Consider the following 56,451-nt stretch of genomic DNA (forward strand, 5'->3'; position numbering starts at 1 on the left):
ATGGCTTCAGACATGTGGGTCTCCTAACGTTTTAGCCAGCCGGCCAGTTTCTGCCAGGGCGTCGGCGGCAGTTCGCGCACCGCGCCCCGGGCGAAATAGCGCTCGATATAGTATTGGATCACCGACAGCGCGGTGGTGATGAACAGGTACCAGACGGTGGCGACCATCAGCAGCGGTATCACCTGCTGGGTGCGGTTATAGATAACCTGAATGGTGTAAAACAGCTCCGGCAGCGCCAGCACGTAAACGATTGAGGTGCCTTTCGCCAGGCTGATGATCTCGTTGAAACCGGTCGGAATAATGGAGCGCAGTGCCTGCGGCAGAATGATACGGAAGGTGCGACGATAGCCCGGCAGGCCCAGCGCCGCCGCCGCCTCGTGCTGGCCGTAATCCACGCCCAGGATGCCGCCGCGGATGATCTCGGCGGTGTAGGCGGACTGCACCAGCGTCAGGCCCAGCACCGCCACGGCGAACTGGCCGAGAATGTCGATGGTGGGAAAGCTGGCGAACACCACGGAGGTGAAGGGAATGCCCAGCGAGATGGCGTCATACAGATAGGAGAAGTTGTACAGAATGATCAGCACCAGGATCAGCGGCAGAGAGCGAAACAGCCAGATATAGCCCCAGGCCAGCGACGCCAGCAGGTAGGAGCGCGACAGGCGCGCCAGCGCCAACAGGGTGCCGAACAGGATGCTGAACAGCGTACCGAGCAGCGTCAGCAGCAGGGTTTGCCCCAGCCCCGCCAGTACCGCCGGCGCGAAGAACCACTCGGCGAACACGCCCCATTCCCAGCGCGCGTTACCCGCCACCGATTGTACGATGGCGGCCAGAATAAACAGCGAAAACAGCGCGCCGATCAGCCGCAGCGGATAGCGGGCGGGCACCACTTTCAAGACTTCTTGTTTGGACATGTCATGTCTCCTGATACAGATAAAGGGGCCTTAGGCGATTTTCCTTTCCGACGCGCAACAACACGCATCCTCTGCAATCAGGCTTTTGCGGAACGGCAGGCGGCCATCGTAGGGCGGGCGGCTGTAAACCTCGCTGTCGACGGTGGGATCGAACTGCGGCTGATACCCGTTGTTCAGATACAGGCCCACCGCTTCGGGCTGGCGAAAGCCGGTGGTCAGATAGAGCCGGCGATATCCTTGCGCCAACGCCAGCGTTTCCAACTGCTGCAACACCCGCTGTGCCAGGCCCTGGCGGCGCAGATCGCCTCGCGTCCAGATGCGCTTCAGCTCGGCGGTCTGTGCGTCATAGCGTTTGAAGGCGCCCATGGCGATCGGCGCACCGGCGCGCAGCAGCACGATGAAGGCCCCTTGCGGCGGCGCGTACAGGTCCAGCGCTTCCGGTTCCTGGTCACCAAAATAGTCGCCGTAACGCTGGCGATATTCGCCGAACAGCCCCTCGATCACCGGGGCGATCAGCGGGTCGGTCGGCAGCGTCTGAATGAAAGTGTCTTGCGTCATCGCGCGCTCCTAATCGCCCAGGCCGGGCGGGTTGATTTCCGACTGCGCAAGGCGTTCGACGCTCTCGCCCCAGCGGTTGAGCACCCGATCGTACTGCCCGCCGCGGATCGCGCCGTTCAGCGCTTCGTTCACCGCCTGCACCAGGCCGTTGCCTTTACGGGTGGTGACGGCGATGTGTGCCGCCTTGGGCCAACCGCCTTCCACCGTGCCCGCCAGCCGGGTGCGGCCGTTCAGCGCCGCTTTATAGGCGCCCAGCACGTTCGGCCCGAAGTAGGCGTCGGCGCGGCCGGACTGGATCGCCAGCGTGGCGGCCGCATCGTCGGTCACGTAGATCGGCTGGAAGGGTTTGAGCCCCTGCTGCCGGTTCTGTTTGTCCCACGCCAGCAAAATTGCTTCCTGATTGGTGCCGGAGCCAACGATGATCTTTAATCCGGCGATATCGGCAGGCTGTTTGATCGTCGCGATCTTGCCGCCGGTTTTGACGTAAAAGCCGAGCGAATCGATGCGGTAGGTGGCAAAGTCGAAGCGGGTTTTGCGCTCTTTGGTGACGGTGACGTTGGTGATGGCTGCGTCATATTTGCCGGAAACCACCCCCAGCGGCCAGTCTTCCCACGAGGTTTGCACCACGTTTAATTCAAGCCCCAGGCTGTCGGCCACCAGCTGCGCGATATCCACTTCGCTGCCGATCAGCCGCCGGTTATCGGCGGCAAACAGCGCCAGCGGCGGCGTGTTGAGCGCGGCGATTGCAACGGTGAATTGGCCCGGCTTCACGAAGTGGAAATCGGCCGGCAGTTTGGCGATCGCCTGCGGGTTTTTCGGCGCGTGGATCGGGATTTCATTGGCCTGTAAATCGATGCCGGTGCCCGCCTGCGCGGCGCCGGTCAGGCTCAGCAAGGCCGCCACGAGGGCGGCGGTAACGGTTTTCTGCATAGCGGATATCCCTGAAAACGATCTTATTATTGGGTGAATCTGTTCAACGGGCGCTTCAGGCCCAGGTGCTCGCGCAGCGTATCGCCGTGGTACGCCTGACGGAACAGGCCACGCTGTTGCAGGATGGGTACCACCCGATCGACGAAGTGGCCGAAGGCGCTGGGCGTACCGCCGCTGATGATGAAACCGTCGGCGGCTTCACCGTCGAACCAGCGTTGCAGGCCGTCCGCCACCGCTTCCGGCGTGCCGCTGAACACCGGGCGCGGCGAGGCGGCTTCCAGCGCCACCTGGCGCAGCGTGAGGTTACGTTCGCGGGCGCTGCGCTTGATGGCGTCGGTAGTGCTGCGGAAGCTGTTTTGCCCCAGATCGCCGATGTCCGGGAAGGGGGCGTCCAGCGGATGGCGGGAAAAGTCGTAATGCTCGAAGTAGCGACCAAGATAGTTGAGGGCGTTCTCAATGCTGACCAGGCGGGCGGTCTCCTGGTACTGGCGCTCGACGTCCGCGTCGTCGTCGCCGACGATCACGCTGACGCCCTGGAAGATGCGCAGGTCGTCCGGTTCGCGCCCCTGCTCCACCAGCTGCCGCTTCACGTCCTGATAAAAATTCTGCGCTTGTTCCAGCGTGTCGTGATGGGTGAAGATCGCATCGGCGTGTTGAGCCGCCAGCCGTTTGCCGTCTTCGGAGGCGCCGGCCTGGAACAGGATCGGGCGCCCCTGCGGCGTGCGGCCGATGTTCAGCGGCCCCTGCACCGAGAAGAACTCTCCCTGGTGATTGAGGGTGTGTAGCTTGCCGGTGCGGAAGAATTCGCCGCTAGCCTTGTTGCGCACAAAGGCATCGTCTTCCCAGGAATCCCACAGCCCTTTGGCGACGTCGAGAAATTCGCCGGCGATGCGGTAACGCAGGCTGTGTTCCGGGTGTTCGGCGCGCGAGAAGTTTTTGGCCGAGCCTTCCAGCGGCGACGTCACCACGTTCCAGCCGGCGCGGCCGTTGCTCAGGTGGTCGAGGCTGGCGAACTGGCGGGCGACGGTGAACGGATCGCTGTAAGAGGTGGAAAGGGTGCCTACCAGGCCGATTTTATCGGTGGCGGCGGCCAGCGCGGCCAGCAGGGTGAGCGGTTCGAAACGATTAAGAAAATGCGGAATGGATTTTTCGTTGATATATAACCCATCGGCGACAAACACGAAATCGAATTTCCCCTGTTCGGCTTTTTTCGCCGAGGTGATATTAAATTCGAGGTTGATGCTGGCGTCGGCGGTGGCATCCGGGTGGCGCCAGGCGGACATATTTCCCGATGCGCCGTGCAGAATGGCGCCCAGCCGTAATTGCCGTTGATTATTCGCGTTGTCGCTCATCGTGATTATCCTGTCATGCGCCGCAAAGGCGCGCGGTGTCTGATGTGTCCACTATTGATGAGCGGCAACGGGATGTAAAACAACAAAACAGCATATTCAAATGTTGAAAACTGCAAATATCACGGCGAGCGAAAATAATAATCCCCGGCGCGGTATCTGCGGCGTCGGGGAAATACTATTTCACGTTATTCAGGCGTTGCTGAGGGCTTTTTCTGGCGCGGTAGTGAGCTGTTGCAGCGTGCGTTCCGCCAGCAGCGTAAAATATTGTGCCGCGGGGAACAGGGCGCGTTCATCGGGATTGAAACGCGGATGATGCAGGCCGAACTCGCTGGCGGAGCCGATGCTGACGAAGACGCCCGGCACGTGATGCAGATACAGCGCGAAATCTTCACCCCCCATTTGCAGCTCCGCCTCTTCGACCCGGTAGCCGGCCTCGGCGGCGACGGTTTTGCTGAACGCCGCCCAATGGGCGTCGTTGATCACCGCCGGCGGCCCCGGCTGCCAGTGGAGTTCGGCCTGCGCGCCGAGCGCGGCGGCAACGCCGTCGATCACCTGGCGAATTTTATCAGGCACCTGGCGGCGCACCGCGTCGCTGTGGGTGCGCACCGTGCCTTCCAGCTCCACGGTTTGCGGCAGCACGTTCCAGGTATTGCCGCCTTCGATGCGCGTCACGCTCACCACCAGCGATTCCAGCGAGCTGAAGCTGCGGCTGGGCAGCGTCTGCAGCGCGCCGACGATCTGGCTGGCGGTGACGATGGTATCGACGCCCTGTTCCGGTTTGGCGGCGTGGGCGCCTTTGCCGGTGATGAGGATCTGGAAACGATCGACGTTGGCGTAGAACGGCCCGGCGCGGGTGGCGAAGGTGCCGGTGGGCAGCTCCGGCGCGTTATGCAGGCCAAATACCGCTGCAACGTTATCCAGCGCGCCGGCGTCGATCAGGTGCCGGGCGCCGTTGAAGGTCTCTTCCGCCGGCTGGAAGAAGATGCGCACCGTGCCGGGCAGCTCGGCCTCACGCGCTTTGAGCAGGTGCGCGGCGCCGAGCATCACCGAGGTGTGAAAGTCGTGGCCGCAGGCGTGCATTACGCCGCTGTTTTGCGAGCTGAAGGGCACGTCGGCGATTTCGTCGATCGGCAGGGCATCAATGTCGCCGCGCAGCGCGATAATCGGCCCCTTGCCGCTGCCGATCTCCGCCACGACGCCGGTTTTCAGCGCCAGCGGCAGCAGACGGATGCCTGCCTCTTCCAGCCAGCGGGTCAGCCGGGCAGTGGTGGCGAATTCGTGATTGGAAAGTTCCGGGTTTTGGTGCAGCTCACGCCGATAGGCGATGATTTTGTCTGCCAATTGGCTGGTCATAGGCTTGGCTCACAGTGGGAAATAAACCCTAACCCTAGTGCAGGGACCGCCGAAGCAAAAAGACCATCTGGTTATATTTCATAGCGATTGCGTCTGCATGGGGGCGTCAACGCTGGGGGAAGCGGGCGAGTTTGGGCGTTCGCTCGTTGTTCGCCGGCGCAGGGAGAGGTTTGGCCTGGAACGGTAACGTATCGCAACCGGTGCAATCCATTTACACCGGACAACACGGATTTTTTCACTCTTTATCGGATTTCTGTGATCGCGGTGGTGGACAAAATCCTGCCTGCTTGCTGTACTGTAATCGACACAGGTTTTGTGTCTTTCATTCACGTTAAAGGTAAGTTTGATGTCTAAGATTAAAGGTAGCGTTAAGTGGTTTAATGAATCCAAAGGCTTCGGTTTCATTACTCCGGAAGATGGTAGCAAGGACGTTTTCGTCCACTTCTCTGCCATCGTTAGCAACGGTTTCAAAACGCTTGCTGAAGGCCAGCGTGTAGAATTTGAAATCACGAACGGTGCCAAGGGCCCATCTGCCGCTAACGTTACTGCTATCTAAGCTGCGTAGCTGAATTTCTTAAAACCCGCTCATTGAGCGGGTTTTTTATTGGGCGCGTTATGCGTCGTTGCGGCGGGCCAACAGGCCGAACAGCAGGATGGCGATGGCGTAACAGCCGACGATGGTCAGCGCCATCGACAGGCCCGAGGTGCCGCCCAGCCCGGTGAGCGGCACGGCGCAGGCGCCGAGGGCGAACATGCACACGCCGATCAAGGCCGAGGCGCTGCCCGCTTTGTCTCCCTGGCTTTGCATCGCCAGCGAAGAGGCGGTCGGGCCGACGATGCCGATCACCGCTACCGAGAAGAACAGCGGCACCAGCAACACGACCAGCGGCGCATGCAGCGCGGCGGCCAACAGCAGCAACAGCGACGCGACGGCCGCCAGCGTTAACCCGCCCCTCAACACCCGGCGTTCCCCCCAACGCGCACTGAGACGGCTGGCCAGCTGTGCCGCAATGATCAAGCCGACGCCGTTAATGGCGAAGCATAGGCTGAACATCTGCGGGCTGAGGCCGTAGATCTGCTGCAAGACGAAAGGCGAGGCGCCGATATAGGCGAACATGCCGGCCATCACGAAGCCCTGTGTCAGGCACAGGCCCATGAAATAGCGCTGGGTCAGCAACCCGCCGAGCGACATCAGCATCGCCAGGATACCGCCCTGGCTGCGGCGCTCGACCGGCAGGGATTCGCGCAGCTTCAGCGCCGACAGGCTGAACAGCAGCACGGCGATGGCCGCCAGCACGCCGAAGATACCGCGCCAATTCATTACCTGCAGCATCACGCCGCCCAGCACCGGTGCGACGATCGGCGCCAGGCCGTTGACCAGCATCAGCAAGGCGAAGAAACGGGTCAGCTCATGGCCGGCGTACAGATCGCGAGCAATGGCGCGGGAAATCACCGCGCCGCCGGCGCCGGCGATGCCCTGGAGTAGGCGGGCGATCAGCAGTTGGTCGATGCTGGGCGCGAGGGCACACCACAGCGAAGCGCCCAGCAGCAGGATCAGCGACAGCAGCAGCGGGCGCATGCGGCCCAGTTTGTCGCTGTAAGGGCCGAAAATCAGCTGGCCGACGCCCAGGCCGAGCAGCCCGGTGGTCAGGCTGAGCTGCGCGGCGGCGGTAGAGGTATTCAGCTCACCCGCCATTTCCGGCAGGGCGGGCAGGTAGAGATCGGTGCACAGCGGCCCCAGCGCGGCCAGCAGGCCAAGCACGACGGCGTACACCAGACGCTGTCTGGCTAAGTGTTTGGTCATGGGAGATTAGAGTTTCCTGAACAGGTGAGAAATGGCCTGCTGATACAGATCGCGCAGCAGGGACGCATCGGCTTTTTGCGTGGTAAGGATACGGTAACCGGTGCCTTCGCTCATGACGGCGATAAATTCCACCCGCGCGGCGATCTCTTCCGCGCTGAAATGGGGATACAGCCGCTGCAGATTGTGGCACACGTGGCGAAACAGCCGCGCTTCCGCATCGCTGAGCAGTTTGGCCACCACCGGGTTGCGCGTGGCCTCGGCGGTCACTTCCAGCATCAGCATGTGATCGGTTTCGCTCTCGCCCGGCTGCTGAAACAGCGTGCGCGCCGCCAACGTGCCGGCGATCAGGTTGATGTGATCGCCAAGGTTTTCCAGTCGCTGCATCTTGTTAGTGATGATGCGGTTGACGATCTCTTCGATAATCGCGTCTTTATTGGCGAAATAACGATAGATTTGACCGACGCTGAGCTGCGAGCCTTGGGCGATCTCCGCCATGCTGGCGGCGTGGAAGCCGTGGCGGCGGAAACTGATTTTCGCCGCTTCGACGATCTGATCGCGGCGCGCCTGCACCTTGGCCTGTTTACTGTCGTTGGGGGAGAGCATCTGCCCGATCCTTTGCTACGCGTGAGCCGGGTTCACATTTTTGGGTGTGAACGTTCATTCTCAATTGTAGTGTAAACGGCCGGAAAGACGCAAGATGAACGCGTGCTGCGGGTAAGGGCGCTTAAGCGAACAGGTAGGATTTGATAAAGGCGGCGACGATCAGGACGCACAGCGCAATGGCAATCGCTTCGGCGGCGGTTTTCGGCAGGCTAAACATAGCGGTTTCTCATCCAGTCAGGAGTACTGGATGAGATTATGCGCATGCAAGATTAAGGAAACATTAAGGGCTTAGCGCCCGTTGAGCCACATCACCAGCATAAAGGCCAGCAGCGTCATCGCCAGCGAGCCGGCCAGGTTGAGCAGCATGTTGGCCAGCGCCCAGCCGAAGCGGCCATCTTGCATCAGGTATACCACCTCCAGCGAAAAGGTGGAGAAGGTAGTCAGGCCGCCGCAGAATCCGGTGGTAATCAGTAATTTCCAGGTGGGATCCAGATGCGTCATGCGGGTGAAAATCGCCATCGCCAGACCGATGATAAAACCACCGATCAGATTGACCATCAGCGTACCGAGCGGAATGTGGGCATTCAGCGGATTCATTTTCATGCTTACCGCCCAGCGCAAAACGCTGCCGACGCCGCCGCCGATAAATACGGCCAGTAAAGAACTCAACATGGGGCAACTACCTTTCAATCAGAGAAATTCACGGGACTCGGAAAGGGACAGGCGTAACGCTACGCGCCTCTCTCCGAGAGGTTACGTAGACATCATCAGCCTGTGAAGGCGGTTAGGGAGGAATGTCATCTCCAGCGTGCCGCACGGCCTTTTTTGCCGTACCCGGTGGATGTTACACCTAACGCCATCTATTTTGTAGTATCGACACTCTGCGAGGTCACCCTATGCAAATCAGAACGGCGCGCCTGAGCGATCGCCATGCTATCGCCGAATTAATGACGGCGTTGGATTATCCCGGCACCGAGGCGTTTCTGACGCAGCGCATGCAGCAACTGTTGGCGCATCCGGATGAGGCGCTGCTGGTGGCGACGGACGGGGAGCAGGTGTTGGGCGTGTTGTCGCTGCATTTCCTGCCGCAGCTGGCGTTGGCCGGCGACATTGGCCGCATCAGCTATTTTTGCGTCGATGACCGAGCGCGCGGCGCGGGCGTAGGCCGGCGGCTGCTGGCGGAGGGCGAGGCGCTGGCGCACCGTCGCGGCTGCGATCGGTTAGAGGTCCATTGCCACAGTCGCCGCGAGCGAGCGCATACGTTTTACCGGCGCGAAGGCTTTGTCGAAGCGCCGAAGTATTTTGCCAAGTTATTAAGTCAGTAAGTTACTCCCCTGGCGGCACTGCCGTTTCCAGCCGGTTGCGGCCATTATGCTTCGCCCGATAGAGCGCACCGTCGGCCGCTTTCAGCCAGTCAAGATAGCCGCCCAGCGCGGGGTGGTAGTTAGCGATGCCTGCGCTGATCTGCAGCCGCAGCTGCGGCGCCTCCTTGAAACTGACCGCGTCCAGCCGCTGCTGGATGCGGTGCAGGACGATTTCCGCCTGTTCGGCGTTAGTGTTCGGCAGCACCGCGCCAAACTCGTCGCCGCCGTAGCGCCCGACGATATCCACGTTGCGCAAGCCGATCAGCAGCTCTTCCGCCAATACCGCCAGGGCTTCATCCCCCAGCGCATGGCCGAAGGTGTCGTTGATGGTTTTGAAGCGGTCGATGTCCATCAGGATCAGCGTGGCGTTGTCCTGGTAGCGGCGGCAGCTATCGAACTGGCGATGCAGAAGATGTTCCCAGTGGCGACGGTTATATAAGCCGGTCAGCCCATCGCGGGTGCTGATGCGTTGCAGCTCCTGTTTTTTTTCCGCCAGCCGTTTGGCGGTGCGGTAGGTCACCAGCCCCAGCAACGTCGGATAAAGGTAGATCATCGGCAGGCACAGATAGACTTGCAGCGGCGTGCTGTATGGATGAAACGGGAAGCCGAGCAGCGCGCCGGTGAGCATCGCCGTGGCCAATTGAATCGCCAATCCTTTGACAAACAGCGCTTTGCCGGCCGAAGCGATGTTGTTCATGCTCATCATCGACAGGATGACGATCGCCGGCAGGGCATTGAATGCCATCATCGCTGCCCAGAAGCCGCCGAAGGCGGAGTCGATCAAGAGGTTGCGGATCTCGGCTTTGAACGGATCTTTGGCGCGGTAGGCCAGGCGATAGGCCAGATGCGGCCAGAGAAAGCCGTGAAAGGCCAGCAATAGCCAGACCGCCGCGGGCGGAGCCAAGGGATAGAGCGCGGCGCAAACGCAGATAAACCCGAGCCCCAGACCGGCGACGCGGGGCAGATAGGTGCGTTTGGCGAAGCTGAGGCCGGATTTTCGGGCATCGAAAATGGATGGGGCAATATACATCCGGCATCTCCCTGATGAGTATCACGGCAGCGTATCATGCGGGTGATAAACTAAGAATAGTCTGGGATTCACGCCGCGAGGTTGCGTGACATTCCTGCAACGGATCTCACTCTGTTACATGTTGCGGTTGTGTGAGCCGAAGGAAAGTCGCTAAATATTCGCAGGCAAGGTCAGTTTTTCTCGCTGTTCACACAGCGCTCTATGATAAGAAGGTGAGTATGGAAGGTATCAGCATTACCAAACTTCTGGTGATTGCGGTGTTGGTGATTTTACTGTTCGGCACCAGCAAACTGCGCACGCTCGGCGCCGATCTTGGCGCGGCGCTGAAAGGCTTTAAAAAAGCGGTGGGCGACGACAGCACGCCGCCGGCCGCCGGCAACAGCACCGCCGAGAGCCAGTCCGCTCAGCAGAGCGTCGAAAAGAAAGACGTTTAATTCCGTCTGACTGCTCGCAATAAAAAACGGATGCCTTGCGGACATCCGTTTTTTGGCGTTTCCGCCGTCTTTAGCGTAACAAACTATTACACGTTATTTCACTTCCATCCCTTTGGCCTGCAGATCGGCGTGGTAAGACGAACGCACGAACGGGCCGCAGGCGGCGTGGGTGAAGCCCATCGCCATCGCTTCTTCTTTCATCTCGTCAAACTCGGCCGGGCTGACGTAGCGCTGCACCGGCAGGTGGTGACGGCTCGGCTGCAGGTACTGGCCCAGCGTCAGCATGGTCACGCCGTGGCGACGCAGATCGCGCATCACTTCAACGATTTCCGCGTTGGTTTCGCCCAGGCCGACCATCAGGCCGGATTTGGTCGGGATATCCGGGTGAGCTTCTTTAAAGCGCTCCAGCAGCTTCAGCGACCACTCATAGTTGGCGCCCGGGCGCACCTGGCGGTAGACGCGCGGCACGTTTTCCAGGTTGTGGTTAAACACGTCCGGCGGCGTGGCGGTGAGGATCTCCAGAGCGCGATCCATACGGCCGCGGAAGTCCGGCACCAGCGTTTCAATTTTGATGTTCGGACTCTTGGCGCGGATGGCCGAGATGCAGTCGGCAAAGTGCTGAGCACCGCCGTCGCGCAGGTCGTCGCGGTCAACCGAGGTGATCACCACGTAACGCAGCGCCATGTCGGCGATGGTTTGCGCCAGCTTTTCCGGCTCGTTAGCGTCCGGCGCGATCGGGCGGCCGTGGGCCACGTCGCAGAACGGGCAGCGGCGGGTGCAGATAGCGCCGAGGATCATAAAGGTGGCGGTACCGTGGTTGAAACACTCGGACAGGTTAGGGCACGAGGCTTCCTCACAGACGGAGTGCAGGCCGTTTTTACGCATCGCGGCTTTGATGCCCTGAATGCGCGTTGAGTCGGCAGGCAGTTTGATCTTCATCCACTCGGGTTTACGCAACAGCTCCTGCCGTTCGGTGACCACCGTTTTGACCGGGATCAGCGCCATTTTGTCAGCATCGCGGTATTTGACGCCGCGTTCCATCTGAATTGGTTTACTCATAATCGTGCAGGTTCCAGTTACGAAGCTCGACCGTCTGGTAGCCGAGTAAATGAACAAATTCCTGTACCAGGATTGGGTGTATGTCTTCAAGGCCAACGCCGGGCGCCAGCGCGCTGACCTGCGTCATCTGCATGCCGGCGTAACCGCAAGGGTTGATGCGTTGGAAGGGGCTGAGATCCATCGCCACATTCAGGGCCAGGCCGTGGAATGAGCTGCCTTTGCGGATCCGCAAACCCAACGAACAGATTTTCTGCTCCCCCACGTACACGCCAGGCGCATCCGGACGGGCGCGCGATGCGAGGCGAAAGTGGGCGAGGGTGTTGATAACCGTATCTTCTATCGCCGTGACCAATTGACGTACGCCGACCTTGTTGCGTTTCAGATCGACCATCACGTACATCACTTGCTGACCCGGCCCGTGGTAGGTCACCTGGCCGCCGCGATCGCTCTGGACAACCGGGATGTCGCCGGGCATCAGCACGTGTTCTGCCTTGCCGGCCTGGCCTTGGGTGAACACCGGGTGATGCTGTACCAGCCACAGTTCGTCCGGCGTAGTCTCGGTACGACTGTCGGTGAAGTTATGCATGGCTTGGGATACAGGCGCGTAGGGCTGCAACCCCAGCTGACGCAAAATGATCTTGTCTGGTTGCAAAAGAGTCATCGTCAGGTTACAGAAGTGGTAAAGCCATTATACCGGGCGCTCCGGCTTGCGGCCAGCCTTTCGCTGACCAAAAATGCGCAACCCGGGAAGACGCTGCGCCATCCCGGGTTGATAAGCAGGGGTTTATGCTGGAATTACAGCACCATGCGAACAATTTCAATGTTGCCTAACTCTTCGTACAGGGTTTCGACCTGCTCGATGTGAGTGGCATTGATGGTGATGGAGACGGAGTGGTAGTTGCCTTTGCTGCTTGGCTTGACCTGCGGGTTGTAATCGCCCGGCGCATGGCGCTGCACCACTTCAACTACCTGGTCAACCAGCTCAGGCTGCGCCAGGCCCATCACCTTGTAGGTAAACGAGCAAGGGAATTCGAGCAGTTCGTTCAGTTTAGTTTTTTGCATGTGCGTGCGCTCCAGAGTGCTAGCTAATCTATAAATTATAACTCCCGCCGGGGCGGGAGTTAATGTTATTCAGTATATGGGGGCAATTTCGCCCGTTTCAACCATTAACCGAACCAGTGGTGGAACATCAGTTTGATGTAGTCCACGATGCGGCTGAAGAAGCCGCCTTCTTTCACTTCGTTCATCACCACCAGCGGGCGCTGATCGATGGTTTTGCCGTCCAGCTGGAAGTTGATGCTGCCCACCACCTGGTTTTTCGCCAGCGGCGCGTGAATTTCCGGCGTGTTCAGCACGTAGCTGGCCTTCAGATCTTTCATGCGGCCGCGCGGAATGGTCAGGTAGACGTCTTTGTCCACGCCGAGCTCAACGCGGTCGGCATCGCCGAACCAGACAGGCTCGGAGGCGAACTCTTTACCGACTTTCAGCGGCGCCACGGTTTCGAAGAAGCGGAAGCCCCAGGTCAGCAGTTTCTTGCTTTCGGCTTCACGGCCTTTGTAGGTGCGGCCGCCCATCACGGCGGAGATCAGGCGCATTTGGCCTTCGGTCGCCGAAGCCACCAGGTTGTAACCCGCCGCGTCGGTATGGCCGGTTTTGATGCCGTCGACGTTCAGGCTGTTATCCCACAGCAGACCGTTGCGGTTCATCTGGCGGATATTGTTGAAGGTGAACTCTTTTTCTTTGTAGATCGCGTACTCTTCCGGCACGTCGCGGATCAGCGCCTGGCCGATCAGAGCCATGTCGCGCGCCGAACTGTACTGGCCCTGGGCATCCAGGCCGTGTACCGTCTGGAAGTGAGTGTTCTGCAGGCCCAGCTTGCTGACGTAGGTGTTCATCAGGTTAACGAACGCGTCCTGGCTGCCGGCGACGTAGTCGGCCATCGCCACGCAGGCGTCGTTACCGGACTGCAGGTTGATGCCGCGGGTCAGTTTGGAGACCGGCACGCGATCGCCCGGCTTCAGGAACATCAGCGAGGAGCCTTTGAACACCGGGTTGCCGGTCGCCCAGGCGTCCTGGCCGACGGTCACCAGATCGTCCTGGCCGATTTTACCCGCTTTCAGCGCCTGGCCGATGACGTAGCTGGTCATCATTTTGGTCAGGCTGGCCGGATCGCGACGCGCATCGGCGTTCATCTCGGCCAGCACCTTGCCGGAGTTGTAATCAATCAGGATGTACGCTTCCGCATCGATCTGCGGGACACCTGGGATCATGGTTTTGATGTTAACGTCATCGGCGTGCGCAACGGAGGCTGCGCTCATTGCGATAACGGTGCCGAGGGCGATGCTTTTGATTAAGCGAAAAGAAGTTACTTGTTTCATGATCGGGACTACAACATCCGTGAAAGTAAAGTTAAAAAACGAGCCACACTATAGCAGATGCGATCCCGGCAGGCATTACCCATTCATCTGACTAATTGCGGTTAGTGCCCTTTTAGCTGCAAGAAAATGTTTCAGCTAAATAACCGCTTATCGGCCGTGAATGCCCACCGGGCTTAATGCTCAGGGTGCAGCAGTAACGAAAGACTGTTGTTGCGCTTCGCTCGCCAGGCGTTGCTGCAGCTGGGCCGCCTGCTGACGGCTGCTGAACGGGCCGAGCTGGACGCGATAAACGTTGCCGTTGGCCGCCACTTTGCCCGGGACGCCAAACTGTTGGCTCAGGCTTTGCTGCCAGCTCTGGGCACGCTCGGCGCTGCTCAGCGCACCGACCTGTACCACGTAACCGCCGGAGGAGGAAGCGGCAGCCATGCCGGCAGCTGCGGCGCCGGCCGCGACCGGTGCAGCCACGGCGGCGGCTTCAGGCTCCGAACCTTCCAGCACGCCGGCCGGCAATGCGCTTGGCGCGCCGAGGAAACCGCTGCGGCCGCTACCGGCGTTGCCGCCGGTTGCTGGGGCGTTGTCGTCGTCGGTGCGCAGGGTGCTGTTATCGATCGGGCGTACCGCCGCGCCGCTGGCGACCGGCACGTCCTGTTGGATGGGGGTGCCCATGCCGCTGGCGCCGAGATCCGGGCGCGACGGCAGGGCATAGCTCTGCTTCGCCACGATGGTACCGATGGTGCCTGGGCCGCTCAGCGTGCCGTCCGGCGCCACGTTGATGAAATCGACTTTGACCTTGGTGTTGTTCGACAGGTTGAGGCGATCGGCGGCGGCTTTCGACAGATCGATAATACGGCCCTTGGTGTAAGGCCCGCGATCGTTGACCCGCACCACCAGCTGACGGCCGTTGGCCAGGTTAGTGACGCGCACATAGCTTGGGATCGGTAAGGTCGGGTGCGCCGCAGTCAGACCGTTGGGGTCGAACTGCTCGCCCAGCGCCGTGGTGTTGCCGTTGGCTTCTTCGCCATACCAGGCCGCCAGGCCGGTCTGCGAGAAGTTCTGCGGATCTTTTACGATGCGGTAAGTATCGCCATTAACCTTATAATCCTGCATGTTATTAGGGTTATAGGGTTCATATTGAGGCTCGACGCCACCGATCTCCACCACCGGGCCGTTGTACGGCTGCTGTGGTGCCTGCTGTTCCGTGGTCGGGGCGGTACAGGCGGAGAGCAACACCGCCGCGACGCCGATCCAAAGCCATTCCTTACGCATTACTCACCTCTTATAAACTTTTAGACAGCATTTTCCGATGCGTGTGGATCGACATGATGATGCCGAAACCGGCCATCAATACTATCAGCGCCGAACCCCCGTAACTGACCAGAGGCAAAGGTACGCCAACTACCGGCAAAATGCCACTGACCATACCGATGTTAACAAAGACATAAACGAACAAAATCAGCATCAAGCCGCCGACCATCACGCGGCCAAAGGTGGTTTGCGCCTTGGCGGCGATCATCAGCCCGCGAATGATCACCAGCAGGTAGAGCGCCAGCAGCACCAATACCCCGATCAGCCCCAGCTCTTCGGCCAACACGGCGAAGATAAAGTCGGTATGGCGCTCCGGCAGAAACTCCAGCTGCGACTGGGTGCCGTGCAGCCAGCCCTTGCCGGACAGGCCGCCGGAGCCGATGGCTATCTTGGATTGAATGATGTGATAGCCGGCGCCGAGTGGGTCGCTCTCCGGATCGAGCAGCATCATGACGCGGTCGCGCTGATAGCCGTGCATCAGGAAGAACCACAGCACCGGGATAAAGGCCGCCAGTGCGACGGCGGCGACGGCGATCAGCTTCCAGCTCATGCCCGACAGGAACAGCACGAACAGGCCGGAGGCGGCGATCAGGATCGAGGTGCCCAGATCTGGCTGCGCGGCCACCAGCAGCGTTGGCAGGAAGATCAGCACCAGCGCGATGGCGGTGTTTTTCAGCGAAGGCGGGCAGACATCGCGGTTCATAAAGCGCGCCACCATCAGCGGCACGGCGATCTTGGCGATTTCCGACGGCTGGAAGCGCACCACGCCGAGATCCAGCCAGCGCTGCGCGCCTTTACTTATCTGGCCGAAGGCATCCACGAGGATCAGCAAAATCACGCAGAAAATATACAGATAGGGCGCCCAGCTTTCGTACACGCGCGGCGGGATTTGCGCCATGACGGCCATCACGATCAGCCCCATGACGATCTGCCCGATCTTGCGCTCCATCATGCCGATGTCCTGGCCGCTGGCGCTCCACATCACGAAGGCGCTGTAGACCAACAGGGCCAGGATCAGCAGCAGGAACGTCGGGTCGATGTGGATTTTGGTCCAGATCGAGCCTTTTTGTTGGCTTTCAGTCATGTTCTACCTTAGTCACCTTCTACGCCAGGCGGCAGCGGGGCCTCGCTTGGCAATTGCGTATTGTTGTCGCCCAGCAGAATGTGGTCGAGGATCTGGCGGGTGATGGTTCCCACCGCCGGACCGGAGCCGCCGTTTTCCAGAATGATGGCGACCGACACCGTCGGATTGTTGAACGGTGCGAAGGCGGTCATCAGTTTGTGATCGCGCAGGTGCTCCGCCAGTTTGTGGGCGTTGTAGGTTTCATAGCCGAATACCTGTGCGGTACCCGATTTCGCCGCGGCTTTATAAGGTGCGTCCGCAAAGTATTTGCGCGCCGTCCCGTTCGGACGGTTGGCCACACCATACATGCCGTCTTTGGCAATTTCCCAGAAGCCGGAGTGAATATCGCCGATCTGCGTGCTCTCTTCCTGTTTGAACGGCACCAGCGCGCCGTTGACGCGGGTACTCTGCAGCAGGTGCGGCGTTTTGACGGTGCCGTCGTTGATCAGGGTGTTCAGCGCTTTGGCCATCTGGATCGGCGTGGCGGTCCAGTAACCCTGGCCGATACCCACCGGAATGGTGTCGCCCTGATACCACGGCTTTTTATAGCGTTTCAGCTTCCACTCGCGCGTCGGCATTAGGCCGGATCGTTCTTCGGACAGATCGATGCCGGTGTACTGGCCGTAACCGAATTTGGTCAGCCAGGTCGACAGCCGATCGATCCCCATGTCATAGGCGACCTGATAGAAATAGGTATCTGCGGACTCTTCCAGCGCCTTGGTGACGTTCAGGCGGCCGTGGCCCCATTTTTTCCAGTCGCGGAAGCGTTTTTCCGAGCCGGGCAGTTGCCACCAACCGGGATCGAACACCACGGTGTTTTTGGTGATCACTCCGGCGCTCAGCGCCGACACCGCGATGTAAGGCTTCACCGTTGATGCAGGCGGATAGACCCCCTGCGTGGCGCGGTTGATCAGCGGGCGATTCGGATCGTTCAACAGCCCCTGGTAGTCCTTGCTGGAAATGCCGTCGACGAACAGGTTTGGATCGTAACTCGGGTTGGACACCATCGCCAGGATGGCGCCGGTGCGTGGATCGCTCACCACCACCGCGGCGCGGCTGCCGACCAGCAACTGCTCGATATAGCGCTGCAAATCAAGATCGAGCGTCAGGTAAACGTCCTGACCGGCGGAAGGCGGCTGTTCGTGCAATTGGCGGATCACCCGGCCACGGTTGTTGACCTCGACCTCTTCATAGCCGGTTTTGCCGTGCAGCGTGTCTTCGTAATAGCGTTCGATACCCAGCTTGCCGATATCGTGGGTGGCGGCGTAGTTGGCCAGCTTGCCGTCTTTATCCAGGCGTTCGACGTCGCGGTCGTTGATCTTCGACACATAGCCGGTGACGTGGGTGAGGGCGGATCCGTAGGGGTAGTAGCGGCGTTGATAGCCCTTCACTTCCACGCCGGGGAAGCGGAACTGATTGACCGCAAAGCGGGCGACCTGCACCTCGGTTAGCGCGGTTTTCACCGGAATGGAGACGAAACGGCGCGAACGCTTGCGCTCTTTTTCGAAATTGGTGATGTCGTCGTCGGTCAGATCGACCACCGTGCGCAGCGCCTGCAGCGTGGCTTTGAGATCGTCAACCTTCTCCGGCATCAGTTCCAGCTGATAAATGGTGCGGTTGAGTGCCAGCGGGGTGCCGTTGCGATCGTAGATAATGCCGCGGCTGGGCGCGATGGGCACCAGCTTGATGCGGTTTTCGTTGGAGCGGGTGCGGTAATCCTCGACGCGGACCACTTGCAGATTATACAGGTTGGCGATCAGGATGCCGGACAGCACCAGGATGACCAGGAACGCCACCAGGGCGCGGCGTACAAACAGGGCGGATTCAGCCGTATAGTCGCGAAAAGGGTTACGTTCTATTTTCATCCCGCTGCTTTATTTCACTCTGTCACGGTCACCACCGGCTATTCCCGGTGGTAAGGATGATTTGTTGTAATACTCCAGGCGCGGTAGAGGCTTTCGGCCACCAGGACGCGCACCAAAGGATGCGGCAGCGTCAACGGAGAAAGCGACCAGCTCTGCTCGGCAGCGGCTTTGCAGGCGGGCGCCAGCCCTTCCGGGCCGCCGATCAGCAGGCTGACGTTGCGGCCATCCTGCTTCCAGCGCTCAAGCTGCTGCGCCAGCTGCGGCGTTTCCCACGGCGTGCCTGGGATATCCAGCGTAACGATGCGGTTGCCTTTGCCCACCGCCGCCAGCATCTGTTCGCCTTCCTTGTCCAGAATGCGTTTGATGTCGGCGTTTTTGCCGCGTTTGCCCGCCGGGATCTCGGTCAGCTCAAACGGCATATCTTTGGGAAAGCGGTGCAGGTAATCCATAAAGCCGGTTTGCACCCAGTCTGGCATTTTGGTGCCGACCGCCACCAATTGCAGTTTCACCGCTTAGCTCCAGAGTTTTTCCAGCTCGTACAGGCGACGGCTTTCTTCCTGCATCACGTGCACGATCACTTCGCCCAGATCGACCACGATCCAGTCGGAGGCTTCCTGGCCTTTCATGCCAAACAGCTCCATGCCTACGGCACGGGATTCCTGTACCACGTGGTTGGCGATCGACATCACGTGGCGAGTCGATGTGCCGGTGCAGATGATCATGCAATCAGTGATGCTGGATTTGCCCTGTACGTCCAGAGCGATAATGTCTTGGCCTTTCAGGTCATCGATTTTATCGATGACGAAATCTTGGAGCGCTTTACCTTGCAAAGGTTCCCCCTCGGGTGTGTTCTGTTCAGTCGACTGCAGCGGGCAACATGCGCACGCCGCGGCGTAACCGGATAATGGTTTCGGCAGGCTGCCGCTGAAAGCCAGCTAACTGGTGACTGCCCGGCCAGCTAAGGTTTCCGGGGTTTTCAGCGGATACCTGAAAAATAGCGGCGCAGTATATCACGCACCTTTCGCTAGCGATATAAACCCTGCAACTCGATATAGCGCTGCACCGGGCGTGGCAGCAGGTCGTCGCAGTTGAGGCCCTGATGGCGGCGCTGGCGGATCTCGGTGGCGGAAATTTCCAGTTCCGGCGTATCTGCCAGATAGATATGGCCGTGCGGGCGACGGCTGAGCAGCGCCGGATCGACGGTGCGATGGCGTTCCAGCCACTGCTGCAGTTCCGGTGTGTCCATGCGATCGTTATAGCCCGGGCGCGCCAGCACCAGCAGGTGGCAGACGTCCAACAGCGCCTGCCAGCGATGCCATTTATGCAATGTCAGCAGCGAGTCCTGGCCAATAATAAACGCCAGTGGCTGGGCGGCGCCACGCTCTTTACGAATCGTTTCCAACGTCTCGATGGTGTAGGAGGGGGTGGTGCGGTGCAGTTCGCGATCGTCGACCGCAAACAGCGGGTTGCCGGCGATCGCCAGCTCGACCATCTTCAGGCGTTGCTGCGCATTGGCCTCCGGCTGCGGGCGGTGCGGCGGCACGTGGTTAGGCAGCAGCGTGACGCGATTCAGACCCACTTCGGCGGCCAACGCTTCCACCGGCCGCAGGTGGCCGTAGTGGATCGGATCGAAGGTGCCGCCGAACAGCGCGTGCAAAACGGTGGGGTGTTCCGGATTAGTGGGCATCGCTAAAACTCGTGGCCAGGGGTTTGCCGCACAGCAGCATCGACAGGGTTTCCAGTTCCGGCCAGACCGACTGGCCATAGTCCTGCTTGAGGGTCAGCTCGATTTGCGTCAGCAGCTGTACCGCTTGCTGCAGCTGGGCGCCGGACAGGCGTTGCAGCGCCTGGGTCACCAGCGGGCGGCGATTCTGCCAGACCTTGTGCTGGTCGAACAGCGTGCGCAGCGGCGCGGACGCCTTGCGGCGCTGCAGCGTCAGCAACAGCAGCAGTTCGCGCTGTAAGGTGCGCAGCAGGATCACCGGCTCCACGTCCTCTTGCTGCAGCTGCTGCAAGATATGCCAGGCGCGCTTGCTTTTGCCGGCCAGCAGGGCATCCAGCCAGTGGAACGGCGTGAAGTGGGCGGCGTCGTTCACCGCCTGTTCGACGCGCGGCAGCGTGAGTTTGCCGTCCGGGTGCAGCAGCGACAGCCGCTCCAGCGCCTGCGACAGCGCCAGCAGGTTGCCTTCGTAGCAGTAGCACAACAGCTGATTGGCGGCGTCGTCCAATTCCAGCTTCATCGCCTTGGCGCGCGTGGCGACCCAGCGCGGCAGCTGTGCCTGTTCCGGCGTCTGGCAACTGACGAGGGCGCCGTGTGGGCTGAGCGCCTTGAACCAGGCGCTGTTTTCCTGCGCTTTGGTGAGGCGCGGGCCGCGCAGGATCAGCAGAATATCCTCGTGCAGCAGCGTGGCAAGCTTGGTCAGCTGTTCGCCGATCGGCGCCGTCGGGCCGTTTTCCGGGAAGATCAGCAGCAGCGTCTGGCGGCTGGCGAACAGGCTCATCGCCTGGCAGATGCCGAAGATGGCGTCCCAGTCGGTATGGGCGTCGAGGGAAATGCTGTAGTGCTCGCTGAACTGCTGCTGTTGCGCAGCCTGCCGGAGCAGATCCTGGCTTTCCTGCAGCAGTAGCGGTTCATTGCCGCTCAATAAATAACAAGCGCGCAGCCCCTCTCGGAGCTGCGCGGCAAGTTGTTCCGGATAAATGCGGATCATTGTGCGGTTTGGCTTGCCGCTCGTTCGCCGACGGCAGCGGCTTTCTGCCGGTTTTCTTCTTCCGCCGCGTGCACGGTCAGCAGTTTGCGCACCAGCTGTTGCGCCGCCTGCTCACGCATTTCCTGGCGAATGATCTCCTGCTCGGAGTCTTTGGCCAGCGCGGTCAGCGGGTTGTCGAAGAACGAACGGAACACTTTCACCGACAGCGGATACAGGTCGTGGCCCGGGAGCAGCACCTGCGCCTGCACGGTCAGCACCAACTGGTACTCGGCGGTTTTACCGTCCTGGAAGATCGAGGCGGTATCCTGGCTTTCCGTCGCGCCGAGGATGCGCAGGGAAGGCACGTCTTTACGCTTCGGATCGCTGACGATGGTCACGGCGTTCAGACGCAACTGCTCACGCACCGCGCGCGTCAACGGACCATAAGGGTCGGCGCTGTCCAGGATCAGCGTTTTCATTTCATTAGGCACCTGCGTGGTGCCACGCAGGTGAAAACCGCAGCCGGCGGTGACCAGCACCGCCAACCCCAGCAACAGCGTCAGAATACGTTGTCGCACAACTCCTCCTTGTGTTAACCCACAACCAGGTTAAGCAGTTTGCCCGGAACGTAGATCACTTTGCGAATCGTGACGCCGTCCAGATATTTAGCCACCAGATGCTCTTCGGCAGCGCGCGCGCGCACTTGCTCTTCGGTCGCATCGGCAGATACGGTGATTTTAGCGCGAACCTTGCCGTTCACCTGCACCACCACCAGCTTGGAGTCCTCGACCATCGCCTGTTCGTCGGCAACCGGCCATGGCGCGGTGTCCACGTCGCCTTCGCCGCCCAGCGACTGCCACAGGGTGAAGCACACGTGCGGGGTGAACGGATACAGCATGCGAACCACGGCCAGCAGCGCTTCCTGCAGCAGCGCGCGATCCTGCTCGCTCTCCTGCGGCGCGCGGGCCAGCTTGTTCATCAGCTCCATCACGGCGGCGATCGCGGTGTTGAAGGTCTGACGGCGGCCGACATCGTCGGTCACCTTGGCGATGGTTTTGTGCAGATCGCGGCGCAGCGCTTTCTGATCTTCGTTCAGCGCCGCCACGTCCAGCGGCTGTACCGCGCCTTTTGCCACGTGATCGTAGGCCAGTTTCCATACGCGTTTCAGGAAGCGGTTAGCCCCTTCTACGCCGGATTCCTGCCACTCCAGCGTCATTTCTGCCGGTGAAGCGAACATCATGAACAGACGCACGGTGTCCGCGCCGTATTTTTCCACCATTTCCTGCGGGTCGATGCCGTTGTTCTTCGACTTCGACATTTTGCTCATGCCAGCATAGACCAGTTCACGGCCTTGCGGATCGGTGGCCTTGATGATGCGGCCCTTGTCGTCGCGCTCGACCGTGGCGTCAACCGGAGATACCCAGACGCGCTCGCCGCTGTTGCCGGTGTAGTAGAAGGCGTCGGCCAGCACCATGCCCTGACACAGCAGGCGCTTGGCCGGCTCATCGGAATCCACCAGGCCCGCATCGCGCATCAGCTTGTGGAAGAAGCGGAAGTACATCAGGTGCATGATGGCGTGTTCGATACCGCCGATATATTGATCGACCGGCAGCCAGTAGTTAGCGGCGGCCGGATCCAGCATGCCCTGGTCATACTGCGGGCAGGTGTAGCGCGCGTAGTACCAGGAAGACTCCATAAAGGTGTCGAAAGTGTCGGTTTCACGCAGCGCCGGCTGGCCGTCAACGGTGGTCTTCGCCCACTCAGGGTCGGCCTTGATCGGGCTGGTGATGCCGTCCATGACCACGTCTTCCGGCAGGATCACCGGCAGCTGATCTTCCGGCGTCGGCATCACGGTGCCGTCTTCCAGCGTCACCATCGGGATTGGCGCGCCCCAGTAACGCTGACGGGAGACGCCCCAGTCGCGCAGACGGTAGTTGACCTTGCGCTGGCCCACGCCCTTGGCGACCAGTTTGTCGGCGATGGCGTTAAAGCCGGCTTCGTTGTCCAGACCGTCAAACTCGCCGGAGTTGAACAGCGCGCCTTTGTCGGTCATCGCTTCGGCGCTCACGTCAGGTTGGCTGCCGTCGAGGTTCAGGATCACCGGTTTGATCGGCAAATCGTATTTGGTGGCGAATTCCCAGTCGCGCTGGTCGTGCGCCGGTACCGCCATCACGGCGCCGGTGCCGTATTCCATCAGCACGAAGTTGGCGACCCACACCGGCAGCTTCTCGCCGCTCAGCGGGTGGACAACGAACAGGCCGGTTGGCATGCCTTTCTTCTCCATCGTCGCCATTTCGGCTTCGGCCACTTTGGTGTTGCGGCATTCGTCGATGAAGTCGGTCAGCGCCGGATTGTTGCGCGCGCCCTGTTGCGCCAGCGGGTGGCCCGCGGCGACCGCCACGTAGGTGGCGCCCATGAAGGTGTCGGGACGGGTGGTGTAAACCGTCAGCTTCTCTTCGCTGTCCGCCACGTCGAAGGTGATTTCCACGCCTTCGGAGCGGCCAATCCAGTTGCGCTGCATGGTTTTCACCTGCTCCGGCCAGCTTTCCAGCGTGTCCAGATCGTTCAGCAGCTGATCGGCGTAAGCGGTGATTTTGATGAACCACTGCGGGATCTCTTTACGCTCGACCTTGGTGTCGCAGCGCCAGCAGCAGCCGTCGATAACCTGTTCGTTGGCCAGCACGGTCAGATCGTGCGGACACCAGTTCACCGCCGAGGTCTTCTTGTAGACCAGGCCTTTTTCATACAGCTTGGTGAAGAACCACTGTTCCCAGCGGTAGTATTCCGGCTGGCAGGTAGCGATTTCGCGATCCCAGTCGTAGCCGAAGCCCAGCAGTTTCAGCTGGTTCTTCATGTATTCGATGTTGTCGTAGGTCCACGGGGCCGGTGCGGTGTTGTTTTTCACCGCCGCACCTTCCGCCGGCAGGCCGAACGCATCCCAGCCGATCGGCTGCAGTACGTTTTTACCCAGCATGCGCTGATAGCGCGAGATCACGTCGCCGATAGTGTAGTTACGAACGTGGCCCATGTGCAGTCGGCCGGACGGGTAAGGCAGCATGGATAGGCAGTAGTACTTTTCCTTGCTGTCGTCTTCGGTAACTTTGAAAGTCTGCTTCTCTTGCCAGTGAAGCTGTACGTTCGATTCTATGTCTTCTGGACGGTATTGCTCTTGCATGGCGGCCGGTGGTCCTGTAGGTGTAAACCGTTGCCCCGGTCAGAGGCAACGCAATGAACATTTAGTATTCGTAGATCCGCATAGCATAGCTGATAAGACCTCTCGGCAACAACTCCAAGCGCCTGACTCGGCGCATTTAAAAAAAACGCCGCCATGACGCGGCTCACAACCTGCGGATCCCGCGTCTTGCCAAGTGACATCAGTCATTTACGGCTAAAATAAGAACAAGTAGCTTAGGGGTATCCCTACAGCCAAGCCCGGCGCAGCGTTTATCGAGGAGAGTCTATGAACAAGGTTGCTCAGTATTACCGCGAATTGGTGGCATCACTGACCGAACGCCTGAAAAACGGTGAACGCGATATCGACGAACTGGTGGCCAGCGCGGAGCGGCGGTTGAACGAGGCCGAAGATCTGACCCGCGACGAGGTGCGGCAGGTGACGCAGGCGGTGCGGCGCGATCTGGAAGAGTTCGCCCGCAGCTATCAGGAAAGCCGGGACGAGTTTACCGACAGCGTGTTTATGCGGGTGATCAAAGAGAGCCTGTGGCAGGAACTGGCGGATATCACCGACAAAACCCAGCTGGAGTGGCGTGAAGTGTTCAAGGATGTCAGCCATCACGGCGTTTATCACAGCGGTGAAGTGGTGGGGTTGGGCAATCTGGTGTGCGAGCAGTGTCACTACCATCTGGCGTTTTACACGCCGGAGGTGCTGCCGCTTTGCCCGAAATGCGGTCACGACCAGTTCCAGCGTCGGCCGTTTGAGCCTTGATGACGTTCCCCGCCAGGGCGGGGAACACTAAGGCCGGCGTTTAACGGAACAGTTTCTTCAGCAGGTTGCTCAGGAAACCGCCGCTGACGGCTGCTGGGGCGGCTTGCGCCTGCGCCGGTGCGCTGGCCGGTACGGCGACGCCGGCCGGGATTTTCTGCGCGACCGCGACGCGGCTGTCCTGGGCGGCTTTCTCCGCCGCTTCCGGGCCGTAGGCGAAGCCCTCCGCCAGCACGAATTCAACGTCGGTGATGCCGATAAAGCCCAGGAACAGCTTCACGTACGGCGTGATCAGATCCGTCGGCGTGTCGGCGTGGATGCCGCCGCGGCTGGAGATGACGATCGCTTTCTTGCCCGTCACCAGCCCTTCGGCACCGGCGGAGGTGTAGCGGAACGTCTGACCGGCGCGGGCGATCAGATCGAAGTAGATTTTCAGCTGCGTCGGGATGTTGAAGTTGTACATCGGGGCGCTGATGATCAGCGTGTTGTGCGACTTCAGCTCGGCAATCAGCTCATCGGAAAGCGCCAGGGTGCTCTGCTGATGCGGCGTCAGCGGGTTGTCGCCGGCGGTAAAGCCAGCCATCACTTCGCCATCCAGCTCCGGCAGCGTTGGGTTAGCCAAGTCGCGCACGGTGAACGTGTCTTCTGGGTGAGCTTCACGCCATTGTTCAACAAAAAAATCGACTAATTTTCCAGACTGGGAATATTCACCCAGAATACTTGATTTCAGGACCAGTACGCGGCTCATTGGCTTATCTCCAGGCGAAGTTTAATCGGTGACGATGTCAGTCGGTGTAAACGCATGGTAGAGGCAAGCCATCAACAGTGATAGCGCAAAAATTCGCTGAGTTAAATCAAAAAAGTTGAAGGAGGGGCGCGAGCGCGCCCCGATGGGATCAATAACGCGCCAGGCGCTCGGCCAGCAGATCGATAAAACCCTCGCGGTTGATGCTGGTCAGCACTTCCACGTTGGCCGCGTTGCCGGTTTGCTGGAAATAGTCCACCACCGTCATGCCGACGGTGTATTCCCCTTTGGTCTCCACACCGACCCAGCGTTCTACGCCGGTGAACAGCTGCGGCGCCAGCAGCCAGGCGATGGTGCAGGGATCGTGCATCGCAGCGCCGGGCAGGCCGCGCGGATGGCTGAGGTACAGCGGCAGGTAAAAATCGAGCATCTCCGCGACCGCCTGCGCGACCGGATTGTCTATCTGGCGAATGCGCTCGATATCCTGCGGCAACACCAGCGCTTGATGGGTGACGTTCAGCCCAGCCATGGTCAGCGGCACCCCGGATTTCAGCACCATTTCGGCGGCTTCGGGATCGACGAAGATGTTGAACTCCGCGACAGGCGTAGTATTGCCGGCGTTCATACCGCCGCCCATGAATACGATGCGTTCGATATGGCTTTTCAGCTCGGCATGCTGGGCCAGCAGCAGGGCGATATTGGTCATCGGGCCGGTCACCACCAGGGTTATCGGCTGCGGGCTGGCGCGCAGCAAGTCGGCGATCAGCTCGACGGCGCCGCGGGGATCGGGTTTGATTGTCGGCGTCGGCAGGTGGGTGTTGCCCATGCCGGTTTTGCCGTGGACATAGTCGGCGATCACCAGTTCGCGCATCAGCGGGCCGCTGGCGCCGGCGGCGACCGGTATGTCCTCGCGCTGCATCAGGGTCAACAGGCCCAGCGCGTTATGCAGGGTTTTCTCCGGCGTCTGGTTGCCGGCGGAGGTGGTGATGGCTTTGATGTCCAGTTCTGACGAACGCAGCGCCATAGCCAGCGCGATGGCGTCGTCGAGGCCAGGATCGCAATCGATGATAATAGGGCGGGGCATGTTCTTTCTCCTCTGTTTGTTATCCAGCGAGCATCGGATCAAAACCGGGGAGAAACAAGCGCTTTTAGTGCCGGGGGAAAAGATGCGCCCCTGGCGGGGCGCATAGGCAGAGCGTTTAGTGCAGGATCTTGGCCAGAAAATCCTTGGCGCGATCGGACTCGGGGTTGTTGAAGAAATCGTCTTTGTTGCGGTCTTCGACGATTTTGCCTTCGTCCATAAAGATCACTCGATTCGCCACCTTGCGGGCGAAGCCCATTTCGTGGGTTACCACCATCATGGTCATACCTTCGTTCGCCAGTTCGACCATCACGTCCAGCACTTCGTTGATCATTTCCGGATCGAGCGCAGAGGTCGGCTCATCGAACAGCATGGCGATAGGATCCATGCACAGCGCACGGGCGATGGCGACGCGCTGCTGCTGGCCGCCGGACAGCTGACCGGGGAACTTGTTGGCATGGGCGGAGAGGCCGACGCGCTCCAGCAGCTTCAGACCCTTCTCGCGTGAGGCGGATTTGTCGCGCTTGAGCACTTTCACCTGCGCCAGCGTCAGGTTGTCGATGATAGACAGGTGCGGGAACAGCTCAAAGTGTTGGAACACCATGCCAACCTTGGCACGCAGCTGCGCCAGGTTGGTTTTCTTGTCGTTGACCGGCGTGCCGTTCACCAGGATATTGCCCTGCTGGATCGGCTCGAGGCCGTTGACGGTTTTGATCAGGGTGGACTTGCCGGAACCTGAAGGACCGCAGACGACGACCACTTCGCCTTTTTTCACTTCGGTGGTGCAATCGGTCAACACCTGAAAGTGACCGTACCACTTAGAAACATTTTTCAGGGATATCATCAAACAGTCCTTTTCTTCAAATAGCTTACCAGCGCCGAGGCGGCGAGGCTGATAACAAAATAGACAAAGCCGGCGAACAGGATCATTTCAACCTGGGTGCCGTCGCGTTCGCCGATGGTCGACGCGGTGCGGAAGAAGTCGGCCAGGCTCAGTACGTAAACCAGCGAGGTATCCTGGAACAGGACGATGCCCTGGGTCAGCAGCAGCGGCACCATGGCGCGGAACGCCTGCGGCAGGATCACCAGCCGCATGGATTGCCAATGGGTCATGCCCAGCGCCAGCGCGGCGGAGGATTGGCCGCGCGAGATGCTGATGATGCCGGCGCGGATGATTTCCGAGTAATAGGCCGCTTCAAACAGGGAAAAGGCTACCATAGCCGAGATCAGGCGAATATCGGTTTTCGGCGATAAGCCTAGAACCTGTTGTAATAAGCTTGGAACCACCAGGTAGAACCACAGCAGCACCATCACCAGCGGCACCGAGCGGAACAGGTTGACGTACAGGGTGGCGAACCAGCTGATCGGTTTGAACGGCGACAGGCGCATCACCGCCAGCACGGTACCCCACAGAATGCCGACCACGATGGCGGTCACGGTGATCTTCAGCGTGATTACCATGCCCTGCAGCAGAAACGGGAAGCTTGGGACGATCGACGCCCAGTCAAATTCGTACATTATTTACTCCCCAGGTTGCCAGGCAACTGCACTTTCTTTTCGACCAGACGCATAAACAGCATGATAACGGCGTTGATGCCGATATAAGCCAGCGTGATGGCGGTAAAGGATTCATAGGCGTGTGCGGAGTAATCCAACAGCTTGCCGGCCTGCGCGGCCATGTCCACCAGCCCGATGGTAGAGGCGATGGCGGAGTTTTTGACCAGGTTGAGCATCTCCGAGGTCATCGGCGGCACGATCACCCGGTAGGCGTTCGGCAGCAACACGTAGCGGTAGGTTTGCGGCAGCGTCAGGCCCATCGCCAGCCCGGCCGCTTTCTGGCCGCGCGGCAGGGACTGGATGGCGGCGCGCACCTGTTCGCAAACGCGGGCGGCGGTAAACAATCCCAGGCAAAGCATGGAAGAGACGAAGAACTGCACGTTGGGATCCAGCTCGCTTTTAAACCAGGTGCCGATATTGGCCGGCAGCAGCTCGGGGATCACCAGATACCAGGTAAAGAATTGCACGATCAGCGGCACGTTGCGGAACAGTTCGACGTAACAGGTGCCGAGGGCGGAAAGAAAGCGGTTGGGTACGGTACGCAAGATACCGAACAGCGAACCGACGAAGAAAGCGATAATCCATGCACAGACGGAGAGGGCCACCGTGACCTGAAAGCCGGACCAGATCCAGCCGAGGTAAGTGGTGTTCCCAAACGGGGCCTGCTGCAGGAAGATACCCCAGTTCCAATCTATTGACATAACAAACTCCGGTAAACGGGCGCAGAGCGCCGAAGATTGATGACCTGATGAGCGCCGATCGCCGCGCGGCCAGTCTGGCTGGCTTATTGTGTGCGGATGTCGGTGATGCGCCTTGGGGAAAATGAGGGAGGGGAACGGCCCCCCTCATACCTGTCTGTCCCAGTCATCAACTGGGCCGGTTTGGCCTGGCGGCCGCCCCGGCTGTCATTCTATTTAGTTCAATGCCTTGTCGTTAGGTTCTTTGAACAGCTGTTTCATGTCGTCCGACAGTTCGAAGTTCATGTTGAGGTTTTTCGGTGGAATCGGCTGCTTGAACCATTTATCAAACCACTTGGCCGCTTCGCCGGAGGTTTGCGCCTGGGCGATGGTGTCATCGACCAGTTTCTTGAACGCAGGATCGTCTTTACGCAGCATGCAGCCGTAGGCTTCTTTCGACTGCGGTGTGCCGATGATTTCCCACTGATCCGGCTTCTTGGCCTTGGCGCGCTCGCCCGCCAGCAGGGCGTCGTCCATCATGAAGGCCACCGCGCGGCCGCTTTCCAGAGTGCGGAAGGAGTCGCCGTGGTCTTTGGCGCTGATGATGCGCATGTTCATCTTGCCGCTGTCGTTCAGCTTGTTCAGCAGCACTTCAGAGGTGGTGCCGGAGGTGACCACCACCGGTTTGCCGGCCAGGTCTTTAAAGTCTTTGATGTCGGAGCCTTTTTTCACCAGCAAGCGGGTGCCGACCACGAAAATGGTGTCGGAGAAGGCGGCCTGTTTCTGGCGCTCGAGGTTATTGGTGGTGGAGCCGCACTCGAAATCATAGGTGCCGTTTTGCAGCAGCGGGATGCGGTTCTGCGAGGTAATCGGCAGCATTTTCACCTGCAGATTCGGTGCATTCAGCTTTTTCTTAACGGCTTCAACGATTTGGTTGGAGTAGTCCTGAGAGTAGCCCACAACTTTTTGTTGGTTGTCGTAGTAGGAGAACGGCACTGACGATTCGCGGTGGCCGACAACGATCACGCCATTGTCTTTGATTTTCTTCAGCGTACCGGTCAGGTCTTCCGCGTGCGCCACGCTACCTGCCGCACCGAGCAGCAGTAACGATAACGCCAATTTACGCATTTGCATGGTCCAACTCCTTTACTGTTGTTGTGGCTCTGACTAAAGAGCGTCAGGTTAAATCGACTGTTTATTGCTCAAGTTATAAAGATAGTCTTATGAACTGAACGCTGTTAAAAAATAACCGATTGTGAACACCTTGAAACTAAAATGTTTCATTTTTTGAGACGCCGCGCGCACCAAATCAATGCAACAAAACGTCGGCGCACCCATGCGGTGCGTTCAATGCACCCAAAATGTGCGCAGGTGCGACAAAACGTCAGCAAAAGTAAACCGGCGCGCGATGTCGCCATAGATAAAAGCAAGGAGTGTGCCAGCCGCGTTGATTTAACGGCGTTTTCTGACTGAGGGAAGATTTGACGGGAAAGCGGGGCGCAGCGGGTGCGCCCCGACGAAGAGGGCTATTTGCGGCGCAGGCCCAACATCAGCGCCCAGCCGCCCAGCAACAGGGTGATCACCCACAGCGGCGTGGCGCCGAAGCGCGCATAAGGCGTGACGCCGGTGGTCGGCGTGACTTTCACTTCGAGTACCTGACGGGTGAACTGCGGGATCTCGGCGATCACCTCGCCATTCGCGTCCACCGCGGCGGTGACGCCGTTATTGGTGCTGCGCAGCAGCGGTCGGCCGAGCTCCAGCGCCCGCATGCGTGCCATCTGGAAGTGCTGCCACGGGCCGATGGAGTGGCCGAACCAGGCATCGTTGGAGATGGTCAGCAGGAAGTTGGTGTCCGGGCGGAAGTTATCGCGCACCTGCTGGCCCAACACGATTTCGTAGCAGATGGCCGCCGTCAGGTTGTAGCCGCGTACGCTGAGCTGCGGTTGTACGTAGTCGCCGCGGCTGAAGGAGGACATCGGCAGGTCGAAGAACGGCGCCAGGGGCCGCAGCAGCGTCTCGAGCGGCACGAACTCGCCGAACGGTACCAGGTGGTGCTTGTTGTAGCGATCGTTGGCCGGGTAACTGTACGGCGTCGGTTCACCGAGCACGATGGCACTGTTGTAGATTTGCTGGCCCTGCGGCGTAGCACGCACGTCGACGATGCCGGTGATCAGGCTGCTGTTCTTCGCCCGCATCAGGTCGTCCATCATCGTCAGGAAGCCGTTCTGATTGGCTTCATAATCCGGAATGGCGGATTCCGGCCAGATGACGATCGGCGCCTTGCCCATGTAGGGACGGGTTTCGTCCAGATAGGTTTGCAGCGTGCTGACCAGCGCTTTCGGATCCCATTTCATCGATTGAGCGATGTTGCCTTGCACCATGGCGACGTTCACCGCTTTCTCCGGCTGCGGGGTAAACCACTGCAGCTGGCGCAGCGGCCACGGCAACAGCAGCAGCGCGGCGGCAATCACGGCTGCCGAGAGACGGCGCTGATTGACGGCGTACACCAGCAGGCCGGCGATGGCCATCAGCACAAAGGTGATGGCGTCGACGCCCAGCAGCGGCGCGATGCCCTTCAGCGGGCCGTTGATCTGGCTATAGCCGAACTGCAGCCACGGGAAGCCGGTCAGCACCCAGCCGCGCAGGAATTCGGTCACCTGCCACAGCACCGGCGCGGCGATGGCCAGCCTCCACCAGCGGGTGGCCGGCCACAGGCGCGTCAGCAGCCCGGCGAACAGCCCGGTATACAGCGACAGGTAAGCGGCGAGCAGCGCCACCAGGAAGATGTTGACGGCGAAGGGCATGCCGCCGAAATCGGCGATGCTGACATACACCCAGTTGATCCCGCTGCCGAACAACCCGAAGCCCCAGACAAAGCCGAGCAGGGCAGACTGTTTGGTGGTGCGATTGAGGGTAACGGCCAGCAGGCCGAACAGGGAGACGATGGCCGCGGGCCAAAAATCGTAGGGCGAGAACGCCAGCGTCCCGCCGGCACCTGACAACAGCGCCAGCAGGGCGCGAACCCACTGGCGTTCAAGTAATGAGGCTTTAGCCATGTTGGATTTAATCTTCCAGTTTCGGTGGTGGAGAGTCGTCCGGAATTTTTACATGAACCTGGATGATACGTCGACTGTCTGCCATGGCAACTTTAAATAGGTAACCTTCGATTTCAATGGTTTCCCCGCGCGCCGGCAGGTGGCCGAAGGCCTGCATCACCAGACCGCCGATGGTATCGACCTCGTCGTCGCTGAAATGGGTGCCGAAGGCGTCGTTGAAGTCTTCGATCGGCGCCAGCGCGCGCACGGTGTACATGTGGCGGCTGAGCTGGCGGATATCCAGATCGTCTTCGTCGTCGTATTCGTCTTCAATCTCGCCGACGATCAGCTCTAGGATATCTTCGATGGTGACCAGGCCGGACACGCCGCCGAATTCGTCAATGACAATCGCCATGTGATAGCGCTGGGAACGAAACTCTTTCAGCATCCGGTCGACGCGCTTGCTTTCCGGCACCACCACCGCGGTACGCAGCACTTTGTCGATGCTGAACGGCTCGGAGTCTGCGCGCATGAACGGCAGCAGATCCTTGGCCATCAGGATGCCTTCGATGTGATCTTTATCTTCGCTGATCACCGGGAAGCGCGAGTGGGCGGAGTCGATAATCACGTCCAGGCACTCTTCCAGCGTCTGGTTGCGCTTGAGCGTCACCATCTGGGAGCGGGGGATCATGATGTCGCGCACGCGCTGTTCGGCGATATCCATCACGCCTTCCAGCATGTCGCGGGTATCGGGATCGATCAGGTCGTTTTGTTCGGAATCACGGATCAGCTCGACCAGATCGCCACGGTTTTTGGGCTCGCCGTGGAACAGCTGGTTAAGGATAAGAGTAAAGAACCCCTTCTTGGGACTGGGGCTGTCATTGCTTTGTGAATGGTCGTCGCTCATGGCGTTTTAGTTACTGTCACTCATGTCAGAGTTAAGGGGCGTCAGCGACAGCCCCGCATGGGGGCTGTGGGGTAAACGGCTGACGTCAGACGGGGTCTTTTTCCGCCAGGTACGGATCAGGATAACCCAGTCCGTGCATGATTTCGGTTTCCAAAGACTCCATTTCTTCGGCTTCATCGTCTTCGATGTGGTCATACCCTAGCAGATGAAGACTGCCGTGGACAACCATATGCGCCCAGTGGGCCTCCAGCGTTTTGCCTTGCTCAATCGCTTCCTGCTCAACCACCTGGCGGCAGATGATCAGATCGCCGAGCAGCGGCAGCTCGATGCCCGGCGGGGCTTCGAACGGGAAAGAGAGCACGTTGGTCGGCTTGTCTTTGCCGCGGTAGGTCAGGTTCAGCTCGTGGCTTTCCGCTTCGTCCACCAGACGCACTGTGACCTCGGCCTCTTCCTGAAATTGCGGCAGCACGCCTTCCAGCCAGCGCTGGAAGGTGGCCTCATCCGGCAGGCCGTCGCTGCTTTCACAGGCAATCTGCAGATCCAAAATCACCTGACTCATGGTGTCTCCTGCTCGGAGGCGGCGAGCGCCTCGCGCTTACGTTGCTCGGCAATCGCGTCTTTGCGTTTCTGTTCGGCGGCTTCCCAGGCCTCATAGGCGATGACCACGCGGGCCACCACCGGGTGGCGCACCACGTCTTCGCTGTGGAAGAAGTTGAAGCTCAGCTCCTCCACGTCCGACAGCACTTCCACCGCATGGCGCAGGCCGGATTTCTGGTTGCGCGGCAGGTCGATCTGGGTGACGTCGCCGGTGATGACCGCCTTCGAGTTGAAGCCGATGCGTGTCAGGAACATCTTCATCTGCTCGATGGTGGTGTTCTGGCTCTCATCCAGGATGATAAAGGCGTCGTTCAGCGTGCGGCCGCGCATATAGGCCAGCGGCGCGACTTCGATCACATTGCGTTCGATGAGCTTCTCCACGCGCTCGAAGCCCAGCATTTCGAACAGGGCGTCGTACAACGGGCGCAGATAAGGATCGACCTTCTGGCTCAGATCGCCGGGCAGGAAGCCCAGCTTTTCGCCGGCTTCGACCGCAGGGCGGGTCAGCAGTATGCGGCGAATTTCCTGGCGTTCCAGCGCATCCACCGCAGCGGCGACCGCCAGGTAGGTTTTGCCGGTGCCCGCCGGGCCGATGCCGAAGGTGATGTCGTGATCGAGAATATTGGCGATGTACTGCGCCTGGTTAGGCGTGCGCGGTTTCACCATACCGCGCTTGGTTTTGATGGTGACCGCCTTGCCGTAATCCGGCACGCTGTCCGCCACCTGTTCCAGCACCCGACTCTCTTTGATCGCCAGATGGATTTGCTCCGGATCGATATCCGGGATCACGCCGCGAATCGGCGCGGTATCCACGTACAGATGGCGCAGGATATCGGCGGCGGCAACCACGCACAGGTTTTTGCCGACCAGCTTGAAACGGTTGTCGCGGCGATTGATTTCGATGCCCAATCGGCGCTCGAGTTGCTTGATGTTGTCATCAAACGGGCCGCACAGGCTGAGCAAACGCTTGTTGTCTGCGGGCTCTAACAAAATTTCTTGTGTTGCGACGTTCAAACTATTCCTCTAGGTCACATCGGGCCTGGTTGATGTCACATAGCGCGTCCGGGACGCGCGCGTTCAGGGCGAGCCTGAATACTCTCTTTCTTGAATTATTCATGGTGCGCCGCAACGGCGCAAGTTTACCGCTGATCTATCTGTGCGCCGTCGGCGGAATTCAAGGGAAGATAAGGAAAAAACGCGGCGGGGCGCAAAGCCCGCCGCGTCATCACAGAACAAGGCCGCCGAGAATCAGTTCTTTTTCACGAACTCGGATTTCAGCTTCATCGGGCCGAAACCGTCGATTTTGCAGTCGATGTTGTGATCGCCTTCCACCAGGCGAATGTTTTTCACCTTGGTGCCGATCTTCAGCATCGAGGAGCTGCCTTTGACCTTCAGATCCTTGATCACGGTGACCGCGTCGCCGTCCGCCAGCAGGTTGCCGTTGGCGTCTTTGACGATCAGCGCGTCCTGATCTTCCGCCGGGGCGCTGTCGCTCCACTCGTGGGCGCACTCAGGGCAGATGAACAGGGCATTGTCCTGGTAGGTGTATTCGGAGTTGCACTTCGGGCAGTGTGGGAGTTGCATGTTATGTCGCCTCTTCAACAATAAAAAAATAAAAAAAAGAACATCACCGGGCGCGGGCGCCCGGCGGAGAAACGGTAAGGAGTAGCGCGAACGGGCGGCGATAATGCAGGCCGCCGCGGCGTCAGGGCTGGTAAATGCCGACGCCCAGCGCGTTTTCTTTGCGGGTACGGGCGATCACCGACTGCGGGGATTCATGTACGCGCAGATCCATCTGCTGTTCGGTGCGCACCACTGCGCCACGCAGGGTGTTGGTCAGCACCTCGGTAATTTCCACGTCGACAAATTGGCCGATCATGTCGGGCGTGCCTTCGAAGTTTACCACACGGTTGCACTCCGTGCGCCCGGCCAGCTCCATCACGCTTTTACGCGAGGTGCCCTCCACCAGAATGCGCTGTACGGTGCCGAGCATGCGGCGGCTGAACTGCAGCGCCTGCTGGTTGATGCGATCCTGCAGAATGTACAGCCGCTGCTTTTTCTCTTCTTCGCTGACGTCGTCGACCATGTCCGCCGCCGGCGTACCGGGGCGCGACGAATAGATGAAGCTGAAGCTGACGTCGAAGTTGACGTCGGCGATCAGGTTCATGGTCTGTTCGAAGTCGGCCTGGCTTTCGCCCGGGAAACCGACGATGAAATCGGAGCTCAGCTGGATGGCCGGCCGCGCCTTGCGCAGCTTGCGGATAATCGCCTTATACTCCAGCGCGGTGTGCGCGCGTTTCATCATGGTCAGGATGCGGTCCGAACCGCTCTGCACCGGCAGATGCAGGAAGCTGACCAGCTCCGGCGTGTCTTCGTACACCGCGATAATGTCGTCGGTGAACTCGATCGGGTGGCTGGTGGTGAAGCGAATGCGATCGATGCCGTCGATGGCCGCCACCAGGCGCAGCAGTTCGGCGAACGAGCAGATATCGCCGTCATGCGTCGCGCCGCGGTAAGCGTTGACGTTTTGGCCGAGCAGGTTGACCTCGCGCACGCCCTGCGCCGCCAGCTGGGCGATTTCGAACAGCACGTCGTCGCTCGGGCGGCTCACTTCCTCGCCGCGGGTGTAAGGCACCACGCAGAAAGTGCAGTATTTGTTGCAGCCTTCCATGATCGACACGAAGGCGGTCGGGCCTTCGGCGCGCGGCTCCGGCAGGCGGTCGAATTTTTCGATCTCCGGGAAGCTGATATCGACCACCGGGCTGCGGGTGCCCTGAACGTGATTGATCATTTCCGGCAGGCGGTGCAGGGTCTGCGGGCCGAATACCACGTCGACGCAAGGCGCGCGGCTGCGGATCAGTTCGCCTTCTTGCGAGGCCACGCAACCGCCGACGCCGATGATGACAGACGGGTTCTTCTCTTTCAGCAAGCGCCAGCGCCCCAGCATGGCGAAAACTTTCTCCTGCGCTTTTTCACGGATCGAGCAGGTGTTCAGCAACAGCACGTCCGCTTCCTCGGCGTTGTCGGTCCACTCGAAGCCGTGCGTGCTGTTCAACAGGTCGGCCATTTTCGATGAATCGTACTCATTCATCTGGCAGCCCCAGGTTTTGATATGTAGTTTTTTCGTCATTGACTTGCCATTACTCAGTGCGGAGCGAAAGTTGCGTTACGCGACATGCAGGGCGCGTATTGTAATCATTTGCCGCCGTTGTGACCAGCGCGGGGGAAAATGGCACGCAACCTGAAGCCGAAGCGAAAATCCGGTACACTGCGCAAAACGCCATGTCGGGTGGGATGGCGAGCATTCACATAGAAAACATAGCCAATATGAAGACATCTCAAAATCGGTATGACGCGGTGGTGGTGGGTGGCGGCATGGTCGGCGCGGCGGCGGCCCTGGGGCTGGCGCAGGCGGGCTGGTCGGTGGCGTTGCTGGAACATCAGGCGCCGCAGGCGTTCGAGGCGCAAAGCCCGCCGGACCTGCGCATTTCCGCGATCGGCTGCACCTCGGTGGGGCTGCTGAAACAGCTCGGCGCCTGGCAGGCCGTGACGGCGATGCGTACGGCGCCGTATCGCCGGCTGGAGACCTGGGAGTGGGCGTCGTCGCGCGTGGCGTTCGACGCGGTGTCTCTGGGGCTGCCCGAGCTGGGCTTTATGGTGGAAAACCGCATTCTGCAGCTGGGGCTGTGGCAACAGTTCGCGCAGTGCGCCAACCTGACGCTGCTGTGCCCCGCCAGGCTGCAATCGCTGCAGCGGGCGGACAATGCCTGGCAGCTGACGCTGGACAGCGGCGAGACGCTGCAAGCGCGGCTGGTTGTCGGTGCCGACGGGGCCAACTCGCAGGTGCGCAAGCTGGCGGCGATCGGCACCAACGGCTGGCAATATCGTCAGGCGTGCATGTTGATCACCGTCGATACCGGCGCGCCGCAGCAGGATGTGACCTGGCAGCGCTTCTTCCCGTCCGGGCCCCGCGCCTTCCTGCCGCTGTACGACAGCTGGGCGTCGCTGGTGTGGTATGACAGCCCGCAGCGCATTCGCCAACTGCAGGCGATGCCGCCGGCGCAGCTGGAGCGCGAAATCGCTACCGCTTTTCCGGCGCGACTGGGCCCGGTCAAGGTGCACGCTGCCGGATCGTTCCCGCTGACGCGGCGTCATGCGCAGCGCTACGTGCTGCCGGGGCTGGCGCTGGTGGGCGATGCGGCGCATACCATCAACCCGCTGGCCGGGCAGGGCGTCAATCTGGGGTATCGCGATGTGGATGCCTTGCTGAACGTGCTGAGCGAGGCGCGGGATCAGGGAGAGGACTGGAGCAGCGAGGCGGTACTGCTGCGTTATCAGCGTCGCCGCCGTACCGACAATCTGCTGATGCAGAGCGGCATGGATCTGTTTTATACCGCCTTCAGCAATAACCTGGCGCCGCTGAACGTCGCGCGCAATCTGGCGCTGATGGCCGCGCAGCGGGCGGGCAAGCTGAAAGAACATGCGTTGAAGTACGCGTTGGGATTGTAACCGACAGGGCTCAGCGGTGGCTGGGCCCGTTAGGATTGGCTGAACGCCAGACAGCAAAAAGCCCGCCGAAGCGGGCTTTTCTAAATATGGCTGGGGTGCCAGGATTCGAACCTGGGTATGCTGGTATCAGAAACCAGAGCCTTACCGCTTGGCGACACCCCAATTATGGTGGCTACGACGGGATTTGAACCTGTGACCCCATCATTATGAGTGATGTGCTCTAACCAGCTGAGCTACGTAGCCGATGTTACTTTTTACTTCTTTGATTTGCAAGCAGTTTGTTATGGCTGGGGTACCTGGATTCGAACCAGGGAATGCCGGTATCAAAAACCGGTGCCTTACCGCTTGGCGATACCCCACCTGCAAACAAATCTTATGTTGAAACCCCATTCCCGAAAGAATATGGCTGGGGTACCTGGATTCGAACCAGGGAATGCCGGTATCAAAAACCGGTGCCTTACCGCTTGGCGATACCCCATCAACATACTGCGCCGACGATGAAGAGAAATGGTGCGGGAGGCGAGACTTGAACTCGCACACCTTGCGGCGCCAGAACCTAAATCTGGTGCGTCTACCAATTTCGCCACTCCCGCAAATACAAAAAAGAGATGGTGGCTACGACGGGATTCGAACCTGTGACCCCATCATTATGAGTGATGTGCTCTAACCAGCTGAGCTACGTAGCCCTCTTTTTTTTGCTTTGCCTTCATCGGCGTTGCGGGGCGCATTATGCGTATATGACCGATTTGCGTCAACAAGTTTTTTCCCGAAAAAGCGCCCGGAAGCGCCGTTTGTCTGGGTTGTGAACATTATGGCGATAAAATCGGCAATTCAGGCAGTTGGCGGGGGGAAAAGGCAACAAAAAGGCGGGCCAAAAGGCCCGCCCTGAGGGAAATGCCGCGCAATTATTTATAGGCGGCCTGGTGCACGCCAACGGCGCGGCCGGAAGGATCGTCCATCTTCTTGAACGATTCATCCCACTCGATGGCCTTGGCGGACGAGCAGGCGACGGACGGGCCGCCCGGTACGCATTCGGCGGCGCTCGGCAGCGGGAACAGCTCTTCGAAGATTTCGCGGTACAGGTAGCCTTCTTTCGACGTTGGCGTGTTGTACGGGAAGCGGAAACGCGCGGTTTCGAGCTGTTGATCGCTAATTTGCTGCGCAGCCACCTCTTTTAACGTGTCGATCCAGCTATAGCCGACGCCGTCGGAGAACTGCTCTTTCTGGCGCCAGGCCACGCTGGCGGGCAAATAGGACTCGAAACATTCGCGAACGATGTGTTTTTCCATTTTGCCGTTGCCGCACATTTTATCTTTCGGGTTGATGCGCATCGCTACGTCGAGGAATTTCTTGTCCAGGAACGGCACGCGGGCTTCGACGCCCCAGGCGGACATCGCCTTGTTGGCGCGCGCGCAGTCGAACATGTGCAGCGCCAGCAGTTTGCGCACGGTCTCTTCGTGGAATTCGCGGGCGTCCGGCGCCTTATGGAAGTACAGATAGCCGCCGAACACTTCATCCGCGCCTTCGCCGGAAAGCACCATCTTGATGCCCATCGCCTTGATTTTGCGCGACATCAGGTACATCGGCGTCGAGGCGCGAATGGTGGTGACGTCGTAGGTTTCGATGTGATAAATCACGTCGCGGATGGCGTCCAGCCCTTCCTGCACGGTGAAGTGGATCTCATGGTGCACGGTGCCCAGGTGGTTAGCCACCTCTTGCGCGGCGCGCAGATCCGGCGAGCCTTCCAGCCCGACGGCGAAGGAGTGCAGCTGCGGCCACCAGGCCTCGCTGCGTTCCTGATCCTCCACGCGGCGCGCAGCGTACTTCTTGGTGATCGCCGAGATGACCGAGGAATCCAGCCCGCCCGACAGCAGCACGCCGTAAGGCACGTCGGACATCAGGTGGCTTTTCACCGACTCTTCCAGCGCGGTGCGTAGGGCGGCGGCGTCGGTCACGTTGTCCTTGACGCTGTCGTAATCGAACCAGTCGCGGCGATAATATTCGCGGATCTCACCGTCCTGGCTCCACAGGTAGCTGCCGGCCGGGAATTCCTTGATGGTGCGGCACACCGGCACCAGCGCTTTCATTTCCGAGGCAACGTACAGGTTGCCGTGTTCGTCATGGCCCATGTACAGCGGGATGATGCCCAGGTGATCGCGGCCGATCAGGTAGGCGTCTTTTTCAGTGTCATACAGGGCAAAAGCGAACATGCCTTGCAGATCGTCGAGGAAGTCCGGTCCTTTCTCCTGATACAGCGCCAGGATTACTTCACAGTCGGAGCCGGTCTGGAACGCATAGCGGTCGCTCAGCTGTTGGCGCAGCGCCTGGTGGTTGTAAATTTCGCCGTTGACCGCCAAAACGTGGGTGTGCGCAGCGTTGTACAGCGGTTGAGCGCCGTTGTTGACGTCGACGATCGACAGGCGTTCGTGGGCCAAAATGGCTTTGTCGCTGGCGTAAACGCCGGACCAATCCGGGCCGCGGTGGCGCATCAGACGTGACAGCTCCAGCGCTTTCTTACGCAGTTCAACGGGATCGGACTTCAGATCGAGCACACCGAAAATAGAACACATACAACTCTCCTAACGGGCTTTTATGACTGTGATGTTGTTTTTACTGTTATGGGCAGCATTGCCGATTTATCAGCGATAACGCGGTTTTGCTGCGCTGTGGTTATGAAAATGCGCCAAAAGCTGCGGAGGATGCAAGCGTTTTAGCCATGCGCTGAGAAATAGTTGTTTGCGTGGCTGAGGTTTTTAACGGATTTTCAGTTATCGGCGTAAAAAATTGTCGATTATGCAATTTTTAGCGTGATGGCGGGATTGCCGGCCAGTTTGACCGGCAATCGATTAGCGATTAGGCGATGAGCTGCCAGAGGGTGAACGCGGCATCCGGCGTCCAGCCGGCATTGGAGGTGTGCGCCTGAATACAGGTGTATTTCTTGCCTTTATAACTCACGACGTCGCCGGCTTTGTAGCTGTGGTTGTTCTGCCATTCGGGCGCGCCCGGATCGGGCGGCGTGCCGTCGTTGGCGGTTTTGACCGCCAGCGCACTGCTCGGCAGGGAGGTATTGCCCAGGGTGTCGGTCGCGGTAACGAAGTAGCTGTACTGGGTTGCCGGCGTCAGACCGCTGTCGGCCAGCGACAGACCGGCGGTTTGGCCGATCGGGTTGCCGTTGCGGTAGACGGTGTAGCTGGCGATCGGTGAGGCGCCGGTGGCGGCGGCCCAGCTCAGTTTCAGCGAGGTGGCGCCCAGCTCGGAGACCGTCAGCGCCGTCGGCGCATTAGGCTTTCCCGGCGGCGGGGTGACGCCGCCCTGAATCAGCGGCGCATAGCGGGTTTTGAACTCCCAATTGTAGGCGACGCCGGCTTTGCTCTTGCCGTTATCCCAGTTGATTGACCAGGTCATCAGGCCCTTGATCGACAGGTTTTTGGCGTCGAGACGCGAGAAAGCGTTATACACCGCCTGTTTGTTGACCACGTAGCCGGTGGCGGCGGCATCGTTGTTGCTCGGCAGGCCGATGACGAATTTCGCCGCCGGGATCTTCGCATAGCCGCGGGTGCCGGTAACCAGGCTTTCCGTCAGGTAGTAGAGGAAGTCCTCTTTCATGGCGTCGTTATTCTGCGTGATCCAGGCATTGAGTTCATCCACCCAAATACCGTCGCCGCCCTGGTTATAATATTGCGGCGCGATAAAGTCGTAATAGCCTTCGAGGGCGTTAATATAATCCAGGTAGGTGCCGTTGGTGCGCAAATACGGGAATTCCGGCGCCATGCTGATAATAAAGTTTTTCCCCTGGGCGGCGTAATGGTCTTTTACTTTTTTCAGCGCCGCAGGCAAGACGGTTTTATTATTGGCGGCGCCGATCGCCGCCTGTTCCAGATCGATATCCAGGCCGTCGAAGCCATAGACTTCCACCAGGCGAATAATCTCGTCTTTCAGCTTGTCTTCGTCGCCGGTTTTCAGCTCGATATGCGCGTCTGCGCCGCCGAGGGAGATCAGCACCGCGCGGCCCTGGCTGTTCAGCACGCCTACCTGGCGGCGAAACTCGGCGTCGGACAGGTTGTAAGGTTTGAAGGTCGGGATGCCCTGGCCTTTCATAAAGGCGACGGCCACCACGTTGTACTCGGCGGGAATGTCGGTCAGGTTCATATTGGTGAACTGGCCTTGCTGATAGCCGTCACTGACGCCGGCGGCCCAGTTGTGCCAGAAACCCATCAGGATCTTTTTATTGGCGATAGACGGCATAATGGCCGCGTCATCGGCGGCGACGGCATTAATAATGTTATTTGTGCTCATGGTAGCCTCATTCATTAGGGGTAAGGGTTTTCCGCTCGCCGGCAATATCAGCTATTGGCGGGGCGTAAAGTTATAATGAGGATTTTTAATGCAGGCAGGCTGAAACCTTTTGCTGCCATGAACGAATTAAATTCAAACTGACGCTGAGGGAGAAGGAAATAATGGCGGCCGGGCGGCCGCCATGGCCGCATCAGAAGATAGTGATATCGGCGACGGAAGGGTAGACATAGCTCGGGCGGAACGGCATGGTTTCGATGTCGCTCAGCGTGGAGACACCGGACAGCACCAGAACGGTTTCCAGGCCGGCCTGGAAGCCCGCCAGGATGTCGGTACGCAGGTTGTCGCCGACGATCACCGTTTCTTCCGAGTGCGCCTGCATTTTGTTCAGTGCGGCGCGAATGATCCACGGGCTGGGCTTGCCGACGTAAAACGGCTTGCGGCCGGTGATCTTCTCGATGGGGGCACACAGTGCGCCGCAGGCCGGCGAGAAGCCGTGGCCGTGGCTATCCGGGTTGGTGGCGATAAAGCGCGCCCCATTGCTCACGAAATAGGCGGCTTTGTGCATCATGTCCCAGTTGTAAGAGCGGGTTTCACCGACGATCACGAAATCCGGGTTGATGTCGGTGATGGTGAAACCGGCTTTGTACAGCTCATGGATAAGGGCGCCTTCACCGACCACGTAGGCCTTTTTGCCTTCCTGCCGGCGCAGGAAATCGGCGGTGGCCATCGCCGAGGTATAGAACGCGCTCTCCGGCACTTCCAGACCGGCGGCGGCGAAGCGGTTCGCCAGATCCTGCGCGGTCTGTGACGGGTAGTTGGTCAGCACCACCAGCGGCATGCCTTGTTCCTGGATGCGCGCCAGGAACAGATCGGCGCCGGGCACCGGCGTATTGTCATGCAGCAGCACGCCGTCGATATCGCATATAACGTTTTTGATTTTCATTTGTCGCTGTTTCTCATGATTACGGCAGGCAAGAGGTGACGATAACACACCTGCCAGAAGCGGCGGATCAGCTTTCCAGCAATCGCTGCAAGAGCACGCCGTTGAGCATCGCGCGTTTGGCCAGGGCGAAAGCGCCGATCGCCGAGCGATGATTGAGTTCGGAGGTCACCACCGGCAGATTTTTGCGGAAGTCCTTCAGCACCTGGGTATTGATGCAGCTCTGGATCGCCGGCAGCAGCACCTTGTCCGCTTCGGTGATCTCACCGGCGATCACCACCTTCTGCGGATTGAACAGGTTGATGGCGATGGCCACCGCCTTGCCCAGATAGCGGCCGACGTGTTCGATCACTTCGCTGGCCAGCAGATCGCCGCGGTTGGCGGCCTTGCAGATGGCGTTGATACCGCAGTCTTCCAGCGTCAATTTGCTCGGGTAGCCCTGGCTCAGCAACTGGCGCACGCGCTGTTCGATCGCGGCGTTGGCGGCCACGGTTTCCAGGCAGCCGAAGTTGCCGCAGTGGCAGCGTTCCCCCAGCGGATCGATCTGGATATGGCCGATCTCGCCGACGTTGCCGTTGTTGCCGAGAAAAATCTGCCCGTTGACGATGATGCCGGCGCCGGTACCGCGGTGGAGGCGCACCAGAATCGAGTCTTCGCAGTCGCGGGTGGCGCCGAAGTAGTGCTCCGCCAGCGCCAGGCTGCGGATGTCGTGGCCGACGAAACTGGTGACGTTGAAGCGCTGCTGCAGGTTGTCCACCAGCGCCCAGTTGCTGACGCTGATGTGCGGCATGTAGCGCACCACGCCCAGCGCCGGATCCACCAGGCCGGGCAGGATCACCGCGATGGCGATCAGTTCGCGCAGGCGGCGCTGGTTCGCTTCGATGAATTGGGCGATGGCGGCGAACAGCGCATTCTCCAGCGTTTCCTGGGTGCGTTCCGGCAGCGGATAGTGTTCTTCGCTGAGCGATTTACCGCTCATGTCATACAGGGTGATGGTGGCATCGTGGCGGCCGAGACGCACCGCGACGGTATGGAAATGACGGGTTTCCGACACGATGGAGATCGCGCGGCGGCCGCCGGTGGAGGCTTGCTGATCGACTTCTTTGATCAGCCCGCGCTCCAGCAACTGGCGAGTAATTTTGGTGACGCTGGCGGGAGCAAGCTGGCTGAGTTCGGCAATTTGAATGCGCGAGATCGGGCCCTGCTGGTCGATCAGGCGGTAAACTGCTGCGCCGTTAAGTTGTTTGACTAAGTCAACGTTCCCTATTTGTGCTTGTCCGCCAGTGCTCATCAATAATGTTACTCGCTGTTCATTGAATTAAACCTCGTTACCGTTAACGAGCGTTTTGGTGATCTTGAAATCACGGGTGAAGGCGGTCAGGTTAGCCACCTTGCCGGCTTCGAGGGTGCCCAGACGGTGATCGACGCCAATGGCGCGCGCCGGATACAGCGTCGCCATGCGCAGCGCTTCGTCCAGCGCGATGCCGATATGCTCGACGCTGTTTTGCACCGCTTCGATCATGGTCAGCGCGGAACCGCTCAGGGTGCCGTTCTCATCCACGCACAGCCCATCCCGATAGTATATTGTTTTACCGGCGAAAATAAATTGGTCAATATCTGCACCCGCCGGTGCGGTCGCGTCGGTGACCAAGACCAATTTATCACCTTTCAGGCGTTTGGCGTTACGGATACTCGCCCAGGCTACGTGATGGCCGTCGGCGATGATGCCGGTATAGACCTCTGGCGTATCGAAGATCGCCCCCATCAGCCCCGGTTCGCGGCCGGTGATATACGGCATGGCGTTGTACAGGTGGGTGGCGAAGCTGATGCCGGCGGCGAAGCCGGTGCGCGCCTGATCGTAGGTGGCATTCGAGTGGCCGGCGGAGACCACGATGCCGGCCTCGGTCAGCTGTTTAATAACGTGCGGCTCAACCATTTCCGGTGCCAGCGTCACCTTGGTGATCACGTCGGCGTTGGCGCACAGGTAATCGATCATGTCCTGCGTTGGCTTGCGAATGAACGCCGGGTTGTGAGTGCCTTTTTTTACCGGGCTGAGGTACGGCCCCTCCAGGTGCAGGCCCAACGCCTGGTTTTGGTGCTTTTTCAGATAAGCGCGCATCACGTCGACGCTGTGCTTCATGAATTCGTCGCTGCTGGTGATCAGCGTCGGCAGATAGCTGGTGCAGCCGGATTTCTCGTTGGCGCGCTGCATGATCTCCAGCGTTTCTTCCGAGATTGCTTCCAGCGAATCGTTGAACTGGACGCCGCCGCAGCCGTTCAGCTGCACGTCAATGAGCCCGGGGGCCAGGATGGCGCCACCCAGGTCGCGCGTTTCGATGCCGGCGGGCAATTCAGCCACCGGGCAGACTCTCTCGATCAGCCCATCAGCGATAATGACTGCATGGTCATCAAGTACGTCGTGGCCGGTATAGATTCGGCCGTGGGTTAAAGCGAACATCGTAGCCCCCTGCAAAGATTAAAGACTTTTCACGCTTTCCGCTTCTAACTCGCGGAAATATTTGACGGTTTTGACTTTCAGTTCCATGGTGGCCGGTTCGTCGCACACCACCACCGCTTTGGCGTGCAGCTGCAGGCAGCTGATGGTCCACATGTGGTTGATATTGCCTTCCACAGCGGCTTCCAGCGCCTGCGCCTTGGCGTGGCCGGTCACCAGGATCATCACTTCTTCGGCATCCAGCAGCGTGCCCACGCCGACGGTCAACGCATATTTCGGCACCAGGCTGACGTCGCCGCCGAAGAAGCGCGAGTTGGCGATGCGGGTGTCTTCGGTCAGCGTTTTGATGCGGGTGCGCGAAGCCAGGGACGAAGCCGGCTCGTTGAACGCGATATGGCCGTCGATACCCACGCCGCCCATGAACAGGTTAATTTTGCCGTAAGATTTGATCTTCTCTTCGTACTGGCGGCACTCGGCGTCGACATCCGCGGCGTTGCCGTTCAGCAGGTTGATATTTTCACGAGGGATATCAACGTGGTCAAAGAAGTTGCGGTACATGAAGGTGTGGTAGCTTTCCGGGTGTTCCTGCGGCAGGCCAACGTACTCGTCCATGTTGAAAGTCACAACATGCTTAAAGCTTACTTCACCTGCTTTGTGCATCGCAATCAGATGTTTGTAGGCTTCCAGCGGCGTGCCGCCGGTAGGCAGGCCGAGGACAAACGGGCGCTCTGCGGTTGGCTTGAATGCGTTGATGCGTTGAACGATATGACGCGCGGCCCATTTGCCGACTTGTGCGGTATCTTTCAGTGGGATAAGTCTCATCTAACACCTCTTGGGATAAGTAAACTAAAGCTATACTGTACGGGCCTGCGGGAGTCCTAAGCGTAACCCAGCTTTATGATTCTCGCGTGAATCGTCCGTCCGGTTGATTTTTTGAATGATAAAATAAGTTTTGTGTGATGGCCAGCAATCTGGGAGGGAAAGACTACTTTTTGGTGATATTTATCACAAAAAAGGAGGTTTTAATTTGCGATACAAAATAAATTTTTTACACTCGGCATGAGTGATACGTGCCAAGCATTGTTTCTAAAAAGGTAGTGAGAGCTCCAAATAAACTACTAATAGGGTCCGTCCGCGGACAACATAGGGGGAAAAGGTGAACATTCTTAGTTATTTGCAAAAGGTGGGACGGGCGCTGATGGTGCCGGTCGCCACGCTGCCCGCTGCCGCCATCTTGATGGGCGTCGGGTACTGGATTGACCCTGTTGGTTGGGGCGGCGACAACGCTTTCGCTGCCTTATTGATTAAGTCTGGCTCTGCGATTATCGATCATATGGCGGTGTTGTTCGCCGTTGGTGTCGCCTACGGCATGTCCAAAGATAAGGACGGCTCTGCCGCACTGACCGGTTTCGTCGGTTTCCTGGTGCTGACGACCCTCTGTTCACCGGCCGCCGTGTCGATGATTCAGAAGATCCCGCTCGATCAGGTGCCTGCCGCGTTCGGCAAGATTGAGAACCAGTTCGTTGGTATTCTGGTGGGTATCATCTCCGCCGAAGTGTACAACCGCTTCAGCGGTGTCGAGTTGCCTAAGGCGCTGTCGTTCTTCAGCGGCCGCCGTTTGGTGCCGATCCTCATTTCCTTCCTGATGATCCTGGTCGCTTACATCCTAATGTTCGTCTGGCCGGTCGTGTTCGGCGCTCTGGTGAGCTTCGGCGAACACATCCAAAAATTGGGCTCCGTCGGCGCGGGTATCTATGCCTTCTTCAACCGCCTGCTGATCCCGGTCGGCTTGCACCACGCGCTGAACTCGGTGTTCTGGTTCGACGTGGCCGGCATCAACGATATCCCTAACTTCCTCGGCGGCCAGCAGTCGATTGACGCGGGTAAAGCGGTTGTTGGCATCACCGGCCGTTATCAGGCGGGCTTCTTCCCGATCATGATGTTCGGTCTGCCGGGCGCGGCGCTGGCCATCTATCACTGCGCGCGTCCTGAGAATAAGGCGAAGGTGCTGGGGATCATGATGGCAGGGGCATTCGCTGCCTTCTTTACCGGCATCACCGAACCGCTGGAGTTCTCCTTCATGTTCGTGGCACCGGTGCTGTACGTGATCCACGCCGTACTGACCGGTATCTCGGTGTTCATCGCCGCTAACATGCATTGGATTTCAGGCTTCGGTTTCAGCGCCGGCCTGGTGGATATGATGCTGTGGGTGCGTAACCCGCTGGCGACCCACTGGTACATGCTGATCCCGCAGGGCCTGGTGTTCTTCGTTATCTACTATGTGGTGTTCCGCTTCACCATCAACAAGTTCAACCTGATGACCCCGGGCCGCGAGCTGGCGGTTGCCGGTGACGAAACCGACGGTTATGACGTCAACGTCAACAGCAGCGCCGGTAAAGACGAGAACGAAACCACCACGCTGGCCCGTCGCTACGTCGGCGCGATCGGCGGATCCGACAACCTGACCGGCATCGACGCCTGCATCACCCGCCTGCGTTTGAACGTGAAGGACTCTGCGCTGGTGAACGACGCATTGGCGAAACGCCTCGGTGCGTCGGGCGTTATTCGTCTGAACAAGCAGAGCGTACAAGTGATCGTCGGCACCCGTGCCGAGCTGATTGCCAGCGCAATGCGCAACGTAATTGCGGCCGGCCCGGTAGCGGCTGCGGCGGCTCCGGCGGCGGCCCCTGCCGCGGAAGTCAAACCGCAGGCGGTGCCGAACGCACCGAAAGTCGCGTTTGAAACGCTGGTGGCGCCGGTGACGGGTGAAGTCGTGGCGCTCGATCAGGTGCCGGACGAAGCTTTCGCCAGCAAGGCGGTCGGTGACGGCCTGGCGATTCGCCCGACCGACAAGATCGTGGTGGCGCCGGCGGATGGCACCGTGGTGAAAATCTTCAATACCAACCACGCGTTCTGCCTGGAAACCGACAAGGGCGCTGAGGTCGTGGTACACATGGGGATCGACACCGTCGCGCTGGAAGGCCAGGGCTTCAAACGCCTGGTGGAAGAGGGCGCGGAAGTGAAAGCCGGTCAACCGATTCTGGAACTGGATCTGGATTACCTGAACGCTAACGCGCGCTCGATGATAAGCCCGGTGGTGGTCAGCAACGCTGACGACTACGCCGGCCTGGCGGCGCTGGCCAGCGGCTCGGTGGTCGCCGGTCAGACCAAGCTGTACGAGATCCAAAAGTAAGGCCGTTTTTACCTGAGTAGTATCCGGGGCCGGTCACGCATCATGGCGGAGTTTGCCCCGACTTGGCGGGAAGAGAGCGATCTCTTCCCGCTTTTTTTATTCCGTTTCGCCCCATGGCGGTGCGCTGCGCGCCGATGGTGCAACGCGCCGCATTTTTCGTGAAACAAACGGTTGTTTCCAGACGTGGCTTGTTGGATCATAGGCGGTTATGTGTAGCGCTTTGCATTGAGGAACAGTGAAATGAGTGAGGCTGAAGCCCGCCCAACCAATTTTATCCGTCAGATCGTCGATGAAGATCTGGCGTCGGGGAAACACACGTCGGTACATACCCGCTTCCCGCCGGAGCCTAACGGCTATCTGCATATCGGCCACGCCAAGTCCATCTGCCTGAACTTCGGCATCGCCAAGGACTATCAGGGCCAGTGCAACCTGCGTTTCGATGACACCAACCCGGTGAAAGAAGACATCGAGTTCGTGGAGTCAATCAAGCACGACGTGGAGTGGCTGGGCTTTGAGTGGAGCGGCAACGTTCGTTACTCCTCAGACTATTTCGATCAGCTGCATCAGTATGCGGTTGAGCTGATCTCCAAGGGCCTGGCCTACGTCGATGAGCTGTCGCCGGAGCAGATCCGTGAATATCGCGGCACGCTGACCGCGCCGGGCAAAGACAGCCCGTACCGCGATCGCAGCGTGGAAGAGAACCTGGCGCTGTTCGAGAAGATGCGCAACGGCGAGTTTGCCGAAGGCGCCGCCTGCCTGCGCGCCAAGATCGATATGGCTTCGCCGTTTATCGTGATGCGCGATCCGGTGCTGTACCGCATCAAGTTCGCCGAACACCACCAGACCGGCAATAAATGGTGCATCTATCCGATGTACGATTTCACCCACTGCATTTCCGATGCGCTGGAAGGGATCACCCACTCGCTGTGTACTCTGGAATTCCAGGATAACCGCCGTCTGTATGACTGGGTGCTGGATAACATCACCATTCCTTGCCACCCGCGTCAGTACGAGTTTTCGCGCCTCAACCTCGAATACGCCATCATGTCGAAGCGCAAGCTGCACCAGTTGGTGGCCGAGAAGATCGTTGAGGGCTGGGACGATCCGCGTATGCCGACCGTTTCCGGTCTGCGCCGTCGCGGTTATACCGCCGCCTCTATCCGCGAGTTTTGCCTGCGCATCGGCGTGACCAAGCAAGACAACAACGTCGAGATGGTGGCGCTGGAATCCTGCATCCGTGACGATCTGAACGAGAACGCCCCGCGCGCCATGGCGGTGCTGGATCCGGTGAAAATCGTCATCGAGAACATGGGCGATGCGGTGGAAATGGTCACCATGCCTAACCACCCGAACAAACCGGAAATGGGCAGCCGCGATGTGCCGTTCAGCCGCGAAATCTATATCGATCGCGCCGACTTCCGCGAGGAAGCCAACAAGCAGTACAAGCGTCTGGTGCTGGGCAAAGAAGTGCGTCTGCGCAATGCGTACGTGATCAAGGCCGAGCGCGTCGAGAAGGACGAAGCGGGCGAGATCACCACCATCTTCTGCAGCTACGATGCGGAAACGCTGAGCAAAGATCCTGCCGACGGCCGCAAGGTGAAGGGCGTGATCCACTGGGTGTCTGCGGCGCACGCGCTGCCGGCGGAAATTCGCCTGTACGATCGCCTGTTCAGCGTGCCTAACCCGGGCGCGGCGGAGGACTTCCTCTCCACCATCAACCCGGAATCGCTGGTGATCAAGCACGGCTTCGTTGAGCCGAGCCTGGCGGCCGCACAGCCGGAGAAAGCCTACCAGTTCGAGCGTGAAGGCTACTTCTGCGCCGACAACCGTTACTCGTCGGCCGAGCATCTGGTGTTTAACCGCACCGTCGGCCTGCGTGACACCTGGGCGAAAATCGAAGGCTAATCTTATTCGCCTCGAAAATTAATGAATCAGCGCGGCTTAGGTCGCGCTTTTTTATACCTGCGATTTAGCGAATAATCTATTCCTCTCACATTTATCTGGGCTGCGTTTAATTAATCGCAGCGCGTGAGGCCATAAGTTTTCTGATATTGGCCTTACTAATCTTAATTTTCACTTATATATTCGTGATGCGAATTAATTTCATTTAGAGAGCGCTCTCAATTTTTATCGTCTGCCTGACGAATTTAGTCAGGCTGAAACCATTAATCGTCTCTGGTTGACCTTGTATCTAAATTTATTCTGATTTAATTGAATTTTTTATTCGACACCTTCCATGATCGCCGGCGTAACAAAATATCACTGATATGTGCTCCTTGTCATACTTTGACAAATCTTCCGCATTTTTCATTTGATAATTCGCGTCGCGAAAAATAGTCTGTCTGTAGCAATTAGTGCTGTGGGAATAACATCTCGTCGGCAATATTTTTTACCCGTTCGGGTTTTTTATTGGCAGTCGTGCAGGGCAGTGGTGAACACAGGCGGCTGCAACTTTTAAGTTAAGTCAAAGAGGAATTTCACTATGGGTACGCACGGTGCTCAGCGTAAAACGCTGGCGCTCGCAGTCGCGGGCGCGCTGTTGGGAACAGGGTTTGCCATGGCGCCTGAGGCGAAAGCCGCAGGGTTTATCGATGATTCCACGCTGACCGGCGGCATTTATTACTGGCAACGTGAGCGCGACCGTAAAGATCTCAATCCAGACAGCAAGGATTACAACCAATACACCACCAACCTGTCGCACTCCACCGCCAACCTGAGCCTGGATTTCGCGTCGGGCTACGCCTGGGACATGTTCGGTCTGGACGTCGGCGCCTTTACCGCCATCGAGCTGGCAGAATCCAGCGCCAGCGGCCACCCGAACGAGATCGCGTTCTCCTCTAAAAACCGTACCTACGACGAAGACTATTCCGGTGACAAAGGCGGCGTGAGCCTGTACAAAGCCGCCGCCAAATTCAAATACGGCCCGGTCTGGGCGCGTGCCGGCTATATTCAGCCGAGCGGCCAAACCCTGCTGGCACCGCACTGGAGCTTTATGCCGGGCACTTATCAGGGGGCCGAAGCCGGCGCCAAGTTCGACTACGGCGATGCCGGCGCGTTGAGCTTCTCCTACATGTGGACCGACAAATACAAGGCGCCGTGGCATATCGAGATGGACGACTTCCGCCAGAACGATAAGAAAACGCGCGTCTCCTACCTGCACTCGCTGGGCGCCAAGTACGATTTCAAAAACGATCTGGTGCTGGAAGCCGCCTTCGGCCAGGCGCAGGGGTATGTGAATCAATACTTCACCAAGGCGTCTTACAAATTCGATCTGCTGGGCAACCCGCTGACCACCAGTTACCAGTTCTATGGCGCGGAAGACCGCATTAGCAACAAGAACGATCCGAACAGTATCTATGACGGCCTGGCCTGGCTGCAGGCGTTGACCTTCGGTTACACCACCGGCCAGTTCAACTGGCGTCTGGAAGGCACCATGGTCAAGGCGGAAGGCAATCAGGGCTTCTTCCTGCAACGTATGACCCCGACCTACGCCTCGTCAAACGGTCGCCTGGACGTGTGGTGGGATAACCGCTCCGACTTTAACGCCAACGGCGAAAAAGCGGTGTATGCCGGCGTGATGTATGACCTCAGCAACTGGAACCTGCCGGGCATGGCGGTCGGCGGCTCTTACGTTTACGCCTGGGACGCCAAGCCGAGCACCAACCCGATCTACGATCAGAGCCAGCGCCTGAAAGAGAGCGCCTGGAGCCTGGACGCGATGTATACCATCCAGGAAGGGCGCGCCAAGGGCACCCTGATCAAACTGCACTACACCCAGTATGACAACCACACCAACATCCCGAGCTGGGGCGGCGGTTACGGCAACATCTTCCAGGACGAGAAAGACGTCAAGTTCATGGTCATCGCGCCATTCACCATCTTCTGATGCGTTCCCCGGCCTCGCCGCCGGGGCAGTTAAGGGAATTCAACGATGAAAAAAATCATGCTGATGTTGGCGGCCGCTGCGGCCCTGAGCGCCTGCGCGCAACCCACCGCGCCGCCGGAAGACGCCAAGTTGAAGCAGGCTTACAGCGCCTGCATCAACACTGCCGAAGGCTCGCCGGAGCGTCTGCAGCCCTGTAAGGCGGTGCTGAACGTGCTGAAACAAGAGAAGCAGCACCAGCAGTTCGCCGCGCAGGAAACGGTGCGGGTGATGGATTATCAGAACTGCATTATGGCGGTGCACAGCGGTAACGGTCAGGCTTACGACGCCAAGTGCGGCAAGCTGTGGCAAGAAATTCGCGATAACAATAATTAAGAAGGATAAGAAGATGAACGCATTCAAACTGAGCGCGCTTGCCGCCTTGACGGCAACGATGGGATTCCTGGGCGGCATGGGGAGCGCCATGGCCGATCAACAGCTGGTGGATCAGCTTAGCCAGCTGAAGCTGAACGTGAAAATGCTGGATAACCGCGCCGGCGAAAACGGCGTGGATTGCGCGGCGCTGGGCGCTGACTGGGCCTCTTGCAACCGGGTGTTGTTCACCCTCAGCAATGACGGCCAGGCGATCGACGGCAAAGACTGGGTCATCTATTTCCACAGCCCGCGCCAGACCCTGCGGGTAGACAACGACCAGTTCAAGATCGCTCACCTCACCGGCGATCTGTACAAGCTGGAGCCGACCGCCAAATTCAGCGGCTTCCCGGCCGGTAAGGCGGTGGAAATCCCGGTGGTTGCCGAATATTGGCAGCTGTTCAGAAACGACTTCCTGCCGCGCTGGTATGCCACCTCCGGCGACGCTAAGCCGAAAATGCTGGCGAATACCGACACCGAAAACCTGGATCAGTTTGTGGCGCCGTTCACCGGCGATCAGTGGAAGCGCACCAAGGACGACAAAAACATTCTGATGACGCCGACCTCGCGTTTTGTCAGCAACGCCGATCTGCAGACGCTGCCTGCCGGCGCGCTGCGCGGCCAGATCGTGCCGACGCCGATGCAGGTGAAAGTGCACGCGCAGGACGCCGATCTGCGCAACGGGGTATCGCCGGATCTGAGCACGCTGGTCAAGCCGGCGGCGGACGTCGTCAACCAGCGCTTCGCGCTGTTGGGCGTGCCGGTTCAGGCCAACGGCTATCCGATCAAGACCGACATCCAGCCGGGCAAATTTAAAGGCGCGATGGCGGTGCCGGGCGCCTATGAGCTAAAAATTGGCAAGAAAGAGGCGCGGGTGATCGGTTTCGATCAGGCCGGGGTGTTCTACGGGCTGCAGTCTATCCTGTCGTTAGTGCCGAGCGACGGCAGCGGCAAGATCGCTACGCTCGACGTCAGCGACGCGCCGCGCTTCCAGTATCGCGGCATTTTCCTCGACGTGGCGCGTAACTTCCATAAGAAGGATGCGGTGCTGCGCCTGTTGGATCAGATGGCGGCTTACAAGCTCAACAAATTCCACTTCCACCTGAGCGATGACGAAGGTTGGCGTATCGAGATCCCCGGTTTGCCGGAGCTGACGGAAGTCGGCGGCCAGCGCTGCCACGATCTGAGCGAAACCACCTGCCTGTTGCCGCAGTACGGCCAGGGGCCGGACGTCTACGGCGGCTTCTTCAGCCGTCAGGACTATATCGACATCATCAAATATGCCCAGGCGCGCCAGATTGAGGTGATCCCGGAGATCGACATGCCGGCACACGCCCGGGCGGCGGTGGTCTCGATGGAAGCGCGCTACAAGAAACTGCATGCCGCCGGCAAAGAGCAGGAGGCCAACGAGTTCCGCCTGGTGGATCCGACCGATACCTCCAACACCACCTCCGTGCAATTCTTTAACCGCCAGAGCTACCTGAACCCGTGTCTGGATTCTTCCCAGCGCTTTGTCGACAAGGTGATTGGCGAGATTGCCCAGATGCATAAAGAAGCCGGCCAGCCGATCAAGACCTGGCACTTCGGTGGCGACGAAGCGAAAAACATTCGCCTGGGCGCCGGCTATACCGACAAGGCGAAACCGGAGCCGGGCAAAGGCATCATCGACCAGAGCAACGAAGACAAGCCGTGGGCCAAGTCGCAGGTGTGCCAGACGATGATCAAAGAGGGCAAAGTGGCCGACATGGAGCACCTGCCGAGCTACTTCGGCCAAGAGGTCAGCAAGCTGGTGAAGGCGCACGGCATCGACAGAATGCAGGCCTGGCAAGACGGTCTGAAAGACGCCGAAAGTTCGAAGGCGTTCGCCACCTCGCGCGTGGGCGTCAACTTCTGGGACACCCTGTATTGGGGCGGTTTCGATAGCGTTAACGACTGGGCCAATAAAGGGTATGAAGTGGTGGTCTCCAACCCGGACTACGTCTATATGGACTTCCCTTACGAGGTGAACCCGGACGAGCGCGGTTACTACTGGGGTACCCGCTTCAGCGACGAACGCAAGGTGTTCAGCTTCGCGCCGGACAACATGCCGCAGAATGCGGAAACCTCGGTCGATCGCGATGGCAACCACTTCAACGCCAAGAGCGACAAGCCGTGGCCGGGCGCCTACGGGCTGTCCGCTCAGCTGTGGAGCGAAACCCAGCGCACCGACCCGCAGATGGAATACATGATCTTCCCGCGCGCGCTCTCGGTGGCAGAACGCGCCTGGCACCGCGCCGGTTGGGAGCAGGACTATCGTGCCGGCCGCGAATACAAAGGCGGGGAAACCCACTTTGTCGATACCAAGACGCTGGAGAAAGACTGGCTGCGCTTTGCCAATATCCTGGGCCAGCGTGAACTGGCCAAGCTGGACAAGGGCGACGTCGCTTACCGTCTGCCGGTACCGGGCGCACGCGTAGCGGGCGGCAAGCTGGAGGCGAATATCGCGCTGCCGGGGTTGGGCATCGAGTACTCCACCGACGGTGGCAAGCAGTGGCAGCGCTATGATGCCAAGGCCAAGCCGGCGATCTCCGGTGAAGTGCAGGTGCGTTCGGTCAGCCCGGACGGCAAACGCTACAGCCGCGCCGAGAAGGTCTAAGCCCGGTGCAACGGCCCGCTGCCCTGGCGGCGGCCGTATAACGAAGGGGGAATGCGTTCGCCCACGCGTGTCGGCGTAGGGCGGACGTTGTAGTGAGAGTAGTACGTGGAGTCGCTGTGCCGCTGCAATTGTGATATTTCATGACATGATTTTCCCCCGGCTTGTCCGGGGATTTTTTTGTCTGCTGTACGGCGGGCATAAAAAAACCGCCTCGGTGTGAGGCGGTTTTTCATAGCCGGTCAGGGCTTACTTCTTGTCGTGCAGCGTTTCGTCTTCGCGGCAGTCACCGGTTTCACAGTGGCCGTACAGGTACAGGCTGTGGTTGGTGAGCTTGATACCGTGCTGCTTGGCGATATCACGCTGGCGCACTTCGATGGATTCGTCGCTGAATTCGATCACTTTGCCGCAGTCCAGGCAAATCAGGTGATCGTGGTGATGCTGTTGGGTCAGCTCGAACACGGACTTGCCGCCTTCGAAATTGTGACGTGTCACAATGCCCGCATCGTCAAACTGGTTCAGTACGCGATAAACCGTTGCCAGCCCGATCTCTTCGCCCATATCAATCAGTTTTTTGTACAAATCTTCCGCACTGACGTGATGGCATTCCGGATTTTGCAGTACTTCCAGGATTTTGAGTCGCGGAAGCGTGACTTTTAAGCCGGCCTTCTTCAATGCGATGTTGTTGTCGGTCATGCGAATTCAGTCCTGTTACTATGCTAATCAAGTTGAGGCGTACTCGCCTGTGGCATCGGTCGGCACAAAGAGTTAATGCGTCTCATTATAGAACCGGTTGTACTAAATGGAAACCGCCGGTTGTTAACAAAGATATAA

52 protein-coding genes, 6 tRNA genes and 1 riboswitch (1 of these 59 running past the window's edge) are annotated in these 56,451 nt (G+C 59.4%); of the genes, 10 read left to right on the forward strand and 48 right to left on the reverse strand.

What is annotated here, in order from left to right; all coding sequences use genetic code 11:
* The 6 genes from WA302_RS01860 to WA302_RS01885 all read right to left on the reverse strand — a co-directional run.
* Positions 1 to 14, reverse strand: partial view of an amino acid ABC transporter ATP-binding protein gene (locus WA302_RS01860; protein ID WP_025301825.1) — the start only. The gene continues 814 nt to the left of window position 1, outside the view; only the first 14 of its 828 coding nucleotides appear in the window; the start codon lies at positions 12 to 14; the stop codon falls past the left edge of the window.
* A gap of 9 nt (positions 15 to 23) precedes the next feature.
* Positions 24 to 911, reverse strand: coding sequence for an amino acid ABC transporter permease (locus WA302_RS01865; RefSeq protein ID WP_019454099.1), 888 nt, complete (start codon positions 909 to 911; stop codon positions 24 to 26).
* 30 nt (positions 912 to 941) lie between these two features.
* Positions 942 to 1,469: a GNAT family N-acetyltransferase gene (locus WA302_RS01870; protein ID WP_043135734.1), complete on the reverse strand. Its 528-nt coding sequence runs from the start codon at positions 1,467 to 1,469 to the stop codon at positions 942 to 944.
* Positions 1,470 to 1,478: 9 nt separating this feature from the next.
* Positions 1,479 to 2,399, reverse strand: coding sequence for an ABC transporter substrate-binding protein (locus WA302_RS01875; protein ID WP_049206184.1), 921 nt, complete (start codon positions 2,397 to 2,399; stop codon positions 1,479 to 1,481).
* A 26-nt stretch (positions 2,400 to 2,425) separates the two neighbouring features.
* Entirely contained in the window at positions 2,426 to 3,751 is a 1,326-nt protein-coding gene (locus tag WA302_RS01880) for an LLM class flavin-dependent oxidoreductase (RefSeq protein WP_049206183.1), read from the reverse strand.
* Between the two features lie 189 nt (positions 3,752 to 3,940).
* Positions 3,941 to 5,104 (reverse strand): M20 peptidase aminoacylase family protein, encoded by a 1,164-nt coding sequence (locus WA302_RS01885; RefSeq protein WP_043135741.1) that lies wholly within the window; start codon positions 5,102 to 5,104, stop codon positions 3,941 to 3,943.
* A 346-nt stretch (positions 5,105 to 5,450) separates the two neighbouring features.
* Here WA302_RS01885 and cspE point away from each other — a divergent pair, with 346 nt between their 5' ends.
* Positions 5,451 to 5,660 (forward strand): transcription antiterminator/RNA stability regulator CspE, encoded by a 210-nt coding sequence (gene cspE, locus WA302_RS01890; protein ID WP_004940030.1) that lies wholly within the window; start codon positions 5,451 to 5,453, stop codon positions 5,658 to 5,660.
* A 57-nt stretch (positions 5,661 to 5,717) separates the two neighbouring features.
* On the opposite strand, the gene WA302_RS01895 is transcribed toward cspE, so the two are convergent.
* The 3 genes from WA302_RS01895 to crcB form a co-directional block, all read right to left on the reverse strand.
* A complete protein-coding gene (locus WA302_RS01895; RefSeq protein ID WP_043135743.1) occupies positions 5,718 to 6,908 on the reverse strand; it encodes a multidrug effflux MFS transporter in 1,191 nt (396 codons plus the stop codon).
* Positions 6,909 to 6,914: 6 nt separating this feature from the next.
* Positions 6,915 to 7,511: a TetR/AcrR family transcriptional regulator gene (locus WA302_RS01900; protein WP_025301831.1), complete on the reverse strand. Its 597-nt coding sequence runs from the start codon at positions 7,509 to 7,511 to the stop codon at positions 6,915 to 6,917.
* A gap of 288 nt (positions 7,512 to 7,799) precedes the next feature.
* The gene (gene crcB / locus WA302_RS01905) at positions 7,800 to 8,183 is read right to left on the reverse strand and encodes a fluoride efflux transporter CrcB (protein ID WP_016928782.1); all 384 of its coding nucleotides are present in this window, start codon (positions 8,181 to 8,183) and stop codon (positions 7,800 to 7,802) included.
* Between the two features lie 79 nt (positions 8,184 to 8,262).
* A riboswitch (Fluoride riboswitch) is annotated at positions 8,263 to 8,325 on the reverse strand.
* 82 nt (positions 8,326 to 8,407) lie between these two features.
* On the opposite strand from crcB, the gene WA302_RS01910 reads away from it, so the two are divergent.
* Positions 8,408 to 8,836 (forward strand): GNAT family N-acetyltransferase, encoded by a 429-nt coding sequence (locus WA302_RS01910; protein ID WP_049206182.1) that lies wholly within the window; start codon positions 8,408 to 8,410, stop codon positions 8,834 to 8,836.
* Between the two features lies 1 nt (position 8,837).
* Here the strand turns inward: WA302_RS01910 and WA302_RS01915 are convergent, their stop codons facing one another.
* Positions 8,838 to 9,905 carry a diguanylate cyclase gene (locus tag WA302_RS01915; RefSeq protein ID WP_049206181.1) on the reverse strand — a complete coding sequence of 356 codons (1,068 nt, stop codon included), beginning with the start codon at positions 9,903 to 9,905 and terminating at the stop codon, positions 8,838 to 8,840.
* A 218-nt stretch (positions 9,906 to 10,123) separates the two neighbouring features.
* Between WA302_RS01915 and tatA the strand changes: the two genes are divergently transcribed.
* Positions 10,124 to 10,339 (forward strand): Sec-independent protein translocase subunit TatA, encoded by a 216-nt coding sequence (gene tatA, locus WA302_RS01920; RefSeq protein WP_025301834.1) that lies wholly within the window; start codon positions 10,124 to 10,126, stop codon positions 10,337 to 10,339.
* Positions 10,340 to 10,432: 93 nt separating this feature from the next.
* On the opposite strand, the gene lipA is transcribed toward tatA, so the two are convergent.
* The 13 genes from lipA to leuS form a co-directional block, all read right to left on the reverse strand.
* Positions 10,433 to 11,398: a lipoyl synthase gene (gene lipA, locus WA302_RS01925; RefSeq protein WP_025301835.1), complete on the reverse strand. Its 966-nt coding sequence runs from the start codon at positions 11,396 to 11,398 to the stop codon at positions 10,433 to 10,435.
* Positions 11,391 to 12,059: a lipoyl(octanoyl) transferase LipB gene (gene lipB / locus WA302_RS01930; RefSeq protein WP_049206180.1), complete on the reverse strand. Its 669-nt coding sequence runs from the start codon at positions 12,057 to 12,059 to the stop codon at positions 11,391 to 11,393. The genes lipA and lipB overlap by 8 nt, the downstream gene beginning before the upstream one ends.
* A 134-nt stretch (positions 12,060 to 12,193) precedes the next feature.
* Positions 12,194 to 12,460: a DUF493 family protein YbeD gene (gene ybeD, locus WA302_RS01935; RefSeq protein WP_004940012.1), complete on the reverse strand. Its 267-nt coding sequence runs from the start codon at positions 12,458 to 12,460 to the stop codon at positions 12,194 to 12,196.
* Positions 12,461 to 12,564: 104 nt separating this feature from the next.
* Entirely contained in the window at positions 12,565 to 13,776 is a 1,212-nt protein-coding gene (gene dacA / locus WA302_RS01940; RefSeq protein ID WP_004940010.1) for a D-alanyl-D-alanine carboxypeptidase DacA, read from the reverse strand.
* A 180-nt stretch (positions 13,777 to 13,956) separates the two neighbouring features.
* Positions 13,957 to 15,042 carry an endolytic peptidoglycan transglycosylase RlpA gene (gene rlpA, locus WA302_RS01945; protein ID WP_025301837.1) on the reverse strand — a complete coding sequence of 362 codons (1,086 nt, stop codon included), beginning with the start codon at positions 15,040 to 15,042 and terminating at the stop codon, positions 13,957 to 13,959.
* Between the two features lie 10 nt (positions 15,043 to 15,052).
* Positions 15,053 to 16,165: a peptidoglycan glycosyltransferase MrdB gene (gene mrdB, locus WA302_RS01950; protein ID WP_004940006.1), complete on the reverse strand. Its 1,113-nt coding sequence runs from the start codon at positions 16,163 to 16,165 to the stop codon at positions 15,053 to 15,055.
* Positions 16,166 to 16,173: 8 nt separating this feature from the next.
* The gene (gene mrdA / locus WA302_RS01955; protein ID WP_025301838.1) at positions 16,174 to 18,069 is read right to left on the reverse strand and encodes a peptidoglycan DD-transpeptidase MrdA; all 1,896 of its coding nucleotides are present in this window, start codon (positions 18,067 to 18,069) and stop codon (positions 16,174 to 16,176) included.
* A 38-nt stretch (positions 18,070 to 18,107) separates the two neighbouring features.
* A complete protein-coding gene (rlmH, locus tag WA302_RS01960) occupies positions 18,108 to 18,578 on the reverse strand; it encodes a 23S rRNA (pseudouridine(1915)-N(3))-methyltransferase RlmH (protein WP_004940002.1) in 471 nt (156 codons plus the stop codon).
* 3 nt (positions 18,579 to 18,581) lie between these two features.
* Complete coding sequence (gene rsfS, locus WA302_RS01965; RefSeq protein WP_025301839.1) at positions 18,582 to 18,899, reverse strand: ribosome silencing factor; 318 nt, start codon at positions 18,897 to 18,899, stop codon at positions 18,582 to 18,584.
* 194 nt (positions 18,900 to 19,093) lie between these two features.
* Positions 19,094 to 19,756: a nicotinate-nucleotide adenylyltransferase gene (nadD, locus tag WA302_RS01970; protein WP_025301840.1), complete on the reverse strand. Its 663-nt coding sequence runs from the start codon at positions 19,754 to 19,756 to the stop codon at positions 19,094 to 19,096.
* On the reverse strand, positions 19,746 to 20,780 hold the full coding sequence (gene holA / locus WA302_RS01975; protein WP_025301841.1) for a DNA polymerase III subunit delta: 1,035 nt from the start codon (positions 20,778 to 20,780) through the stop codon (positions 19,746 to 19,748). Before holA ends, nadD begins: the two co-directional genes overlap by 11 nt.
* A complete protein-coding gene (gene lptE / locus WA302_RS01980; protein WP_025301842.1) occupies positions 20,777 to 21,337 on the reverse strand; it encodes an LPS assembly lipoprotein LptE in 561 nt (186 codons plus the stop codon). Before lptE ends, holA begins: the two co-directional genes overlap by 4 nt.
* A gap of 14 nt (positions 21,338 to 21,351) precedes the next feature.
* Positions 21,352 to 23,934 (reverse strand): leucine--tRNA ligase, encoded by a 2,583-nt coding sequence (gene leuS / locus WA302_RS01985; RefSeq protein ID WP_043135757.1) that lies wholly within the window; start codon positions 23,932 to 23,934, stop codon positions 21,352 to 21,354.
* Positions 23,935 to 24,219: 285 nt separating this feature from the next.
* Here leuS and WA302_RS01990 point away from each other — a divergent pair, with 285 nt between their 5' ends.
* Entirely contained in the window at positions 24,220 to 24,702 is a 483-nt protein-coding gene (locus WA302_RS01990; RefSeq protein WP_025301844.1) for a zinc ribbon-containing protein, read from the forward strand.
* 40 nt (positions 24,703 to 24,742) lie between these two features.
* Here WA302_RS01990 and WA302_RS01995 read toward each other — a convergent pair whose 3' ends face one another.
* The 12 genes from WA302_RS01995 to miaB form a co-directional block, all read right to left on the reverse strand.
* Positions 24,743 to 25,447, reverse strand: a complete 705-nt coding sequence (locus tag WA302_RS01995) for an FMN-dependent NADH-azoreductase (RefSeq protein WP_261456731.1) — start codon at positions 25,445 to 25,447, stop codon at positions 24,743 to 24,745.
* 148 nt (positions 25,448 to 25,595) lie between these two features.
* On the reverse strand, positions 25,596 to 26,528 hold the full coding sequence (gene rihA, locus WA302_RS02000) for a pyrimidine-specific ribonucleoside hydrolase RihA (RefSeq protein ID WP_043135761.1): 933 nt from the start codon (positions 26,526 to 26,528) through the stop codon (positions 25,596 to 25,598).
* A 115-nt stretch (positions 26,529 to 26,643) separates the two neighbouring features.
* Positions 26,644 to 27,369, reverse strand: a complete 726-nt coding sequence (locus tag WA302_RS02005) for an amino acid ABC transporter ATP-binding protein (protein WP_025301847.1) — start codon at positions 27,367 to 27,369, stop codon at positions 26,644 to 26,646.
* The gene (gltK, locus tag WA302_RS02010) at positions 27,369 to 28,043 is read right to left on the reverse strand and encodes a glutamate/aspartate ABC transporter permease GltK (RefSeq protein ID WP_025301848.1); all 675 of its coding nucleotides are present in this window, start codon (positions 28,041 to 28,043) and stop codon (positions 27,369 to 27,371) included. The genes WA302_RS02005 and gltK overlap by 1 nt, the downstream gene beginning before the upstream one ends.
* Positions 28,043 to 28,783, reverse strand: coding sequence for an amino acid ABC transporter permease (locus WA302_RS02015; protein ID WP_019454074.1), 741 nt, complete (start codon positions 28,781 to 28,783; stop codon positions 28,043 to 28,045). Before WA302_RS02015 ends, gltK begins: the two co-directional genes overlap by 1 nt.
* 213 nt (positions 28,784 to 28,996) lie before the next feature.
* Complete coding sequence (locus WA302_RS02020) at positions 28,997 to 29,893, reverse strand: amino acid ABC transporter substrate-binding protein (RefSeq protein ID WP_025301849.1); 897 nt, start codon at positions 29,891 to 29,893, stop codon at positions 28,997 to 28,999.
* Between the two features lie 392 nt (positions 29,894 to 30,285).
* On the reverse strand, positions 30,286 to 31,815 hold the full coding sequence (gene lnt / locus WA302_RS02025; RefSeq protein ID WP_142590724.1) for an apolipoprotein N-acyltransferase: 1,530 nt from the start codon (positions 31,813 to 31,815) through the stop codon (positions 30,286 to 30,288).
* A gap of 7 nt (positions 31,816 to 31,822) precedes the next feature.
* Positions 31,823 to 32,701 (reverse strand): CNNM family magnesium/cobalt transport protein CorC, encoded by an 879-nt coding sequence (gene corC, locus WA302_RS02030; protein WP_025301851.1) that lies wholly within the window; start codon positions 32,699 to 32,701, stop codon positions 31,823 to 31,825.
* An 85-nt stretch (positions 32,702 to 32,786) separates the two neighbouring features.
* Complete coding sequence (gene ybeY / locus WA302_RS02035) at positions 32,787 to 33,260, reverse strand: rRNA maturation RNase YbeY (protein ID WP_016928766.1); 474 nt, start codon at positions 33,258 to 33,260, stop codon at positions 32,787 to 32,789.
* Entirely contained in the window at positions 33,257 to 34,312 is a 1,056-nt protein-coding gene (locus tag WA302_RS02040; RefSeq protein ID WP_025301852.1) for a PhoH family protein, read from the reverse strand. Before WA302_RS02040 ends, ybeY begins: the two co-directional genes overlap by 4 nt.
* Before the next feature lie 234 nt (positions 34,313 to 34,546).
* Complete coding sequence (locus WA302_RS02045; RefSeq protein WP_004939967.1) at positions 34,547 to 34,882, reverse strand: zinc ribbon domain-containing protein YjdM; 336 nt, start codon at positions 34,880 to 34,882, stop codon at positions 34,547 to 34,549.
* A gap of 121 nt (positions 34,883 to 35,003) precedes the next feature.
* The gene (gene miaB, locus WA302_RS02050) at positions 35,004 to 36,428 is read right to left on the reverse strand and encodes a tRNA (N6-isopentenyl adenosine(37)-C2)-methylthiotransferase MiaB (RefSeq protein ID WP_025301853.1); all 1,425 of its coding nucleotides are present in this window, start codon (positions 36,426 to 36,428) and stop codon (positions 35,004 to 35,006) included.
* A gap of 197 nt (positions 36,429 to 36,625) precedes the next feature.
* Here miaB and ubiF point away from each other — a divergent pair, with 197 nt between their 5' ends.
* Positions 36,626 to 37,807 carry a 3-demethoxyubiquinol 3-hydroxylase gene (ubiF, locus tag WA302_RS02055; protein WP_049295165.1) on the forward strand — a complete coding sequence of 394 codons (1,182 nt, stop codon included), beginning with the start codon at positions 36,626 to 36,628 and terminating at the stop codon, positions 37,805 to 37,807.
* An 87-nt stretch (positions 37,808 to 37,894) separates the two neighbouring features.
* Here ubiF and WA302_RS02060 read toward each other — a convergent pair.
* The 12 genes from WA302_RS02060 to nagB all read right to left on the reverse strand — a co-directional run bounded on the left by WA302_RS02060 (position 37,895) and on the right by nagB (position 46,320).
* Positions 37,895 to 37,969 (reverse strand) — tRNA-Gln (locus tag WA302_RS02060).
* Positions 37,970 to 37,973: 4 nt separating this feature from the next.
* Positions 37,974 to 38,050, reverse strand: a tRNA-Met gene (locus WA302_RS02065).
* Between the two features lie 41 nt (positions 38,051 to 38,091).
* Positions 38,092 to 38,166 (reverse strand) — tRNA-Gln (locus WA302_RS02070).
* 44 nt (positions 38,167 to 38,210) lie between these two features.
* Positions 38,211 to 38,285: transfer RNA gene (locus tag WA302_RS02075), tRNA-Gln, on the reverse strand.
* Between the two features lie 30 nt (positions 38,286 to 38,315).
* A tRNA-Leu gene (locus WA302_RS02080) sits at positions 38,316 to 38,400 on the reverse strand.
* Positions 38,401 to 38,416: 16 nt separating this feature from the next.
* A tRNA-Met gene (locus WA302_RS02085) sits at positions 38,417 to 38,493 on the reverse strand.
* A 219-nt stretch (positions 38,494 to 38,712) separates the two neighbouring features.
* The gene (gene asnB / locus WA302_RS02090) at positions 38,713 to 40,377 is read right to left on the reverse strand and encodes an asparagine synthase B (protein WP_004939961.1); all 1,665 of its coding nucleotides are present in this window, start codon (positions 40,375 to 40,377) and stop codon (positions 38,713 to 38,715) included.
* A gap of 283 nt (positions 40,378 to 40,660) precedes the next feature.
* Entirely contained in the window at positions 40,661 to 42,103 is a 1,443-nt protein-coding gene (locus tag WA302_RS02095; protein ID WP_060447626.1) for a carbohydrate-binding protein, read from the reverse strand.
* 190 nt (positions 42,104 to 42,293) lie between these two features.
* Positions 42,294 to 43,046: an HAD-IIA family hydrolase gene (locus WA302_RS02100; RefSeq protein ID WP_004939957.1), complete on the reverse strand. Its 753-nt coding sequence runs from the start codon at positions 43,044 to 43,046 to the stop codon at positions 42,294 to 42,296.
* Positions 43,047 to 43,113: 67 nt separating this feature from the next.
* A complete protein-coding gene (nagC, locus tag WA302_RS02105; protein ID WP_004939956.1) occupies positions 43,114 to 44,334 on the reverse strand; it encodes a DNA-binding transcriptional regulator NagC in 1,221 nt (406 codons plus the stop codon).
* A gap of 27 nt (positions 44,335 to 44,361) precedes the next feature.
* Positions 44,362 to 45,501 (reverse strand): N-acetylglucosamine-6-phosphate deacetylase, encoded by a 1,140-nt coding sequence (gene nagA, locus WA302_RS02110; RefSeq protein ID WP_025301856.1) that lies wholly within the window; start codon positions 45,499 to 45,501, stop codon positions 44,362 to 44,364.
* A gap of 18 nt (positions 45,502 to 45,519) precedes the next feature.
* Entirely contained in the window at positions 45,520 to 46,320 is an 801-nt protein-coding gene (nagB, locus tag WA302_RS02115; RefSeq protein ID WP_004939952.1) for a glucosamine-6-phosphate deaminase, read from the reverse strand.
* A 334-nt stretch (positions 46,321 to 46,654) separates the two neighbouring features.
* On the opposite strand from nagB, the gene nagE reads away from it, so the two are divergent.
* The 5 genes from nagE (at position 46,655) to WA302_RS02140 (ending at position 55,620) form a co-directional block, all read left to right on the forward strand.
* Positions 46,655 to 48,691 (forward strand): N-acetylglucosamine-specific PTS transporter subunit IIBC, encoded by a 2,037-nt coding sequence (nagE, locus tag WA302_RS02120; RefSeq protein ID WP_025301857.1) that lies wholly within the window; start codon positions 46,655 to 46,657, stop codon positions 48,689 to 48,691.
* 240 nt (positions 48,692 to 48,931) lie between these two features.
* Complete coding sequence (gene glnS, locus WA302_RS02125; RefSeq protein WP_025301858.1) at positions 48,932 to 50,596, forward strand: glutamine--tRNA ligase; 1,665 nt, start codon at positions 48,932 to 48,934, stop codon at positions 50,594 to 50,596.
* Positions 50,597 to 51,173: 577 nt separating this feature from the next.
* Positions 51,174 to 52,577: a chitoporin ChiP gene (gene chiP, locus WA302_RS02130; RefSeq protein WP_197822629.1), complete on the forward strand. Its 1,404-nt coding sequence runs from the start codon at positions 51,174 to 51,176 to the stop codon at positions 52,575 to 52,577.
* 45 nt (positions 52,578 to 52,622) lie between these two features.
* Positions 52,623 to 52,949: a ChiQ/YbfN family lipoprotein gene (gene chiQ, locus WA302_RS02135; protein WP_025301860.1), complete on the forward strand. Its 327-nt coding sequence runs from the start codon at positions 52,623 to 52,625 to the stop codon at positions 52,947 to 52,949.
* Positions 52,950 to 52,962: 13 nt separating this feature from the next.
* A complete protein-coding gene (locus tag WA302_RS02140; RefSeq protein ID WP_197822633.1) occupies positions 52,963 to 55,620 on the forward strand; it encodes a beta-N-acetylhexosaminidase in 2,658 nt (885 codons plus the stop codon).
* Positions 55,621 to 55,866: 246 nt separating this feature from the next.
* Here the strand turns inward: WA302_RS02140 and fur are convergent, their stop codons facing one another.
* Complete coding sequence (fur, locus tag WA302_RS02145) at positions 55,867 to 56,313, reverse strand: ferric iron uptake transcriptional regulator (RefSeq protein ID WP_019454058.1); 447 nt, start codon at positions 56,311 to 56,313, stop codon at positions 55,867 to 55,869.
* Between the last annotated feature and the right edge of the window lie 138 nt (positions 56,314 to 56,451).

Source organism: Serratia sp. 201, assembly GCF_037027545.1.
Lineage (GTDB): Bacteria > Pseudomonadota > Gammaproteobacteria > Enterobacterales > Enterobacteriaceae > Serratia > Serratia bockelmannii.

Excerpts from the sequence above, each read along its gene's own strand:
- WA302_RS01900 (WP_025301831.1), bottom strand. The coding sequence starts at position 7,511 with ATGCTCTCCCCCAACGACAGTAAACAGGCCAAGGTGCAGGCGCGCCGC.
- gltK (WP_025301848.1), bottom strand. The coding sequence starts at position 28,043 with ATGTACGAATTTGACTGGGCGTCGATCGTCCCAAGCTTCCCGTTTCTG.
- ybeY (WP_016928766.1), bottom strand. The coding sequence starts at position 33,260 with ATGAGTCAGGTGATTTTGGATCTGCAGATTGCCTGTGAAAGCAGCGAC.
- WA302_RS01910 (WP_049206182.1), top strand. The coding sequence starts at position 8,408 with ATGCAAATCAGAACGGCGCGCCTGAGCGATCGCCATGCTATCGCCGAA.
- WA302_RS01990 (WP_025301844.1), top strand. The coding sequence starts at position 24,220 with ATGAACAAGGTTGCTCAGTATTACCGCGAATTGGTGGCATCACTGACC.
- cspE (WP_004940030.1), top strand. The coding sequence starts at position 5,451 with ATGTCTAAGATTAAAGGTAGCGTTAAGTGGTTTAATGAATCCAAAGGC.
- WA302_RS01875 (WP_049206184.1), bottom strand. The coding sequence starts at position 2,399 with ATGCAGAAAACCGTTACCGCCGCCCTCGTGGCGGCCTTGCTGAGCCTG.
- ybeD (WP_004940012.1), bottom strand. The coding sequence starts at position 12,460 with ATGCAAAAAACTAAACTGAACGAACTGCTCGAATTCCCTTGCTCGTTT.
- nagC (WP_004939956.1), bottom strand. The coding sequence starts at position 44,334 with ATGAGCACTGGCGGACAAGCACAAATAGGGAACGTTGACTTAGTCAAA.
- asnB (WP_004939961.1), bottom strand. The coding sequence starts at position 40,377 with ATGTGTTCTATTTTCGGTGTGCTCGATCTGAAGTCCGATCCCGTTGAA.
- rlpA (WP_025301837.1), bottom strand. The coding sequence starts at position 15,042 with ATGCGTAAGGAATGGCTTTGGATCGGCGTCGCGGCGGTGTTGCTCTCC.
- lnt (WP_142590724.1), bottom strand. The coding sequence starts at position 31,815 with ATGGCTAAAGCCTCATTACTTGAACGCCAGTGGGTTCGCGCCCTGCTG.
- ubiF (WP_049295165.1), top strand. The coding sequence starts at position 36,626 with ATGAAGACATCTCAAAATCGGTATGACGCGGTGGTGGTGGGTGGCGGC.
- WA302_RS01865 (WP_019454099.1), bottom strand. The coding sequence starts at position 911 with ATGTCCAAACAAGAAGTCTTGAAAGTGGTGCCCGCCCGCTATCCGCTG.
- glnS (WP_025301858.1), top strand. The coding sequence starts at position 48,932 with ATGAGTGAGGCTGAAGCCCGCCCAACCAATTTTATCCGTCAGATCGTC.
- mrdB (WP_004940006.1), bottom strand. The coding sequence starts at position 16,165 with ATGACTGAAAGCCAACAAAAAGGCTCGATCTGGACCAAAATCCACATC.
- corC (WP_025301851.1), bottom strand. The coding sequence starts at position 32,701 with ATGAGCGACGACCATTCACAAAGCAATGACAGCCCCAGTCCCAAGAAG.
- mrdA (WP_025301838.1), bottom strand. The coding sequence starts at position 18,069 with ATGAAAATAGAACGTAACCCTTTTCGCGACTATACGGCTGAATCCGCC.
- lipA (WP_025301835.1), bottom strand. The coding sequence starts at position 11,398 with ATGAGTAAACCAATTCAGATGGAACGCGGCGTCAAATACCGCGATGCT.
- dacA (WP_004940010.1), bottom strand. The coding sequence starts at position 13,776 with ATGAAACAAGTAACTTCTTTTCGCTTAATCAAAAGCATCGCCCTCGGC.
- nagB (WP_004939952.1), bottom strand. The coding sequence starts at position 46,320 with ATGAGACTTATCCCACTGAAAGATACCGCACAAGTCGGCAAATGGGCC.
- fur (WP_019454058.1), bottom strand. The coding sequence starts at position 56,313 with ATGACCGACAACAACATCGCATTGAAGAAGGCCGGCTTAAAAGTCACG.
- WA302_RS01915 (WP_049206181.1), bottom strand. The coding sequence starts at position 9,905 with ATGTATATTGCCCCATCCATTTTCGATGCCCGAAAATCCGGCCTCAGC.
- leuS (WP_043135757.1), bottom strand. The coding sequence starts at position 23,934 with ATGCAAGAGCAATACCGTCCAGAAGACATAGAATCGAACGTACAGCTT.
- WA302_RS01870 (WP_043135734.1), bottom strand. The coding sequence starts at position 1,469 with ATGACGCAAGACACTTTCATTCAGACGCTGCCGACCGACCCGCTGATC.
- WA302_RS02100 (WP_004939957.1), bottom strand. The coding sequence starts at position 43,046 with ATGAAAATCAAAAACGTTATATGCGATATCGACGGCGTGCTGCTGCAT.
- crcB (WP_016928782.1), bottom strand. The coding sequence starts at position 8,183 with ATGTTGAGTTCTTTACTGGCCGTATTTATCGGCGGCGGCGTCGGCAGC.
- WA302_RS02095 (WP_060447626.1), bottom strand. The coding sequence starts at position 42,103 with ATGAGCACAAATAACATTATTAATGCCGTCGCCGCCGATGACGCGGCC.
- WA302_RS02015 (WP_019454074.1), bottom strand. The coding sequence starts at position 28,783 with ATGTCAATAGATTGGAACTGGGGTATCTTCCTGCAGCAGGCCCCGTTT.
- WA302_RS02005 (WP_025301847.1), bottom strand. The coding sequence starts at position 27,369 with ATGATATCCCTGAAAAATGTTTCTAAGTGGTACGGTCACTTTCAGGTG.
- WA302_RS02140 (WP_197822633.1), top strand. The coding sequence starts at position 52,963 with ATGAACGCATTCAAACTGAGCGCGCTTGCCGCCTTGACGGCAACGATG.
- WA302_RS02020 (WP_025301849.1), bottom strand. The coding sequence starts at position 29,893 with ATGCAAATGCGTAAATTGGCGTTATCGTTACTGCTGCTCGGTGCGGCA.
- WA302_RS02045 (WP_004939967.1), bottom strand. The coding sequence starts at position 34,882 with ATGCAACTCCCACACTGCCCGAAGTGCAACTCCGAATACACCTACCAG.
- chiQ (WP_025301860.1), top strand. The coding sequence starts at position 52,623 with ATGAAAAAAATCATGCTGATGTTGGCGGCCGCTGCGGCCCTGAGCGCC.
- WA302_RS01885 (WP_043135741.1), bottom strand. The coding sequence starts at position 5,104 with ATGACCAGCCAATTGGCAGACAAAATCATCGCCTATCGGCGTGAGCTG.
- rihA (WP_043135761.1), bottom strand. The coding sequence starts at position 26,528 with ATGCCCCGCCCTATTATCATCGATTGCGATCCTGGCCTCGACGACGCC.
- WA302_RS01995 (WP_261456731.1), bottom strand. The coding sequence starts at position 25,447 with ATGAGCCGCGTACTGGTCCTGAAATCAAGTATTCTGGGTGAATATTCC.
- WA302_RS01880 (WP_049206183.1), bottom strand. The coding sequence starts at position 3,751 with ATGAGCGACAACGCGAATAATCAACGGCAATTACGGCTGGGCGCCATT.
- WA302_RS01895 (WP_043135743.1), bottom strand. The coding sequence starts at position 6,908 with ATGACCAAACACTTAGCCAGACAGCGTCTGGTGTACGCCGTCGTGCTT.
- lipB (WP_049206180.1), bottom strand. The coding sequence starts at position 12,059 with ATGACTCTTTTGCAACCAGACAAGATCATTTTGCGTCAGCTGGGGTTG.
- nadD (WP_025301840.1), bottom strand. The coding sequence starts at position 19,756 with ATGCCCACTAATCCGGAACACCCCACCGTTTTGCACGCGCTGTTCGGC.
- chiP (WP_197822629.1), top strand. The coding sequence starts at position 51,174 with ATGGGTACGCACGGTGCTCAGCGTAAAACGCTGGCGCTCGCAGTCGCG.
- miaB (WP_025301853.1), bottom strand. The coding sequence starts at position 36,428 with ATGACGAAAAAACTACATATCAAAACCTGGGGCTGCCAGATGAATGAG.
- holA (WP_025301841.1), bottom strand. The coding sequence starts at position 20,780 with ATGATCCGCATTTATCCGGAACAACTTGCCGCGCAGCTCCGAGAGGGG.
- nagA (WP_025301856.1), bottom strand. The coding sequence starts at position 45,501 with ATGTTCGCTTTAACCCACGGCCGAATCTATACCGGCCACGACGTACTT.
- tatA (WP_025301834.1), top strand. The coding sequence starts at position 10,124 with ATGGAAGGTATCAGCATTACCAAACTTCTGGTGATTGCGGTGTTGGTG.